At 60.6% G+C, this 57,671-nt stretch carries 46 protein-coding genes (2 of these 46 only partly in view); 38 read left to right on the top strand and 8 right to left on the bottom strand.

From position 1 onward, the window contains the following. From ACQZ60_RS18785 to ACQZ60_RS18765, 5 genes are all read left to right on the top strand, one after another. Positions 1-771, top strand: partial view of a FecR family protein gene (locus tag ACQZ60_RS18785; RefSeq protein WP_020813250.1) — the 3' portion only. Its footprint begins 225 nt before the window's first position; only the last 771 of its 996 coding nucleotides appear in the window; its start codon lies off the left edge, out of view; its stop codon occupies positions 769-771. Between the two features lie 149 nt (positions 772-920). Continuing rightward, positions 921-3,770: a TonB-dependent receptor gene (locus ACQZ60_RS18780; protein ID WP_020813251.1), complete on the top strand. Its 2,850-nt coding sequence runs from the start codon at positions 921-923 to the stop codon at positions 3,768-3,770. 104 nt (positions 3,771-3,874) lie between these two features. Next, positions 3,875-4,630 carry a hypothetical protein gene (locus tag ACQZ60_RS18775; RefSeq protein WP_448735865.1) on the top strand — a complete coding sequence of 252 codons (756 nt, stop codon included), beginning with the start codon at positions 3,875-3,877 and terminating at the stop codon, positions 4,628-4,630. Positions 4,631-4,644: 14 nt separating this feature from the next. Beyond that, positions 4,645-6,492 (top strand): type I secretion system permease/ATPase, encoded by a 1,848-nt coding sequence (locus tag ACQZ60_RS18770; protein ID WP_448735864.1) that lies wholly within the window; start codon positions 4,645-4,647, stop codon positions 6,490-6,492. Continuing rightward, entirely contained in the window at positions 6,479-7,792 is a 1,314-nt protein-coding gene (locus ACQZ60_RS18765) for an HlyD family type I secretion periplasmic adaptor subunit (protein ID WP_020813254.1), read from the top strand. The genes ACQZ60_RS18770 and ACQZ60_RS18765 overlap by 14 nt, the downstream gene beginning before the upstream one ends. Positions 7,793-7,816: 24 nt before the next feature. On the opposite strand, the gene ACQZ60_RS18760 is transcribed toward ACQZ60_RS18765, so the two are convergent. Both ACQZ60_RS18760 and ACQZ60_RS18755 read right to left on the bottom strand, forming a co-directional pair. Beyond that, on the bottom strand, positions 7,817-8,737 hold the full coding sequence (locus ACQZ60_RS18760) for an SMP-30/gluconolactonase/LRE family protein (protein ID WP_020813255.1): 921 nt from the start codon (positions 8,735-8,737) through the stop codon (positions 7,817-7,819). Between the two features lie 33 nt (positions 8,738-8,770). Then, positions 8,771-9,484: a GntR family transcriptional regulator gene (locus ACQZ60_RS18755; protein WP_020813256.1), complete on the bottom strand. Its 714-nt coding sequence runs from the start codon at positions 9,482-9,484 to the stop codon at positions 8,771-8,773. Positions 9,485-9,587: 103 nt separating this feature from the next. Between ACQZ60_RS18755 and ACQZ60_RS18750 the strand changes: the two genes are divergently transcribed. The 10 genes from ACQZ60_RS18750 to ACQZ60_RS18705 are packed head-to-tail and all read left to right on the top strand — an operon-like array spanning position 9,588 to position 20,492. Next, positions 9,588-10,640, top strand: coding sequence for a Gfo/Idh/MocA family protein (locus ACQZ60_RS18750; RefSeq protein ID WP_448735863.1), 1,053 nt, complete (start codon positions 9,588-9,590; stop codon positions 10,638-10,640). Beyond that, positions 10,633-11,649 (top strand): Gfo/Idh/MocA family protein, encoded by a 1,017-nt coding sequence (locus ACQZ60_RS18745; RefSeq protein ID WP_080854518.1) that lies wholly within the window; start codon positions 10,633-10,635, stop codon positions 11,647-11,649. Before ACQZ60_RS18750 ends, ACQZ60_RS18745 begins: the two co-directional genes overlap by 8 nt. Continuing rightward, entirely contained in the window at positions 11,646-12,719 is a 1,074-nt protein-coding gene (locus tag ACQZ60_RS18740; protein ID WP_448735862.1) for a Gfo/Idh/MocA family protein, read from the top strand. Before ACQZ60_RS18745 ends, ACQZ60_RS18740 begins: the two co-directional genes overlap by 4 nt. A gap of 21 nt (positions 12,720-12,740) precedes the next feature. Next, positions 12,741-14,012 carry an ABC transporter substrate-binding protein gene (locus tag ACQZ60_RS18735; RefSeq protein WP_137453897.1) on the top strand — a complete coding sequence of 424 codons (1,272 nt, stop codon included), beginning with the start codon at positions 12,741-12,743 and terminating at the stop codon, positions 14,010-14,012. A gap of 57 nt (positions 14,013-14,069) precedes the next feature. Next, the gene (locus ACQZ60_RS18730; RefSeq protein WP_003524617.1) at positions 14,070-15,038 is read left to right on the top strand and encodes a carbohydrate ABC transporter permease; all 969 of its coding nucleotides are present in this window, start codon (positions 14,070-14,072) and stop codon (positions 15,036-15,038) included. Then, the gene (locus ACQZ60_RS18725) at positions 15,031-16,074 is read left to right on the top strand and encodes a carbohydrate ABC transporter permease (protein ID WP_003524615.1); all 1,044 of its coding nucleotides are present in this window, start codon (positions 15,031-15,033) and stop codon (positions 16,072-16,074) included. Before ACQZ60_RS18730 ends, ACQZ60_RS18725 begins: the two co-directional genes overlap by 8 nt. Before the next feature lie 22 nt (positions 16,075-16,096). Beyond that, positions 16,097-17,176, top strand: coding sequence for an ABC transporter ATP-binding protein (locus ACQZ60_RS18720; RefSeq protein ID WP_448735861.1), 1,080 nt, complete (start codon positions 16,097-16,099; stop codon positions 17,174-17,176). Positions 17,177-17,213: 37 nt separating this feature from the next. Further along, positions 17,214-18,938, top strand: a complete 1,725-nt coding sequence (gene araD, locus ACQZ60_RS18715) for an L-arabinonate dehydratase (RefSeq protein WP_448735860.1) — start codon at positions 17,214-17,216, stop codon at positions 18,936-18,938. 11 nt (positions 18,939-18,949) lie between these two features. Continuing rightward, positions 18,950-19,747 carry an NAD-dependent epimerase/dehydratase family protein gene (locus tag ACQZ60_RS18710; RefSeq protein WP_448735859.1) on the top strand — a complete coding sequence of 266 codons (798 nt, stop codon included), beginning with the start codon at positions 18,950-18,952 and terminating at the stop codon, positions 19,745-19,747. Positions 19,748-19,781: 34 nt separating this feature from the next. Then, on the top strand, positions 19,782-20,492 hold the full coding sequence (locus tag ACQZ60_RS18705; protein WP_020813265.1) for a ribonuclease activity regulator RraA: 711 nt from the start codon (positions 19,782-19,784) through the stop codon (positions 20,490-20,492). 3 nt (positions 20,493-20,495) lie between these two features. Here the strand turns inward: ACQZ60_RS18705 and ACQZ60_RS18700 are convergent, their stop codons facing one another. Beyond that, positions 20,496-22,847 carry a response regulator transcription factor gene (locus ACQZ60_RS18700; RefSeq protein ID WP_448735858.1) on the bottom strand — a complete coding sequence of 784 codons (2,352 nt, stop codon included), beginning with the start codon at positions 22,845-22,847 and terminating at the stop codon, positions 20,496-20,498. A gap of 136 nt (positions 22,848-22,983) precedes the next feature. Here ACQZ60_RS18700 and ACQZ60_RS18695 point away from each other — a divergent pair, with 136 nt between their 5' ends. From ACQZ60_RS18695 to ACQZ60_RS18605, 19 genes are all read left to right on the top strand, one after another. Next, positions 22,984-24,012, top strand: a complete 1,029-nt coding sequence (locus ACQZ60_RS18695) for an ABC transporter permease (RefSeq protein WP_448735857.1) — start codon at positions 22,984-22,986, stop codon at positions 24,010-24,012. Continuing rightward, positions 24,012-24,893 carry an ABC transporter permease gene (locus ACQZ60_RS18690; RefSeq protein ID WP_059753285.1) on the top strand — a complete coding sequence of 294 codons (882 nt, stop codon included), beginning with the start codon at positions 24,012-24,014 and terminating at the stop codon, positions 24,891-24,893. The genes ACQZ60_RS18695 and ACQZ60_RS18690 overlap by 1 nt, the downstream gene beginning before the upstream one ends. Before the next feature lie 4 nt (positions 24,894-24,897). Next, positions 24,898-26,544: a nickel ABC transporter ATP-binding protein NikE gene (gene nikE / locus ACQZ60_RS18685; RefSeq protein ID WP_448735856.1), complete on the top strand. Its 1,647-nt coding sequence runs from the start codon at positions 24,898-24,900 to the stop codon at positions 26,542-26,544. A 17-nt stretch (positions 26,545-26,561) separates the two neighbouring features. Then, positions 26,562-28,118, top strand: coding sequence for a hydantoinase/oxoprolinase N-terminal domain-containing protein (locus tag ACQZ60_RS18680; RefSeq protein WP_448735855.1), 1,557 nt, complete (start codon positions 26,562-26,564; stop codon positions 28,116-28,118). Further along, on the top strand, positions 28,111-29,244 hold the full coding sequence (locus tag ACQZ60_RS18675) for a DUF917 domain-containing protein (RefSeq protein WP_448735854.1): 1,134 nt from the start codon (positions 28,111-28,113) through the stop codon (positions 29,242-29,244). Before ACQZ60_RS18680 ends, ACQZ60_RS18675 begins: the two co-directional genes overlap by 8 nt. A gap of 43 nt (positions 29,245-29,287) precedes the next feature. Then, on the top strand, positions 29,288-30,883 hold the full coding sequence (locus ACQZ60_RS18670) for an ABC transporter substrate-binding protein (protein ID WP_003524598.1): 1,596 nt from the start codon (positions 29,288-29,290) through the stop codon (positions 30,881-30,883). Between the two features lie 117 nt (positions 30,884-31,000). After that, positions 31,001-32,077 (top strand): DUF917 domain-containing protein, encoded by a 1,077-nt coding sequence (locus ACQZ60_RS18665; protein ID WP_448735853.1) that lies wholly within the window; start codon positions 31,001-31,003, stop codon positions 32,075-32,077. Then, positions 32,074-33,612, top strand: coding sequence for a hydantoinase/oxoprolinase N-terminal domain-containing protein (locus tag ACQZ60_RS18660; RefSeq protein WP_020813273.1), 1,539 nt, complete (start codon positions 32,074-32,076; stop codon positions 33,610-33,612). Before ACQZ60_RS18665 ends, ACQZ60_RS18660 begins: the two co-directional genes overlap by 4 nt. A gap of 44 nt (positions 33,613-33,656) precedes the next feature. Continuing rightward, entirely contained in the window at positions 33,657-34,601 is a 945-nt protein-coding gene (locus ACQZ60_RS18655; protein ID WP_448735852.1) for an isoaspartyl peptidase/L-asparaginase family protein, read from the top strand. Between the two features lie 115 nt (positions 34,602-34,716). Next, on the top strand, positions 34,717-35,622 hold the full coding sequence (locus ACQZ60_RS18650) for a LysR family transcriptional regulator (protein WP_448735851.1): 906 nt from the start codon (positions 34,717-34,719) through the stop codon (positions 35,620-35,622). 180 nt (positions 35,623-35,802) lie between these two features. After that, on the top strand, positions 35,803-36,747 hold the full coding sequence (locus ACQZ60_RS18645) for an ABC transporter permease (protein ID WP_142780479.1): 945 nt from the start codon (positions 35,803-35,805) through the stop codon (positions 36,745-36,747). Beyond that, positions 36,744-37,562, top strand: coding sequence for an ABC transporter permease (locus tag ACQZ60_RS18640; RefSeq protein WP_448735850.1), 819 nt, complete (start codon positions 36,744-36,746; stop codon positions 37,560-37,562). The genes ACQZ60_RS18645 and ACQZ60_RS18640 overlap by 4 nt, the downstream gene beginning before the upstream one ends. Next, the gene (locus ACQZ60_RS18635) at positions 37,559-39,193 is read left to right on the top strand and encodes an ABC transporter ATP-binding protein (protein ID WP_448735849.1); all 1,635 of its coding nucleotides are present in this window, start codon (positions 37,559-37,561) and stop codon (positions 39,191-39,193) included. Before ACQZ60_RS18640 ends, ACQZ60_RS18635 begins: the two co-directional genes overlap by 4 nt. A gap of 13 nt (positions 39,194-39,206) precedes the next feature. Continuing rightward, positions 39,207-40,049 (top strand): serine hydrolase, encoded by an 843-nt coding sequence (locus ACQZ60_RS18630; protein WP_448735848.1) that lies wholly within the window; start codon positions 39,207-39,209, stop codon positions 40,047-40,049. A 29-nt stretch (positions 40,050-40,078) separates the two neighbouring features. Then, entirely contained in the window at positions 40,079-41,623 is a 1,545-nt protein-coding gene (locus tag ACQZ60_RS18625) for an ABC transporter substrate-binding protein (protein WP_448735847.1), read from the top strand. A 126-nt stretch (positions 41,624-41,749) separates the two neighbouring features. Further along, entirely contained in the window at positions 41,750-43,192 is a 1,443-nt protein-coding gene (locus tag ACQZ60_RS18620) for a M20 family metallopeptidase (protein WP_448735846.1), read from the top strand. 517 nt (positions 43,193-43,709) lie between these two features. Continuing rightward, positions 43,710-44,639: a sugar ABC transporter substrate-binding protein gene (locus ACQZ60_RS18615; protein ID WP_020813281.1), complete on the top strand. Its 930-nt coding sequence runs from the start codon at positions 43,710-43,712 to the stop codon at positions 44,637-44,639. A 239-nt stretch (positions 44,640-44,878) separates the two neighbouring features. Then, positions 44,879-46,420: a sugar ABC transporter ATP-binding protein gene (locus ACQZ60_RS18610; RefSeq protein ID WP_020813282.1), complete on the top strand. Its 1,542-nt coding sequence runs from the start codon at positions 44,879-44,881 to the stop codon at positions 46,418-46,420. Positions 46,421-46,452: 32 nt separating this feature from the next. After that, positions 46,453-47,484, top strand: a complete 1,032-nt coding sequence (locus ACQZ60_RS18605; protein WP_003524582.1) for an ABC transporter permease — start codon at positions 46,453-46,455, stop codon at positions 47,482-47,484. An 81-nt stretch (positions 47,485-47,565) separates the two neighbouring features. On the opposite strand, the gene ACQZ60_RS18600 is transcribed toward ACQZ60_RS18605, so the two are convergent. Continuing rightward, complete coding sequence (locus ACQZ60_RS18600; RefSeq protein WP_020813283.1) at positions 47,566-48,321, bottom strand: gamma-glutamyl-gamma-aminobutyrate hydrolase family protein; 756 nt, start codon at positions 48,319-48,321, stop codon at positions 47,566-47,568. A gap of 304 nt (positions 48,322-48,625) precedes the next feature. On the opposite strand from ACQZ60_RS18600, the gene ACQZ60_RS18595 reads away from it, so the two are divergent. Continuing rightward, positions 48,626-49,723, top strand: coding sequence for a TRAP transporter substrate-binding protein (locus ACQZ60_RS18595; RefSeq protein ID WP_003524575.1), 1,098 nt, complete (start codon positions 48,626-48,628; stop codon positions 49,721-49,723). Between the two features lie 384 nt (positions 49,724-50,107). Here ACQZ60_RS18595 and ACQZ60_RS18590 read toward each other — a convergent pair whose 3' ends face one another. Both ACQZ60_RS18590 and ACQZ60_RS18585 read right to left on the bottom strand, forming a co-directional pair. Beyond that, on the bottom strand, positions 50,108-51,577 hold the full coding sequence (locus ACQZ60_RS18590) for a TRAP transporter large permease (RefSeq protein ID WP_020813284.1): 1,470 nt from the start codon (positions 51,575-51,577) through the stop codon (positions 50,108-50,110). Positions 51,578-51,609: 32 nt separating this feature from the next. Then, positions 51,610-52,149 (bottom strand): TRAP transporter small permease subunit, encoded by a 540-nt coding sequence (locus tag ACQZ60_RS18585; protein WP_020813285.1) that lies wholly within the window; start codon positions 52,147-52,149, stop codon positions 51,610-51,612. Positions 52,150-52,564: 415 nt separating this feature from the next. On the opposite strand from ACQZ60_RS18585, the gene ACQZ60_RS18580 reads away from it, so the two are divergent. Then, entirely contained in the window at positions 52,565-52,789 is a 225-nt protein-coding gene (locus ACQZ60_RS18580; protein WP_003524572.1) for an aa3-type cytochrome c oxidase subunit IV, read from the top strand. A gap of 69 nt (positions 52,790-52,858) precedes the next feature. Then, positions 52,859-53,392 (top strand): hypothetical protein, encoded by a 534-nt coding sequence (locus ACQZ60_RS18575; RefSeq protein ID WP_031234527.1) that lies wholly within the window; start codon positions 52,859-52,861, stop codon positions 53,390-53,392. 16 nt (positions 53,393-53,408) lie between these two features. Here ACQZ60_RS18575 and ACQZ60_RS18570 read toward each other — a convergent pair whose 3' ends face one another. Continuing rightward, positions 53,409-54,662, bottom strand: coding sequence for an NAD(P)/FAD-dependent oxidoreductase (locus tag ACQZ60_RS18570; protein ID WP_448735845.1), 1,254 nt, complete (start codon positions 54,660-54,662; stop codon positions 53,409-53,411). Between the two features lie 318 nt (positions 54,663-54,980). On the opposite strand from ACQZ60_RS18570, the gene ACQZ60_RS18565 reads away from it, so the two are divergent. After that, complete coding sequence (locus tag ACQZ60_RS18565) at positions 54,981-56,717, top strand: methyl-accepting chemotaxis protein (protein ID WP_448735844.1); 1,737 nt, start codon at positions 54,981-54,983, stop codon at positions 56,715-56,717. An 83-nt stretch (positions 56,718-56,800) separates the two neighbouring features. On the opposite strand, the gene ACQZ60_RS18560 is transcribed toward ACQZ60_RS18565, so the two are convergent. Then, positions 56,801-57,671, bottom strand: the 3' portion of a protein-coding gene (locus ACQZ60_RS18560; protein WP_020813290.1) for an LLM class flavin-dependent oxidoreductase. Its footprint extends 446 nt past the window's final position; the window shows 871 of its 1,317 coding nt (coding positions 447-1,317); the start codon falls outside the window, past its right edge; it ends in the stop codon at positions 56,801-56,803.

The raw sequence follows: 57,671 nt of genomic DNA, 5'->3' as shown, positions 1-57,671 counted from the left end.
GATGCACCCCACCTGCCGGCCAAGGCCGAAAAACAGCTGCCGCGGCGACGCTTTACCGTTCGTCACTATGCCGGCATGGCCATGGCTGCGGCGTCGCTCTGTCTTGCTGTGCTTTTCGTACCCGCTTTTTTTGTCCGCATCGAAGCGGATTATCAGACCAGTACGGCTGAAAGCCGCACGATAGTCCTTGAAGACGGTAGCAGGGTGCAACTTGCCGCTGCGAGTGCGCTTTCCACCGATTTTACCGATGGCCGCCGTAATGTGAAAGTGCTGAAGGGCGAAGCTTTTTTTGATGTCGTGCCAGATAGCGCGCGACCCTTCGTGGTGGAGACGAAGAACGTCACCGTTCAGGTGCTGGGCACGGCTTTCGATGTCGATCTCACGGATGGCATAACGCAGGTCGCGCTTGCGCATGGCTCGGTGGAAGCATCCTTCCGCAATGCGGCGCCTACACGGCTCATCCCCGGCGAGATGCTGATTGTCGACGCCTCCGGTGCAATCCGAAAGGAGAGCGTGTCCGTGGAGGATATAGGCGGCTGGCGCAACGGGGAGCTTTATGTGGTGGATGCGACGATCGGCTCGGTCGTGGAGCAGATACAGCGCTATCATCCGGCATGGCTGACGATGGCGGACAAAAGGCTGGCCGAGCAGCGGGTAACGGGTTTTTACGATCTTCGCGACCCGGACCGCGCGTTGGAAGCATTGGTGGAACCTTACCGGGGCAAGGTGCATGCGATTGGCGGCAGCGCCCGCATCATCACCCGCTTCTGAAACAGTTGAAAACAAAAAATCATATTTATTTTCAGTAATTTATAAAATTTCCTCAAAAAGCCTGAAAAAAATCGCCGAGGCAATCGTCTTTTTGTTGAGTAATCCGGTCAAGATATTTCCGGAACGAAAGACAGGAAGACTGAAGCAATATGCGCCTCCATATACGTGTAACCGGTTCGGGCAGAAAAGCGGGAAAGCATGCGCGCACAGCCATGCTGCTGGCGACGACGGCTGTCGTTGTTTCAATCTCGATGCCGGTTTTTGCGCAGACCGGACCTGATGCCGCCAATAGCCAGCGCCCGAATGGCGAGCAGGGCGCAACGCGGCCGTTCAACATTCCTGCCCAGTCGCTGTCATCCGTGGTAGGTGCCTTCGGGCGGCAATCCGGCCTTCAGGTCACGCTGGCCACGCCATCGGCCGGCAATGTGCGCACCAACGCCGTCACCGGCAGTTTCACGGTGCGGGAGGCGCTGTCGCGGTTGCTGGCGGGAACGGGCGTCAATTTCCGTATCGCCGGCAATGGCAGAACCGTCGTCATCGGCACGGGGCAATCGACCGTCGATCTTTCCGCGGCGGAGGGTACGACGGTTCTGGAAACCATTACCCTGACCGGCAAGACCGGGCGTAACTCCATTGCCGGTTCCGGTTATCAGGGGACGCCCGACTGGGTTTATGAAACGCCCGCCAGCGTCAGCGTGGTCGGCCGTGAGGCGATCCAGTCGGCCGGGGTGCGCAACACGCGCGATGTTTTCAACCGGGTTTCCGGTGTTTATGCCGGCGAGGGCAATGGCAGCTTCCCAACCGTTTCGCCCAATGTGCGCGGTTTGCAGGAAAGCGGCCGCGTGGTCGTCTCCATCGATGGCGCGCGGCAGAATGCGCAGCGTGGTGCGGCCTTCGGCGGCGCCACGAGCTACACCGCAAGCGCCGGGCAGGGTTATGTGGATGTCGCTTTCATCCGTGCCGTCGAGATCGAGAAAATAACCAATGCGCGCTCAGGCAATGCCGGCTCTCTGGGCGGCAAGGTCGAGTTCCGAACCGTCAGCGCCGACGATCTGATTACCGAGGGTGAAAACAAAGGCGGGGAAGCGAATGTTTCCCGCGGCACCAATGGCTATGATTTTCAGGGCTCGGTTCTCGGCGCCGTTCGCTCGCCGGATGGTCCTCTCTCCTTCGTCGCCGGCTACAGCCGCACGATCATGGATGAATACAAGGTCGGCACAAAAGGGGAGGCCCGCAGCACCGCGCTGACAATGAAGGATTTGCTCGGCCGCGACGGTTGGTCGACCTTTTTCAAGGGCGAAGGCGACTTCGGCGACGTCAAGGCTTCGCTGTCCTGGATGCATCAGGAGAATGACTTCGTTCAGGGCGCTTCCACGGTGATCGACCGGGAAAGCGTAAGAAACGACAGCGTTGTCGCGAAGCTGGATTGGGATCCGGAGAGCGAACTCATCGACTTTAAGTCGTCTCTGTGGCTGAACGATAATATGACGCATGAACTGCGTGCGGCGCGCACTGGAGCCGGGAGCGCAGGATATGCGGCTGAAACCAATCTTGACATGGGCCTACGGAGTTTCGGCGTTAGCGTTGAAAACACCAGTCGTGCCACTACACCGGCAGGCGAGCTTAGCCTTAACTACGGCGTCGAGGCTTTTCGAGATATTGCTTCTTCGGTTGCCACCAGTTCCACCATCGAAAATAACCCCTCTTATGCCAGTAGTTATACCGCTTTTAGCCCGGCAGGGCGACGTGATGTAGCGAGCCTATTTTTCAACGGTGAGCTGGAACCTGCAGACTGGATCACGTTAAGCGGTGGTGTTCGGTATGACTGGTCGCGACTGAAGGGGCGCACGACATATTACAATCAGGTTACAGTCGCTACAGGCTCAAACCGTATTGTTGGCTCGGCAGACAGTTATCTCACGTATGTTTCACAATACCTGCCGGCGACCTACAGCCGCGTCTACGCCATCTGCATGACTGGGGTGTTTGGTGGCCGTACTTTCACTGCGGCCCAGAGGGCAAGTTCCTGCAATACTTTGAACAACGTTTGGCCCGCCACCAGGGGCGAAATCATTGACGGCCGGTGGCGTGATGCCGGAACGACTTACTATGCTACCACTTACTCAACGGAATATCCCTCCTATGACGTGGAGATAGACCATACCTACAGCGCATGGCTACCTTCCGCGACGATCGAACTGAAACCCGTCGACTGGTTCCGCCCCTATGTGAGCTATTCCCAGAGCCTGCGTCCGCCGACAATTCTCGAGGCATTTTTCGCAGGAGCTCGCCCGGGCGACAGCCCCGGATACGAATACGCTCCGAACCAGGCCCTGCGTGCCGAAAAGGCGACGACCTACGAAGTCGGCGCGAATATGAGCTTCGACGGCGTGCTGCTGGACGACGATTCCATTCGCATCAAAATGGCCGCCTTTCGCCGCGAGGTGAAGGACTATATCGCGCTCGGTTATCTCGTTACGGATCAGGTTCTCGACCGCACCTATACCAGCTTCGTCAATCTGGACGGCACGACCTATATGCGCGGGCTGGAATTCGAGGGCAATTACGATGCCCGCAGTTTCTGGATCGGCGGCTCGGCAACATTTCTGAAAACAGAATGGCCTGAAAAGACACAGGTTTTTTCCAACGGCACGACCACCACAACCGGTGAAATCGTTGCCTGGCCGGGCGACGTCGCGCCCAAGGTGAAGCTGACGCTCGATGGCGGCATGCGTTTCTTCGATGAAAAATTCTCGCTGGGCGCAAGGCTCAACCACGTTACGCCGACGCAGTCGCGTACGCTGGATACGGAAGGCAATCTGCGTGAGGTGACCGATCCCTACACGACGGTGGATCTCTACGGTTCCTATGCCTTCAACGACAAGGCCACGCTTCGCTTCGCCGTCAATAACCTGACGGACCGCAAATACATTCCGGCAGCCAGCGCCTACACGGCGCCGGGCCGCACCTTTATCGCGACGATGAACGTGAAGTTCTGAACCGTGGAAGAAATTCTCCGGGCTGGGTTGCAGCCCGTCCCGGAGATGAAACGCCTTCGCCAAAGGACGAAGGTATCGATATTGGCCAGCAAAGGAGTACACCTATGGCTACCACAATTCAACTGACGCAGTCTTCCTCGGATCTGATCGGCTACCTCAACGGTTGGACGAGCGGTTTCGGTTCGACCTATGGTGCGTTCTACGACGCTCAGACCAGCTCTCTCGCCACCACCACCATCGATCCGAACACGACCTATGAGGCGTGGGGCGATGGCAGCTCCGGTGGCAAGGGCATCGTCATGAGCGGCGCTCTGCAGTACTCCCAGGGCAACCTGACGGGTTCGGTCGACAGCATCGTTCTGGGCACCGGCTACAGCCAGTCCACCAGCGGCATCGCCGTCAGCCAGCAGGAACTGCTGATCGATCCCGACAGCGCCTATTCGCTCGCCGGTGCTCGCGATCTTCTCGATCTCGCCGTCTACCAGCTTGCCCGCTTCGGTTCGCTGGCCGGCTTCTATGATTACTTTGCCGCCACCGGCACGGTGATCGAGGACACGGCTGCCTCCAACACCCTGACCGGCTTTGCCGGCGCAGACACCTTCGTATTCTCCGGCGGCAATGATGTGGTGCAGGCCGGTCCCACCGGGACCTACGGCTACCAGGACGGTACGGACAAACTGGACGTTTCCGCTTGGGGCTCCGGGAGCATTGACGATGTCTTCATCAGCAACAATGCAAACGGCGATGCTGTCATCGAAAACATTTTTGGTGGCGACACTATCACCCTCGTTGGTGTAGATTCCAGCGTACTCGACGCATCGGACTTCATTTTCGCCAGCGCATCGGCGCTTGCCGCGTAAAGGAAAATCAGGCTGTGGGCTTTCAAAACCACCAGCAGACGCCGCCGCAGTCCCTCACTGCGGCGGTTGTTTCGCCCCTTAAAAGCACATTTCTCGGCGTTGCGCTCGTCAGCGGCGTGGTCAATATACTCGCGCTCACGTCGCCGCTCTTCATGCTACAGGTTTATGACCGGGTTCTGGCAAGCGGCAGCCTGCCGACGCTGGTCGGGATCGCCATTCTCGCGCTTGGTCTTTACGGCTTCCAGTGCCTGCTCGATATCATCCGCGCCCGCGTTCTGATCCGCATCGGTGAAGATTTCGACATGCGTTATTCCGGCAGGGTGCATGATGCCGTGGTGCGCCTGCCGCTCGTCAACCGCATGCCGGGCGACGGTCTCCAGCCGCTGCGCGATCTCGACAATGTGCGCGGTTTTCTCTCCGGCACGGGGCCGACCGCCTTTTTCGATCTGCCGTGGATGCCGCTTTATCTTGGCATATGTTTTCTGTTTCACTTCTGGATCGGTGTGACGGCGCTCGCCGGCGCGATATTGCTTGTCTCCCTGACGATCCTCACCAATATCTTCTCGCAGAAGCCGATTCGCGACACCATGGTCGAGAACATGGCCCGCAACCGGCAACTGGAGGCCTCGCGCCGCAATGCCGAAGTCGTGGAGGCCATGGGGCTTGGCGGCCGGCTCGGAAAACGCTGGCAAAATTCCAACGAGGCCTATCTCGCCGCCAATCGCAAGGCGGGCGATGTGGCCGGGGGTCTCGGTAATATTGCGAAGTCTTTGCGGGTCGTGCTGCAATCGGCCATTCTGGCGGTCGGCGCTTGGCTCGTCATCAACCAGGAAGCTTCGGGCGGCGTGATGATCGCCAGTTCGATCATGATGGGCCGGGCGCTGGCGCCCGTCGATCTCGCCATTTCCAACTGGAAGTCCTTTGTGGCCGCCCGGCAAAGCTGGGCGCGGCTGAGGGAGCTTTTTGCACAGATGCCGGCCAATGCCGCCGCCATGGCCCTTCCGAAGCCTGAAAAGGAATTGAGGGTCGAAAACGTCACCATCGTTCCGCCGGGAGAAAGAAAACCGACCGTCACCGGGCTTGGCTTCATCGTGACCGCCGGAAACGCGCTCGGCGTCATCGGCCCCTCCGGTTCGGGTAAATCCACGCTCGCGCGCATTCTCACCGGCGCGTGGATGCCGGCGGCCGGCAAGGTGCGGCTGGACGGTGCAAGTTTCGAGCAGTGGGACCGTGAGGCGCTGGGCCGCCATATCGGCTATCTGCCGCAGGGCGTGGAGCTGTTCGACGGCACGATCGGTGAAAATATCTCCCGTTTCGAGGATAATCCCGATCCTGACGCCATCATCGCGGCGGCCAGGGCTGCGGGCGCGCATGAACTGATCCTGCGTTTCGAAAAAGGTTATGACAGCGATATCGGCGAGGCGGGTTCGGCGCTTTCCGCCGGGCAGCGCCAGCGCATCGGCCTTGCCCGCGCGCTATACCGCGATCCCTTCATCGTCGTGCTGGATGAACCCAACGCCAATCTCGATGCGGAAGGCGAAGCTGCCGTGGTCAAGGCGATTTCCTCGGTCAAGGCGCGGGGCGGTATTGCCGTCGTCGTTGCCCACCGGCCGAGCGCCATCGGTGCTGTCGATTTCATTCTGATGATGGAAGAGGGGAGGATGAAGGCCTTCGGCCCACGCGACGAGGTGCTTTCGAAGGTACTGCGCGTTCCGCAGGCGCAGGCGGCCAAGGGATTTACCGCATCCGCCCAGACGATCTCGCCGCTGCGCGTCGTCGCCAATACCCAGTCGCAGGCGCTGGTGCTGGAAGACGTCCGTGAAGAGAACAGCCAGGAAGGAGATGCGGATGTCAAACATTGACCAGCGCAGCCATGTGTCCCGCTCCATCCGAAAACATCTTGTTGCCGGCCTCGCTGCGGGTGTGGCGCTGCTGGCCGGCGTCGGCGGATGGGCTGCGACGACCAATCTTGCCGGCGCGGTTGTCGCCTCCGGCCATCTGGTGGTGGATTCCTACAGCAAGAAGGTGCAGCACCCGAGCGGCGGTGTGGTCGGCGAAATTCTGGTGAATGAGGGCGACAGGGTGAAGGCTGGCGATGTGGTCATGCGCCTCGACGCGACCCAGACCCGCGCCAATCTCGCCATCGTGACCAAGCGTCTGGATGAGCTGAATGCGCGCATGGCAAGGCTGGAGGCCGAGCGCGACGATCTGCCGGAACTCATTTTTCCGCAGGCGCTGATGGCGCGAAAAGACGATGCCGATGTCGCCTCCGCCATGCGCAGCGAGACCAAGCTGTTCGAATTCCGCAAATCCTATCGCGAAGGCCGCAAAGCACAGCTTTCCGAGCGCATCACCCAGTTCGAACATGAGATCGAAGGGCTGAAGGCGCAGGAAGTCGCCTATGATAACGGCCTTGCCGTGCTGGAGGCTGAAATCACCTCGCAGAAATCCCTGCGCGAACAGGGTATCGTTTCGGTGCAGAGGCTGAACAGCCTGCAGACGCAGGCTGCGACATTCGGCGGCGAGCGCGGCGAAAAAATCGCCTATCAGGCGCAGACGGCAGGGCGCATCACCGAGACCAGGCTGCAAATCCTGCAGATCGACCAGGAATTGCGCACCGAGGTCGGGCGGGAGCTGCGGGAGATACAGGCGCAGATGGGCGAATTCGTCGAGCGCAAGGTTGCCGCCGAAGACGAGCTTAAGCGCATCGATATCGTCGCGCCGCAATCCGGCATGGTGCATGAAATGGCCGTGCATACGGTGGGTGGCGTGGTGACGCCTGCAGATCCGATCATGCTCATCGTGCCTGACGGAGACGAGCTGGCGCTGGAGGTGCAGATCGTGCCGAAGGATATCGATCAGCTTCAGGTGGGGCAAAAGGCCATGCTGCGCATGACCGCTTTCAATCAGCGTGTCACGCCGGAACTGGAAGGCCATGTCAGCCGCATCGCGGCGGATATCACCACCGACCAGCGCAGCGGTCTTTCCTATTATCTGGCGCGGATTTCCGTGCCGGTCTCCGAGCGGCAGAAGCTGAACAATGCGCCGCTGGTGCCGGGCATGCCGGCCGAGGCGTTCATTCAGACCAGCGAAAGGACGGCGCTGTCCTATATCGCCAAGCCGCTGACCGACCAGATCAGCCGCGCCTTCCGTGAGGAGTAGGAATCTGGGTCCGGTTTCCGGGCTCTATCCACCTTCGCCAAAACGGAAGGCGGCAAAGCCTTTCGTCTGTGTCGGGATCGCCCAGACGCCGCCCGAAAACGGTGCTTTCGCCAGCCGGTCTTCGGACATGTTGTGTCGGTGTGACGTCAGGAAAAGGATGCTGAAATCAGGTCCTCCGAAGCACGGCATGGTGGGGTGCGGCACAGGAGTCGCAATCACATCCGCATGCTTGCCATCAGGTGTGAAAACGTTCAACAGGCCGGCGGAAACGCCAGCGCTGTAATAGGTGCCGCTGCTGTCGAGACAGCCGCCATCGGGTCTTCCCGTCTCTTCCGTCATCCGGGCCACCAGCACGCCCTCATCGAATGTGCCGGTCCTGCTGTCGAATTTTCGCCTGCGTATCCATTTCTGGACGGAATCGCTCTGCCACATGATGGAGCCGTCCGGGGAAAAGGCGAGGCCGTTCGGGCATGTGAGGCCAGTCTGCATGCGCTCGGCGCTTTTTTCGGTGATCCGCCAAAGTTCACCATGGGGCTCCATGTCCGTGAGTGGCACATTGTGCATGGTTCCCACCCAGAAGGCGCCGTCGGGGCCGACCCGTCCGTCGTTCAGCCGGCAAGGAATGCCGTCCGGTGACGGGAGGGAGTGGAGAAGGCGTGTTTCGCCGCTCTCCGGATCGAGGATGACGATATCCATGCCGCAGGCGACGATGAGGTCGCCGTTCCGACAGAGGCCGAGACTCGATACCGTATGGGGAAACGCCCATTCGCGATAGAAGCCGGGCTCGAGCGCTGCGGACCGCACCGTCCTGCCGAGTATATCGCACCAGAAAAGCACCTGTCGCCGCTCGTCCCAGACAGGGGATTCCGCAAGTGTGCTCATCGTGTCGCACAGAAGTTTCGCCTGAGACATGGCAAGCGCTTTTTCGGGAGTTGCCGTATTCATGATGCTCGAACCGTTGAAGATGATGGCGCGGAATTATTCGAAATAGTCCTGGTGGTTCTCGAAAACCTGCGAAAGAATGCCGAGAACGCGTCTCAAGTGCTTGCGCAAACTATCGGTCGCGCGGGCTTCGTCCCCGGCCTTGATCGCATCGTAAACCGCTTCATGTTCGGAGAGCAGCCGCGCCATATGCGCCTCGTCGGTGATGGCGAGGGCGCGCAGGCGGTCCAGTCCCGCCTTCTCGCGGATCAACAGCGTCTCCAGCCTCTCAAGCCCCGTCGCGGCGGCAAGCGCGCTGTGGAACTGGTCGTCATGCACACGGAAAGCCTTTCTGTCTCCGCGGTGCATGGCTGCGCGCTGGCCGGTGAGGGCGTGTTCGATCTCCTGCTCGGCCTCCGCCGTTATGCCGATCTGGCACAGCCTGCAAACCGCAGCGACCTCCAGCGCCTCGCGGATGAACTGCGCGCTACGAATGTGCTTTTCCGATAATCTGGAGACATAGGTGCCACGGCTTGGCAGGGTGACGATCAGGCCGTCATCCCGCAGGCGGCTCAGCGCTTCGCGCACCGGCGTTCGACTGGAATTGAACAACTGGCCGATTTCGTTTTCCGAAACCGCCTGGCCGGGAAAAAGCTCCCGGGAAAGGATCGCCGATTTCAGCGCGGAATAGATCTGGTCCACGACCGGACGATTAAGGTCCAGTCGCTCCATTGTCGGCACGGTGCCGCCTGTTACGGGAATTTTCGGCATATACCCTCCAGCGTTTTCATGACCGGTATACCGGAACACAAGTCTGTTGACAACCGGCATACCGGTATGCAAATGATCGCTTATTGGGAAGGAGGCTCCCGAAATGCAAAATATCAAGACCTGCGTCATCGTTGGCGCCGGAATGGTGGCGAAGACGCATGTGCTCGCCTGTGCGGCAAGTCCGGAAAAAATTCGCCTGAAGGGTTTGGTCGATGGCGGCTCCGGTCGCGCCAGGGCGCTGGCCGCCGAAGCGTCGAAACATACCGGATATGAGATCGTCGTTTATTCCTCGGTCGAGGAAGCTGCACGCGATGCGGATGTCGATTTCGCCATCGTCGCAACGCCGCCGAATGCCCGCATCGATATCGTCGGACAGCTCGCAAAGGCGGGCAAACACATTCTGATGGAAAAGCCCGTCGCCCGTAACACGCAGGAGGCCGGCGGCCTTGTCGCCCTCTGTCGTGACGCCGGCGTCACGCTCGGCATCATCTTCCAGCACCGCATGCGGGCTGCATCGCAAAAAGCCCGTGAACTGGTCGATGGCGGGACGCTCGGAGCGCTCGGTCTTTGCGAAATTTCCGTGCCGTGGTGGCGCGCGCAATCCTATTATGATGAACCCGGCCGCGGCACCCTGGCGCGCGACGGCGGCGGTGTTCTGATCTCCCAGGCAATCCACACCATCGATCTGGCGCTGAGCCTTGCCGGACCGGTCTCGCGCGTTCAGGCCATGGCGGCGACGACGCGTTTTCATCGCATGGAAACCGAGGATTATGTCGCGGCCGGCCTTCGTTTCAAGAATGGTGCCGTCGGTTCGCTGGTGGCAAGCACCGCAAGTTTTCCCGGCGCTCCGGAATCGATTGTCCTGCATTTCGACAATGCCAGCCTGCGGCTCGCCTCGGGCCTCCTGCATGTCGACTGGCGCGATGGCCGGCAGGAGACCTTCGGCGGCGCGGCATCCGGCACGGGTGGCGGCGCCGACCCCATGGCTTTCACGCATGAATGGCATCAGGGCGTCTTCGAAGATTTCGCAGACGCCATCTCCTCAGGGCGCGCCCCGGTCGTCACCGGTGAAGCGGCTCTTTTGTCTCACAGATTGATCGACGCGATCATCAACTCGGCCGACACCGGCAAGGAAGTGGAACTGCAGGATGACTAAAGCAATCAAGTTCGTCGCTCTCGGCATAGAGCACCGGCACATTTTCGGCATGGCCCAGAACATGCTGGATGCCGGCGCGGAATTCGCCGGCTGGTGGACCGAAGGCGAGCCAGACGTGGTGGAAGGCTTCGTCAAGCGCTTCCCGGATGTGCCGCGCGCGGCCTCCAAGGAAGCTCTGCTGGCCGATGGCAGCATCGATCTCGTGTTGATCGCCGACATTCCCTCCAAGCGCGCCGATCTTGCCATCGCCGCCATGGAAGCCGGCAAGGACGTCATGTCCGACAAGCCGGGCTGCACCACCTTCGAACAGCTCGATCGCCTTCGCCAGACGGTGGCGAAGACCAAGCGCATCTGGACTGTCGATTTCTCCGAGCGTTTTGAAGTTCCGAGCGTGACCAAGGCCGCTGAACTGGTCGCGCAGGGCGCCATCGGCCGCGTCATTCAGACCGTCGGCCTCGGCCCGCATCGCCTGAACCGCCAGATTCGCCCGAAGTGGTTCTTCGAGCGCGAGGCCTATGGTGGCATCATCACCGATATCGCCAGCCACCAGATCGACCAGTTCATGTTCTTCACCGGTTCGACCGAAGTGGAAATCGTGGCTGCCACCGTTGCCAACTATGCCAACCCGCGCGATCCGGGCCTGCAGGATTTCGGCGAAGTGGTGCTGCGCGGCGACAAGGGCCACGGCTATATCCGCGTTGACTGGTACACGCCGGATGCGCTGCCGACCTGGGGTGACGGCCGCCTCACCATCCTCGGCACCGAGGGTTACATCGAGCTGCGTAAATATGTCGATGTCGGCAACAAGGAAGGCACCGACCGTCTCATTCTCGTGAATGGCGACCGCTGCGAATATATCGATGCCTCCGGTGCTGGTCTGCCCTATTTCGGCCGCCTGTGCGACGACATCCGCAACCGCACCGAAACGGCGATGACGCAGGAACATGTGTTCAAGGTATGCGACCTGTCGCTGCAAGCGCAGGCCAAGGCCGAAGGAGCAAAGGCATGATTGGCGTTGCAATCGTTGGTGCCGGCATCGGCGCCCTGCATCTGAAGGGTTATCAGGCGTTGCCGGAGCGCTTCTCCGTCAAGGCTATCTGCGACCTCGATCTGGAGCGCGCCCGCTCCGTGGCGGGTGAGGATACGTCCATCCGCCTGACGACCGATCTCGATGAGGTTCTGGCCGATGAGAGCATCCAGCTCATCGACGTCTGCCTGCCGCCGCACCTGCATTTCCCCGTGACGCTGAAGGCGCATGCGGCGGGCAAGGATGTGGTCTGCGAAAAGCCGCTGGTCCGTTCGCTTGAAGAAGCAAATGCGCTGATCGACTCCGTCAAAAAGACCGGCCGTGGCGTGTTTCCCGTCTTCCAGTACCGTTTCGGACATGCGATGCGGCAGCTTCGTGCGCTCATCGATGCCGGCCTTGCGGGCAAGGCCTTTGTCGCGAGTTCGGAAGTTCACTGGAACCGTGGCGCCAGCTATTACGACATTCCCTGGCGCGGTACGTGGAAGGGCGAGTGCGGCGGCGCTATTCTCGGCCACGCCATCCACGCTCATGATCTTCTCTGCCACGTTCTCGGCCCGGTCGATGAAGTGTTCGCCATGGCCGATACGCGCGTCAACAAGATCGAAACCGAAGACTGCGCGGCGCTCAGCTTCCGCATGAAAAGCGGTGCGCTGGCGACCAGCTCGGTGACGCTCGGTGCCGCCGAAGATACGTCCCGCCTGCGTTTCTGCTTCGAAGGCTTCACCGCCGAGAGCGGCACGCTGCCCTATCGCCCGGCCGAAGACACATGGCGTTTCATCGCCCGTGCGCCGACCACGCAGGACCAGATCGACGCCGTTCTGGCGACGGTGGCCGATGGCGAAAACGGCTTTGCCGGTTTTGTCGAAGCCATTGCCGACGCGATGGAAGGACGCGGCGGCAAGGAAGTGACTGTGAACGATGGCTTGCAGTCCATCGAACTCGTCACGGCCATCTATCGCTCGGTGCGGGAAGGAAAGCCGGTCCGCCTGTCCGACGCCGCAGAAGGCGAATGGATCAAGGGCTGGGCTCCGCGCGCATCCGCCAACGCATAATCATCTAAGGGAGGAAAAGAGATGATCGGTAAATACAGCATGGCATTGGCGCTCGCCATCGGCGCGGCGTCCTTTGCAGGCGCCGCCCAGGCGGCTGAGGAAGTGCGCTTCACCTGCGCTTATGACGGCAACGGCTGCGAAATTCTGAAAGATATTCTCGCGCGTTACGAAAAGCAGCATCCGGACGTGAAGATCGTCACCGACGTCGTGCCCTATAAGGCGCTGCTGGAAGGCCTGCCCGTGCAGCTCGCCGGCGGCAGCGGTCCGGATTTCGCAACCGTGACCGACCTTGGCGGCCTCAACCGCTATTATCTCGATCTCACGCCCTATGTGGACGCGAAATATTGGGAAGACAATTTCTCCAACGTGCTGAAATGGTATCGCAGCGGCCCTGACGACAAGGGCATCTACGGCATGCATACCCAGCTCACCATCACCGGCGCCTTCATCAACCGCACTTTGTTCGATCAGGCCAATGTGGCCGTACCCGGCAAGGATGCAACGCTGGATGACTGGGCGAAGGCCGCAAATGCCGTCGCCAAGGCAACCGGCACGCCTTACCCGATGGCCATTGACCGTTCCGGCCACCGTATTGCCGGTCCGGCCATTTCCTACGGCGCAAAGATTTTCGATGCGGACGGCAAGCCCATTCTGGTCGATGAAGGCTTCACGACTTTCGTGAAGAAATTCGTGGAGTGGAACAAGGACGGCACCATGGCGCGTGACGTCTGGGCCGGGCAGGGCGGCAATACCTATCGCGATGCCGCGCAGGAATTCATCAACGGCCAGCTCGTCTATTACTACTCCGGCAGCTGGCAGACCGCGCGGTTCGACAGCCAGGTCGGCGATGCTTTCGACTGGGAAGTCGTGCCGCAGCCCTGCGGCGGCGCTGCCTGCACCGGCATGCCGGGCGGTACCGGTGTTGTCGGCTTCAAGCAGACCAAGAACCCGAAAATCGTTGCAGACATCCTGAATTTCCTCGCTCAGGACGAGAATTATCTCGACTTCACCGTGCGCACCCGCAACGTTCCGGCCCACAAGGCCGTGGCCGACAAGGGCGTGACCTATACGGGTGCGACGCCTGCGACGCAGAAGGCCATGAACGCCTGGCTGGACCAGATCCCCGGCCTCAGCCCGATTGCTTATACCTATCAGGGTTACAAGAACAATCGCGCCATGTTCAACATCTCCGTACAGCGCATCACGCAGGCCATCGTCGGTGAAAGCACCGTTGATGAAGCCATGGCCCGCGCGAAGACGGACCTCGAGGAAGCGTTGAAACAGGCGAAGTGATCCATCGCCTTCCGGCGCGGCGCATGCCGCGCCGCGCCGGATCGAAGGAGGACCCTCATGTATAAATTTCTTGCGCCCGTCATGGGCATCGTCGAACTGCCCTTCGCCTTCCTGCAGAAGGTTTTAGGCCACCGGCGGATCGCCTGGGTGTTTCTTACACCCAACCTGATCCTGTTTGCGGTCTTCGCCTTTCTGCCGATCGTGCTGAACATGGCCTATTCCGTGACCGGCAGCGAACACATATTGCTTTCCGAACGCCCTTCGGTGGGCGGCGAGAACTTTTCGGTCCTTCTTTCCTGTCAGAATTACCTCGACCCCAATTCCTGTCAGCGCGACCTGTTCTGGCGCTCGGTCTGGAACACGGTTTTCTTCGTGGTGCTGCAGGTCGGTTTTATGGTCGGTTTTTCGCTGATCACGGCCATCGTGCTCAACCGCGATATCCGGGCGCGCGGGTTCTTCCGTGCCGTCTTCTTCTTCCCCGTGCTGCTGTCGCCCGTGGTTGTGGCCTTGATCTGGAAGTGGATTCTCCAGCGTTTCGGCGTTCTCAACGCAGCGATGGAGGGTCTGGGCCTCGGTTCGGTCGACTGGTTGCTCGAAGCCAATCTTGCCTTCGGCTGGTCGGTCTTCCTGTCGGTCTGGGCGCATATGGGTTTTTACACGCTCATTCTTCTGGCCGGCCTGCAGGCGATCCCGCGTGATGTCTATGAGGCGGCGCAGCTCGACAAGGCGAGCCCTTGGCGCATCTTCCGGCGCATCACGCTGCCGCTGCTGGCACCCACCATGCTCGTCGTTCTCGTCCTGTCGCTCATCAAAGGCGTACAGACCTTCGATGAAGTCTTTGCCTTCACGGGTGGCGGCCCCGGTTCGGCGACCACCTTCATCATTCAGTTCATCTATCAGACCGGCTTTGCCGGGACGCCCCGCAATTTCGGCCTTGCGGCTGCCGCTTCGCTGCTGCTCGCCGTGGTGCTCGTGGTGCTGACCGCCCTGCAATTCCGGGCAAACAGGAGCAAGGTCGATGGCTAGGATTGGCGCATTTCTGACCCGTACGCGCGGCCGCAACGGCAAGCTGCACTGGACCGACTGGCTGTCCTACGCCTATCTCGGCGTGGCCGTGCTGATGATGTTCGGTCCCGTCGTCTGGCTCGTGCTCTCTTCGTTCAAGACGGAGGCCGATCTCCAGCGATTTCCGCCGCGTCTTCTGCCCTATACGCAGGAAACCGTGGTGGTGGATGGGCAGGCAGCGCCGCTGCCGGCCTATGTCGACAAGGATGGCCGCAAGTTCGGCATGGTCCGCCGCATCGGTCTCGTGGCCCAGGTGGTTGACCCTGCCAAGCCAACCGAAGTCCTGAAGATGCCGTTCAACGAGCTGAAACCGGCTGAAAAGGTGGCCCTGGCGACTGAAAACTACACAGAGCTTTTCCAGCGCTTCAATTTCCCGCTCTATTTCTGGAACTCGACCTTCATCACGGTGACGTCAACCATCATCATGCTGATCGTCAATTCCATGGCGGCATTCGCGCTCTCGAAATACCAGTTCAAGGGCAGGGGCGTGGTGCTGGCGCTGGTTGTCGGCACGCTGATGATTCCGCAGACCGTCGTGCTGGTGCCACTGTTTCTCATCACCAGCCAGCTCGGCATGATCAACAGTCTCTGGGGCGTCATCATTCCGGGAGCGGCCACGCCGACGGGCGTCTTCCTGCTGCGGCAATATATGCTGACGATCCCGGATGAAATCCTCGATGCCGCCCGCATGGACAAGGCCAGCGAGTGGAAAATCTACTGGCGCATTATCCTGCCGCTTTCGGCCCCGGCGCTCGCCGTTCTTGCGATCCTTGCGATCATGTGGCGCTGGAACGATTTCCTCTGGCCGCTGATCGTGCTGACGCGCAACGACAACTTCACCCTGCAACTGGCGCTCAACTCCTTCCAGGGAGAGATGACGACGGAATGGAGCAATCTTCTGGCCATGACGGTGCTGACACTCGCCCCGATCGCGCTGGTCTTCATGTTCCTGCAAAAATACATCGCCACCGGCATTGCATCCACGGGCGGCAAATAATCCTCAGGGAGGAAACACGACAATGGCAAGTATAGAGCTTCGTCAGGTCAAAAAGACATATGGTGCCCTCGATGTGATCAAGGGTGTCGATCTCGATATCAAACACGGCGAATTCTGCGTTTTCGTCGGCCCTTCCGGCTGCGGCAAGTCGACCCTGCTGCGCATGATCTCCGGTCTCGAAGAACTGAGCGGCGGCGATATCGTCATCGGCGGTGATGTGGTCAACACAGTGCCGGCCGCAGATCGCGGCCTTGCCATGGTGTTCCAGTCCTATGCCCTTTATCCGCATATGACGGTGCGCGAAAACCTGTCCTTCGGACTTGAGAACATCGGCACCTCCAAGAAGGATATCGCCGAAAAGATTTCCCAGGTTTCCAAGATGCTACAGATCGACCAGCTTCTGGAGCGTCGTCCCAAGGATCTCTCGGGCGGCCAGCGCCAGCGCGTCGCCATCGGCCGCGCCGTGGTGCGCGAACCGCGTGTGTTCCTCTTCGACGAGCCGCTTTCCAACCTCGATGCGGAACTGCGCGTCGACATGCGCGGCGAGATTTCCAGTCTTCATCGGCGTCTCGGCAATACCATGATCTATGTGACGCACGATCAGGTGGAAGCCATGACCATGGCCGACAAGATCGCCGTTCTGCGCGCCGGCAAGCTGGAGCAATTTGGTGTGCCGCTCGATCTTTATAACCGCCCGGCCAATCTCTTCGTGGCAGGCTTCATCGGCTCGCCGAAGATGAATTTCTTTGCCGGCGAAGTGACCTCGGATGCAACGCCGTTCCTGAAGATCGCCACCGGCGAATTGATCCCGCTACCGCAGACCGGCTTTTCCTATAAGCCCGGCCAGAAGGTGACGCTCGGCGTCCGCCCGAACCATGTGCAGGCGGGTGGCGAAGGCGCACTGACCATGTCGGTGCGCACCGCGGAACAGTTGGGCGGCGAGTCCTATCTCTATGGTAATCTCGGCGACGGCACTCCGGTGACGCTGCATCTTTCCGGCCAGACCTCGACATCGGCGGGCGAAGTCATCCGCCTGTCGGCGCCGCTGGAACATATCCATCTTTTCGATACGACGAGCGGGCTGACGCTCCGGCAGGACTGACAGCCTTTGGCGCAACCCGCAACGCAGGACCATTGACATGACCGATAAAAAACTCCGTTCCGACCGCTGGTTTGCTCCCGACGACCTGCGCAGCTTCGGCCACCGCTCACGCATGATGCAGCTCGGTTATGCGGAGGAGGATTTTGTCGGCAAACCCGTCATCGGTATCCTGAACACCTGGTCGGAGCTGAATACCTGTCACTCGCATTTCCCAGAGCGCGTGCAGGATGTGAAACGCGGTGTGCTGCAGGCAGGCGGCTTCCCCGTGGAGATGCCGTCGCTTTCGGTGGATGAGAGCTTCACCAAACCGACATCGATGCTTTACCGCAACATGCTGGCGATGGAGACGGAGGAAATGATCCGCTCGCATCCGCTCGACGGCGTGGTGCTGATGGGCGGTTGTGACAAGACGACACCCGGCCTCGTGATGGGCGCGATCTCGGCCGGCGTGCCGATGATCTATCTGCCGGCCGGGCCGATGCTGCGCGGCAACTATGCCGGCAAGGTGCTGGGTTCGGGTTCGGACGCCTGGAAATATTGGGACGAGCGCCGTGCCGGTAACGTCACCGACGAGGAATGGCGCGGCGTGCAGGGCGGCATCGCCCGCTCCGCCGGTGTGTGCATGACCATGGGCACCGCCTCGACCATGACCGCCATTACCGACGCCCTTGGCCTTACCCTGCCGGGAGCTTCCTCCATTCCGGCGGTGGATGCCGAACACCAGCGCATGTCGGCAGGTTGCGGTCGGCGTATCGTGGAAATGGTGGCCGAGGAGCTGACGCCGGACCGTATCCTGACCGCGACCGCGTTTCGCAATGCCGCCATCGTCGCCATGGCGACCGGTTGCTCCACCAATGCCGTCGTGCATCTGATCGCCATGGCCCGCCGCGCCGGCGTGCCGATGACGCTCGATGAGCTAGACGAGCTTGGCCGGGTCACGCCGCTCATCGCCAATGTCCGCCCCTCCGGCAAAGACTATCTGATGGAGGACTTTTATTACGCTGGCGGCCTGCGGGCGCTGATGAAGCAGCTGGAGAGCCGCCTCGACTGTTCGGCGCTCACCGTGACCGGCCGCAGCATGGGCGAAAATCTCGAGGGTGCGAAGGTCTATAATGACGACGTCATCCGCTCGCTCGATAATCCCGTCTATGCGGAAGGCTCGCTTGCGGTGCTGCGCGGCAATCTTTGCCCTGATGGCGCCGTCATCAAGCCCGCCGCCTGCGATCCAAAATACCATATCCATGAAGGCCCGGCGCTGGTCTTCGACAGCTATCCGGAGATGAAGAAGGCGATTGACGATGAGAATCTCGATGTCACGCCGGATCATGTGCTGGTGCTGCGCAATGCCGGTCCGCTCGGCGGTCCCGGTTTTCCGGAATGGGGCATGCTGCCCATCCCGAAGGCGCTGATCAAGAAGGGCCATCGCGATATGGTGCGCATTTCCGATGCCCGCATGTCCGGCACCTCCTATGGTGCCTGCGTGCTGCATGTCGCGCCGGAAAGCTTCGTCGGCGGCCCGCTGGCGCTCCTGAAAACCGGTGATATCGTGCGCCTCGATCTGCCGCAGCGTCGCCTCGACATGCTGGTCAGCGAAGAGGAAATCGCTCAGCGCCGGGCTGCCTGGCAGGCGCCGGCACCGCGTTATGAACGCGGCTATGGTTATCTCTTCTCCAAACACGTCACCCAGGCCGATCAAGGCTGCGATTTCGACTTCCTGCAGACGGATTTCGGCCGCACCGCCGGCGAGCCCGATATTTTCTAAGGGGCCCTATCATGTTGAAGCGATTGCTCATCACAGGCGCCGGCGGCAAGCTGGGCAGCATGCTGCGCGGACGGCTTGGCCATGTCGCCGAGACGATCCGTCTTTCCGACGTCGTCGATCTCGGGGAGACAGCCCCCCATGAGGAGCTTTTTCACTGCCGGCTCGAAGACGAGGCGGCGGTTCGTGAACTGGTGAAGGGCTGTGACGGCATCGTCCATCTCGGCGGTATTTCGGTGGAAAGGGCTTTTGATCCCATCGAGGCCGCCAATCTTCGCGGCGTCTACAATCTTTACGAGGCGGCGAGACAAAACGGCCTGCCGCGCATTCTCTTCGCCTCCAGCAACCACACGATCGGTTATTACCCACAGGGACAGCAGCTCGAGCCGGAAACGCCCTTTCTGCCGGACGGCCTTTACGGCGTCTCGAAGATTTTCGGTGAGGCCATGGCGAGCCTCTACCACTCCAAATTCGGCCAGGAGACGGCCATCGTCCGTATAGGGTCGTGCGAAGAAAAGCCCTCGAACTGGCGGATGTTGTCGACCTGGCTCAGCTACGGCGACTTCGTCTCGCTGATCGAGGCCACCTTCCGTGTGCCGAAACTCGGCTGCCCGGTCATCTGGGGCGTTTCGGCCAATGACGACAGCTGGTGGGACAATTCCCATGTCGATTTTCTCGGCTGGCAGCGGCGCGACAATGCTGCACATTACCGGGCGGAAATCGAACGCGACGTACCGCGCCCCGACCCGGAGGCCGCGATAGCGAAATATCAGGGCGGCATCTTCACAGACGAGCCCATTCACAGAACTTGAAACACATCCATCCGCCCATTGCGAGGAGACAGATATGAATAATGAAACGCGCGAAAAACTGCTGACGATTTCCGTCGCTACCCTGGCGACGGCGCTTTACAAGCGGGGTCTGCGCAACCAGGTCATTCAGGGCGTGCGCCCGCTGGGCTACAAGGGCAAGAATATGGTCGGCCCGGCCTTTACCCTGCGCTACATGCCGGCCCGTGAAGACCGCAACCAGCTTGTTGAATTCCGCAATCCCGCCCATCCGCAGCGCGTCGCCATCGAAACATGCCCGCCGGGCCATGTGCTTGTCATGGACAGCCGCAAGGATGCGACCGCCGCCTCGGCCGGCGATATTCTTGTGACCCGCCTGATGGTTCGCGGCGGTGCCGGCATCGTTTCCGATGGCGGTTTCCGTGATGCGGCCACTATCGCCGAGCTGGATATTCCGGCCTACCACACCCGCCCTTCCAGCCCCACCAACCTCACCAAACACGAGGCAATCGAAATCAACGGTCCGATTGGCTGCGGCGATGCGCCGGTGTTTCCGGGCGACATCATCGTCGGTGACGCCGATTGCGTCATCGTCATCCCTGCGGGCATTGCCGACGACGTGGCGACCGAGGCGGTGGAAATGACGGCTTACGAGGATTTCGTGGTGGAACAGGTCAAGGCAGGCCAGACGATCATCGGGCTTTACCCCTGCACGAAGGAAGAGCACCAGACGGCTTTTGCCGAATGGCGCAAGAAGAACAACCGCTGAACCTTACAGCCAGCCCAGTGCTTTCGCCGCGCGGATCGCCTCCGCGCGGCGTTTGCAATCCAGCTTGCGGAAAAGGTTGCCGAGGTGAAACTTCACCGTCACTTCCGAGATGTTGAGCGTCTGGGCGATCTTCTTGTTGGACATGCCGCTGGCGAGCAGTTGCAGCATCTGCGCCTCCCGCTGCGAAAGCCCGCCATGCAGGGCACGCGCCTGCGGTGAATTCACCGAAGCGGCGAAAATCGACAGCGCGGTGCGGACATCGGACGAGGTTTCGATGAAACTGCGGATGCGGCGATTGTTCAGGAGCGGTGAGAGGAAGACACGCTCCTCCGACAGGACGCCGCTGCAGCCAAGGCGGGTTGCCGATTCAAGGGCCGTGAGGATATGGGCGCGGGCGGCGGCGTTGTCGCGGCGCTGGTGCGCGGCGTAGCTCTGCCAGATTCGCAGCGCGACCTTTTCGCGGTTGGTGACCTTGGGATTGGCGATCATCGCGTCGATCTGGCGGGAGAGATAGGCGCGCGGTGTGAAAAGATGCACGGCATCGCGCAGCCAGGCCATGACATAGGCGATCTCATCGCGGCGCATCAGTCGGGAGAGATCCTCATGTGCGCTCTCCACCCAGTTGCGGCCCATGGGCATGCGGATCGCCGAAAGCGTCGCGGCCGCATCCGCCCAGCGGTTGGCGTTCTGATAGGCGATGGCCGTCCTGATCTCCATCATCGCATGGAATTGCAGCCCTTCCGAAAGATGGATCCACAGACCGTCTAGAAAACCGGGGCGCACGGTCATCGGAAAATGATCGATCAGCACCTGCGAAGCATAATGCAGAGCGAACTGCATCAGGCTCGGCCATATCTCGGCCGCAGCGAAATGATCGAATTCATGTTCCACGAAATGCAGGAGATCGCGCGGTTTTCCCGCCTCATAGGCAAGACAGGCTTCCGCCAGCCGCAGCATCCGGAACTCCTGCACGGCATCATGCTGCACCTGTTCCAGCCGCGCACGCGCCTCCTGCGCCGCGTGGCGCGCCAGAAGCGCATCGCCGCTCATCAGCCGCAGCACGATCTGGTGCAGATGGATGAAAAATTCCAGCAGGGGCTGCCCACCCATCTTGCGTAGATAGATCAGAGCGCGTGCGGCGGCGGCCTCCGCCTCGCGGAAATTGCGGCGGCGGATTTCGAATTCCAGCAGCGCATTGTAATAGGCCGCCCATTTGCCGTGGTCGTTCATGGGATAGTCGGCCATGAATTCCCCCAGACGCGTGATTACCGCGTCATTGGGCGTCAGGTCCTCGGCAATCATCAGGTTCAGTCGGAAGGTGCGTGCGGCGAAGGAAAAACGTGAGCCACGGGCAAGCACTTTCAGCGGATCGAGATAATCCGACCCGAGACTCTTGCCGAGCAGATGGCGCACGCGCTGCAATTCCCCCTGTTTCAGCAGGGCACGGGTAACGGCGAAGAGCACGGTTTCATTCGTTGCGATCATATCCTGCGAAAACCGCATGATGATCTCGCGAAACCTGTCGACGCTGCTCCTGTAGATGAGTTCACGGCCATGGGCGCGTTCCAGGATTTGCGCGGCATGGGTCTCATAACCACGGTCGAGCAGCATCGCCATGGCCGCAAGCGCCCGTCCTTCCTTTTCGAAAGCCGATGCGACCTCCACCACGGCGCTGCCTGCCTGCAGGGTGGCGAGACGTTCCCGAGCAGCCACGCTCAGAAGCCGTATCAGAGTGGGGTGGTTTTCGGGGTTTCCCGTCAGGAAAGGCGGCAGCAGTTCGGTCCAGTCCGCCTCTGGCTCCGCAGAGGGATTTTCCAGCCAGAACGAAAGTTCAACCGTCTGGGCGGGAGAAAGATGCGGCAGGTAGTTTTCCCGCAGATAGTCGGCACACAGCATTTCATTCGGAAAACGGGCCAGTGACAGAAAAGCCGGCCAACCGGCATAGTCGTGGAGGGCGAGACGCCTCTGCTCAGGTGGCAGGCCTCCCACCTCGTCCTCACCAAGAAGCAGTTCATTCGGCCCGATGGTAAGCGAGCCGCGATGCAGGATTTGCCGGGCCAGTCCGCTGATCCGCTGATCTGGCCGGCAGGCGATGACCACCAAGCGCACCGCCTCCAGAAGCGCGGCGGGCATGCGCGCCGCCCGCGCGAAAACCGGCACGTCCCAAAGGAGACAGCCGTTTTCGATCTCGTCGCTTCGCGGCTGGTGCGTGCGGCACACCTCGGTTCCGAGCTCTTTTGCGAGCATTTCCAGCAGCACGCTTTTTCCCGCACCCGCAGGCGCCCGCAGAAAGACAACGCCGGCGGTTTCGCTGGCGATGCGGCGGCAGAGGCGGGAGCGGGGCAGGAGCGTCATTCGCAAAGGCATAGGGGATTTAAGCCTAAAAACCTATACTCATCTTTCAAAGAACTATACCTTTTCCAGATTGTTCAAATGGACATGTGGTGAAAACTTGTGCTCACGCAACCGATGCACAAGGAACGTCCCACCGATGCAGCAACATCCGCTGGTCGCGATTTTGAACAGGCTCGGCACCTTCGTGCTGGTCATGATCGCCCTGTCCATCATGATTTTCGTGCTGGCCCGCGTGGTGCCGGGCGATCCCGCCCGCATGGCGCTCGGTCCTGCGGCAACGCAGGAGCAGGTGGATGCGCTGCGCGGCGAGATGGGCCTCGATAAGCCGCTCGCCGTCCAATATCTCGACTATATCGGCAATGCCCTGCATGGCGATCTTGGTTTCTCGCTGGTGTCGCAACGCCCGGTCACCACCGATCTGGCGCAGACCGTTCCGGCCACAGTCGAGCTGGTGCTGGTCTCGGTCATCTTCATGTTTGCCGTCGCCATCCCGCTCGGCGTCATCACGGCGCATTACCGCGACCGGCCGCTTGACCATATTGGCCGCATCCTGTCGCTCACCGGGGTCACGATCCCGAGCTTTCTTTTCGCCATCACGCTGCAATTGCTGGCCGCCCGCTTTCTCTCCGACTGGCCGATCATCGGCAGGCTCGACCACGGGCTTGGCTGGCAGGGCGGCCCGACGGGCTTCATCCTGATCGACGGCACGCTGGCCGGACGGTTCGATGTGGTGCTGGATGCGCTGAAACACCTTGCACTGCCGGCATTTGCGCTTTCCATGGCAGGCATCGGCCAGATCACCCGCATCACGCGTTCCTCGATGATCGAGAACCAGCGCAAGGACCATGTGCTCACCCTGCAAAGCTTCGGCGTGCCGGACCGGGTCATCATCTTCCGTTATCTGCTGAAGCTCTCTTCCATCGCGCCGCTGACGATCATGGGTCTCGAATTCGCGTCGCTGATCGGCAATGCCTTCGTCATCGAGATGGTCTTCGCCTGGGGCGGGTTCGCTTCCTACGGGCTGAACGCCATCCTGCAGAAAGACCTCAATGCCGTGACCGCCGTGGTGCTGGTGGCCGGCCTGTTCTTCATCGTTGCGAACCTGATTGTGGATGTCCTGATCTCGATCATCGACCCGCGCCTGCGCCGCAAGGAGGCTCGCTGATGGCCGATATGAAAATGCTTGAACCCACCGATCGCGGCCTAAGCGCCGGTTACATGATGTGGTATCGCTTCAGCCGCAATCCGGCAGCCGTCATCGGTTCGCTGATCCTGCTATCGGTGCTGGTGCTGGCGGTCTTCGCGCCATGGCTCACGCCCTATCCGAAACATATCGGCGCGGTCGTCGATTTCCGCGCCCGCCATATGCCGCCGGATCTGGAGCACTGGTTCGGCACCGACAAGGCCGGGCGCGATATCTTTTCCCGTACCATCTTCGGGCTGCGGGTCTCGCTGCTTCTCGTCATCGGCGTGCTCGGCATTTCGGTGCCTGTAGGCACGGTGCTTGGCCTCGTCGCCGGTTATTTCGGTGGCTGGACTGAAAAGCTCATCAGCGGCCTGACGAATGTGATGCTGGCCATGCCGCCACTCGTCATGGCGCTCGCGGTCTCCAACCTCCTGGAACCGACACTGATGAACGCCATGATCGCGATCACGCTGCTGTGGTGGACCTGGCATGCGCGGCTGATCTATTCCGTGTCGAAGTCCATCGCTTCGGAAGACTATATCGAGGCGGCGCGTCTTGCCGGTGCCGGCCCGCTGCACATCCTCTTCCGCGAAATCCTGCCCAATTGCGTCTCGGTCATATCGGTCAAGACCACGCTGGATGCCGCCTTCGTCATTCTGTTCGGCGCGACGCTGAGCTTCCTCGGTTTCGGCGTCAAACCGCCGACCCCTGACCTTGGTTCGATGGTTGCCGACGGGCGCCAGTTCATGCCGGATTTCTGGTGGGAAGTGCTCTGCCCCGGTGCGGCTGTGCTTTACGTGACGCTGGGCTTCAACCTGCTGGGCGACGGCCTGCGTGACATGTTCGACGTGGAAAGCTAAGGCCATGACTGAACCGCTTCTCAAGGTCGAAAACCTCAACGTCACCTTCACCAATTACGGCCGCACCCGGCAGGTGCTGCGCGACGTGGCCTTCACGGTCGCCGCCGGCGAGCGCGTGGCGCTGATCGGCGAAACCGGATCGGGCAAATCCGTCACCGCCAAGGCGATCATCGGCACTTTGCCGAAGAATGCCGCGATCACATCAGGTGCGATCGTCATCGATGGCCGGGATGTGCTTGCCCTGCCGCGCAGGGAGCGCGAGGCCCTGAAAGGAACGGCGTTTTCGCTGATCATGCAGGACCCGCTCTCTTCCTTCAATCCGGTCTTCAAGATCGGCACGCATCTCGATGATGTCATGCGTTTTGCCGACAAACGCGACGGCGTCAATTCGTCCAAGGCGGAGCGTCGCAACCGCATCGCAGCCGTTTTACGCCGCGTGCAGCTCGCCGATACTGAGCGGGTCATGAACGCCTATCCGTCCGAGCTTTCGGGCGGCATGCGTCAGCGTGTGCTGATCGGGCTTGCGCTGCTGCACCAGCCGAAGCTCCTGATCGCCGATGAGCCCGGCACGGCGCTCGACGTGACGACGCAGGATGAAATCCTCAACCTCATCAACCAGCTTGTTGCCGAAGAAAACATGGCGCTGCTGATGATCACCCACAATCTCGGCGTCGTGCGCAAGGTGGCGGACCGGGTCGTGGTCATGCATCACGGCGATATCGTCGAGACCGGTCCATGCACGCAAATCCTGCATAGCCCTGCCAAGGACTATACGCGTTCGCTGCTGGATGCGGTGCCGCCGCTCTATGGCCCACGCGTCACGGACCTCACGCAAAGCACGCGGCAGCCGATCATCACCATCGAAGGCCTGAACAAGATTTACGGCAGGCGCAATGGTTACCATGCCGTGCGCGACGTGAACCTGACGCTGAAGCAGGGCGAGGTTTTTGGCCTGGCGGGTGAGTCTGGCTCCGGCAAGACCTCGGTTGCGCGCATGATCATGGGCCTGTCGCGTCCCACCTCCGGCAATCTTGTCATTGACGCCCCGGCGCCTGAGCGCGGCAAGCGGCTGACGCAGATCGTCTATCAAAATCCGGGTACTTCGCTCAATCCGAAGCGTACCGTCAGGCAGACGCTTTCCCTGCCGCTGAAATCCATCGGCATGGACGCGTCCGCGCGTGAAAGCCGCATGCAGGAACTGATGGGGCTGGTGCGGCTGCCGCAATCCTATCTCGGTAAATATCCACATGAGCTTTCCGGCGGCCAGAAGCAGCGCGTGGCGATTGCCCGTGCGCTGGCGGCAGAACCGAAAATCCTCATCCTTGATGAGCCGACGGCAGCACTTGATGTCTCCGTGCAGAAGACGGTGATCGACCTTCTGCTGCAGCTGCGCGAGGAACTTGGCCTCACCTATCTGATGATCTCGCACGACCTGTCGCTGATGCGCAATTTCTGCTCGCGCATCGCCATCATGCTGCGCGGCGAGATCGTTGAGGAGGGCGTGACGTCGGCGGTCTTCGCTGCGCCGTCCCATCCCTATACCCGCGCCCTGATCGCGGCCATCCCCGTCGTCACCGACGAGGAAGAACGTCTCAAACCCACCGTGACCGAGGAAGAGCGCATGCGCTTCCTCGTAAAAACGACCGATTGATGAAAGAGGAGCCTGACGTGTATCGCGTTGGAATTGACGTCGGCGGCACGAATACCGATGCCGTTGTGTTGCAGGATAAAACCGTTCTGGCGGGGGTGAAGGCCTCCACGACAGAGGATGTGACGTCCGGTGTCATCGAAGCCCTTGAAAAGGTCATCGAGGCTTCGGGCATCGACAGGGCGCGCATCGGCGCCGTGATGATCGGCACCACGCATTTTACCAATGCGGTGATCGAGCGCCGGCATATGGACGAGGTGGCCGCCATCCGTCTCGGCCTGCCGTCTGGCGCCGGCCTGCCGCCCATGGTCGACTGGCCGGATGATCTCAGGGAAATCGTCGGTAACCACGGTTACCAGGTCCGCGGTGGATATGAATTCGACGGTCGCGAAATCTCAGCCCTCGATGAGGACGAAATCGTCCGCATCGCCACGGATATCCGCGCAAAGGGCCTGAAGGCCGCGGCCGTCACCTGCGTTTTCAGCGGCATCAATGATGCGATGGAAGTGCGGGCGAAGGATATCCTGCAGGAGCGCTGCCCCGGCCTGCCGGTGGTTATGTCCAAGGATATCGGACGGCATGGTCTGCTCGCCCGCGAAAGTGCTGCGATCATGAATGCCAGCCTTCTTTCGCTTGCGGACCGCACCGTTGCCGCTTTCGGCGAGGCGCTGAAGGCAGCGGGCATAACCTGCCCGTTCTACATCACCCAGAACGACGGCACGCTGATGGCGGCGGATGTGGTGCGCGGCTTCCCTGTGCTCACCTTCGCCTCCGGCCCGACGAATTCCATGCGCGGCGCTGCTTTCCTCACCGGCCTCAAGGATGCCGTGGTCGTGGATGTCGGCGGCACCACCTCCGATGTCGGCTCGCTGTCGCACGGCTTTCCGCGCCAGGCGTCCACGACGGTGGATATTGGTGGCGTGCGCACCAATTTCCGCATGCCGGATGTGTTCTCGATCGGTCTCGGTGGCGGCTCGCTGGTGGTCAATGGCGAACATGGCCTCACCGTTGGCCCGAAATCAGTCGGTTACCGCGTGCGCCGTGAGGCGCTCTGCTTCGGCGGCACGACCCTGACTGCAACCGATATCGCTGTCGCCTCCGGCAACGCGGACGTAGGCGAGAAGGCTCTGGTTTCCACTCTGGACAAGCGGCTGGTGGATGCCGCAGTCAAAAAGATCAACGACATGCTCGAGTCCTGTGTGGAGCGCAGCCGCATCTCGTCATCACCGGTGCCGGTGATCGCCGTTGGCGGCGGCTCCATTCTCATGCCTGACCGTATCGGTGATCTGGACGTCATCCGCCCCGAGAATTTCGCAGTGGCGAATGCCGTGGGTGCAGCGATCGCGCAGATCAGCGGCGAGACGGACCGCGTCTTCTTGCTGATCGAGGGGCGCACGCGTGAAAGCGCGCTTGCGGAGGCGGAGGCCGAGGCACGCGAAAAGGCGATTGCGGCTGGCGCAGTGGCCGAAACGCTGGAGGTCATCGAGCGCGAGGATATGCCGCTTGCCTATCTGCCCGGCAATGCCACCCGCATTCATGTGAAAGTCGTTGGAGAAATGGGAGCCAATCATGGCTGAGACGCGCAAGCTGAAATATGACGAAGCGGCATTGCGGACGCTGACCCGTGAAGATCTCGACGCGCTGGAAATCGGTGCCGGCATTCTCGGCACGGGCGGCGGCGGCAATCCTTATCTCGGCAAGCTTCTGGCGCTGGAGGCCATGAAGGCCGGTTACGAGATGAAGATCCTCGCAACCGAAGCCATCGAGCCGGACGCGCTCTGCATGTCCATCGGCGGCATCGGCGCGCCTGTCGTCGGCGTCGAGCGCATTCGCGAAGGCCGCGAAGGCCTGCGTTGCCTGCGGGCGATGGAAGAGCTGATCCGCACGCCGGTAGACGCCATTGTCTGCGAGGAAATCGGCGGTTCCAATTCCATGAACCCGCTGGTGACTGCGGCGCTGGGCGGTCTGCCGATCCTCGATTGCGACGGCATGGGCCGCGCTTTCCCGGAAATGCAGATGACCACCTTCTCCATCTATGGTCATAGTTCCACACCGTCGGTGATGTGCGATCTGCATGGCAATGCCGTCATTTTCAGCCATGCCGTTTCCGAAGTCTGGCACGAGCGTATGGCGCGCGCCTGCGTCGTTTCGCAGGGCGGTGGCGCGATGCTGGCGACCGCGCCGATGCAGGCACATTACGTGCACCAATACGGCATTCCGAAAACCTATACCAAGGCGATTGCCATCGGTGAGGCGGTGATCCGCGCCCGCAAGCAGCAGGAAGACCCGATTGCCGCGGTCTGCGCGCTGGAAGGCGGAAGGCGCATCTTCAACGGCAAGATCACCGATCTGAAGCGCCACCTGCGCGGCGGTTTCGCGGTCGGCGATCTCACGCTCTCTGGCTTCGACGATTGCGCCGGCCAGACGGCGGGCGTCGCCATCCAGAACGAATTCCTGCTGTTTTCCCGTGACGGCAAGGTGGAAGTGACGGTTCCTGACCTGATCGTCCTGCTCGATGTCGATACGGGTTATCCGATCACCACCGAAGTCCTGCGCTATGGCCAACGCGTGGCCGTCATCGCCATCCCCTGCCACGACCTGCTGCGTAGCGCCCGCGCGCTTGAGGTCGTCGGGCCGGTGGCATTCGGTTACCCGGACATTCCTTTCTCACCGCTGCCCGTTCCGGTCAGCAAGGCTGCCTAACCATAAGCGGGGCCAATGACCCGCAATAAAGAGGAGAACGATAATGAAAATGCCTGTACTTTCTTCCCGTCTCGCCGCGCTGGCGCTCGGCACGGCGCTTGCGTTGCCGCTTGTTTCTTCCGCAGCCCTTGCGGAAGACAAGGTATCGGTCGCGGTCAACACCATGCAGATATTCAGCTCGCTCGATCCGGCGAAGGTGACTGATTACACCGGCTACATGGCCATCGTGAACATGTATGACGGCCTGACCACGGTGAACGCCAAGGGCGAAATCGTGCCGCATCTGGCGAAATCCTGGGAGATTTCCGAGGACGGCCTGACCTATACCTTCCACCTGCGCAACGATGCGAAGTTCCAGGATGGCACGGCGGTAAAGGCTGCCGATCTTGCCTGGTCGATCCAGCGCCTGCTTGGCATCAACAAGGGGCCTTCGAACCTCATCGTCGGCGTTCTGAAGCCCGAAAACGTGACCGCGCCTGATGATGCCACGCTGGTCATGAAGATCGAACGCCAGTTCTCGCCTTTCATGGCGGCAACGCCGCTGATGATGGCGATGAACAAGACGCTGATCGAAGCCAATGCCAAGCCCGAAGACAAATGGGGCGAGGCCTATGTCGGCGAACATTCCGCCGGTTCCGGCCCCTACAAGCTGGTCAGCTACAACCGTTCCGCCGATATGGTCATCGCCCGCAATGCCGATTATTTCCTCGGCTGGACCAAGGGCAAGCCTATCGATGAAGTGCGCTTCGTGCAGACCAGCGACGACGCCACCGTCAAGGCGCTGGCGGAAAAGGGCGAACTCGGCCTTTCCTCGCATGGGCTTGGCAACGACACCTACGAATCCATCGGCCGGATGAAGGGTTACAAGCTGATCCAGACCCGCACCGCCGGCGGTTTCGTCATCAAGCTCAACACCAAGGTCTATCCGACCGACGACGTGCACGTTCGCCGCGCTATCGCCTATGCGACCGACTACAAGACGATCCAGGAAGTGATCTATCCCGGTTTCGACATGAAGGGACCGCTTTCTGACGCGTTCAAGGATGCGCATAACGGCGATATCCAGCCCGGCGTCTACGATCTGGAAAAGGCCAAGGAAGAGTTGGCGAAGTCGAAATATGCCGGCCAGAAGATCACGCTGGTCAACAGCTATGTCGCTTCGCTGGCCTTCGAGGCGGAAGTGGCGCTGCTTCTGCAATCCAGCCTCGAGCAGATCGGCATCACGCTCGATATCAAGCCCGAGCCGTGGAACCGTATCGTCGAGCTGTCCTCCAAGCCCGAAACCACGCCGGCATCGACGCAGGTGAACATCTCGCCGACCTATCCGTCGCCGGATTCAATGTTCTACAATCAGTATCATTCCAAGGCTTCCGGCACCTGGATGTCAATGGAATGGCTGCAGAATGCCGAAATCGACGGCCTGATCGACAAGGTTCGCGCCACCACCGATGTCAACGAACAGAACGCCACTTACAAGGAGCTGCAGACGAAGATCGCTGATCTTCAGCCTGACGTCTGGGCCGTTGCGCCGAACCGCCGTTATGCGGCGAACAAGTGCCTTCAGGGATACGAGTTCATTCCCATGCAGAGCTGGGACCTGAACTTCTCCAACTTCCATTGGGACTGCAAGGCGGAGTGATCTCCGCCTCATGAAAACCGGCCCCGCCACAAAGGCGGGGTTGGCCAGACTTGGAACTTCAAAGGGAAGGAGCATCGCCTGCGGCCGGAAAGGCCGCGGCATGCCCGAGGATGACGCATGATCCAGGAATTTTCCGAAGACGATATCGAACCTCTGGCCACCGGCGCCTGGATCCTTGGAACCGGCGGCGGTGGCAACCCCTATATCTCGACGCTCAACCTGCGCCGTCTTTATGCCGAGGGCAGGCGGGTAAAGGTCATGGACCCCATGGCGCTCGCCGATGACGACATGGTTGCCGTCGTCTCCAAGATGGGTGCACCGCTTGTCGGTCAGGAGCGGTTGGGGGATCCCGTGCATCTCGCCCGCGCCGTCGAGGTGATGGAGGATTATCTCGGCAAGCCGTTCCGGGCGATCATGAGCGTGGAAATCGGCGGTTCGAACGCGCTGTCATCCTTCCTCGCCGCCGCCGTACTCGACCGGCCGGTCGTGAATGCCGATGCCATGGGACGCGCCTATCCCGAAGCGCAGATGACATCCTTTGCCATCGGCAACCTGCCGATGTTTCCGCTGTCGCTGGTCGATGTGCGCGACAATGAGGTTATCGTGACGCGCGCTGCTTCGTGGAAATGGATGGAACGCATCTCGCGCAAGGTCTGCACCGAAGTCGGTTCCACTGCCGCCACCTGCAAGGCGCCGCGCACCGGCAAGGAAGTGAAGGAGTGGGGCATTCATTACACCGTCACCAAGGCGACCGAACTCGGGCGCGCAGTGATGGCAGCGCGTGCACGCCATGACGATCCGGTTCTGGCGGTTCTTGACCATGAGGGCGGCAAGCAGCTGTTCCGCGGCAAGGTGGTGGATGTTGCTCGTGAGACCACCGGCGGTTTCCTGCGCGGCAGCACGACGATTGAAGGCATCGATGCCGACCGCGGTTCGCGCATGGAACTCGCCTTCCAGAACGAATGGGCGGTCGCCTTCCGCGATGGCCAGCCGGTCGCCATGACGCCGGACCTGCTCTGCCTTCTCGATACTGTTTCCGGCGGCGCCATCGGTACGGAATCGGTGCGTTACGGCCAGCGCGTCACGGTTGTCGCCCTGCCGGCGCCGGAGCTTTTGACGACACCTGCCGGCATCGCCGCCGTCGGCCCGCGCGCCTTCGGTTATGACATTGATTTCAGATCGGTATTCCCATGAAACGCATCGGTATTGACGTTGGCGGCACCAATACGGATGCCGTTCTGATCGATGGAGACACCATCGTCGCTTCCATCAAGGTTCCGACCACGCAGGATGTCCTATCCGGCGTCAAGGCGGCGCTTGCCCATGTGGCAGGCCATGTCGGCGCGGCGGACCGGCCGATTGATGCGGTGATGATCGGCACCACGCACTTTACCAATGCTGTGGTGGAGCGCGCCCGGCTGGAGCGGGTTGCGGCCATCCGCATCGCGCTGCCAACAGGTTCTTCGCTGCCGCCCATGTGCGACTGGCCGAAAGATCTGCGCGATGCCGTCGATCCGCTGATCTTCATGGTCCATGGCGGCCATGAATATGACGGCAGCCCGCTGGTGCCGATGGTTCCCGATGAAATCCGCGAAGCGGCGATGAAAATCCGCGATGCGGGCATCACCTCCATTGCCATTTCTGCAACGTTCTCGCCGCTGACGACGGAGTGCGAGGTGCGGGCGGCGGAAATCGTCCGTTCGGTGATCCCTGATGCACGCATCACGCTTTCCCATACGCTCGGCCGCATTGGGCTGCTGGAGCGGGAAAATGTAGCTCTCCTGAACGCAGCGCTGCAAACGCTCGGCAAGACCACGGTTCAGGCATTTTCGGATGCGCTGCGCGAAGCGGGCGTGAAGGCGCCGTTTTATCTGACCCAGAATGACGGCACCGTGGCGCTTGCGGATGTGGCCGCCGCCAACCCCGTGCACAGCTTCGCTTCCGGCCCGACGAACTCGATGCGCGGTGCGGCCTTCCTCACCGGTCTTTCCGATGCCATGGTGGTGGATGTCGGCGGCACCACCTCCGATATCGGCTGCCTTGTCGGCGGTTTTCCGCGCGAGGCGAACAATATCGTTCATATTGGCGGGGTGCGCACGCTCTTCCGTATGCCCGACCTCCTGCCAATTGCACTCGGCGGCGGCACCATCGTCGACCCTGAGACGGGCAAGATCGGTCCGCGCTCGGTCGGTTATCGCATCCTGACGGAAGCCCGCGTTTTCGGCGGCGAGACGCTGACGACATCGGATATCGCCGTTGCCGCCGGCCTGATCGAGATGGGTGACCGCGACCGTGTGAAAGACCTTGATCCGTCTTTCGTGCAGGCCACGCTTCAACGCATCCGTGACATGGTGGCCGACAGTTTCGACCAGATGAAGACGTCGGCCGAAGACGTGCCGCTTGTTGCCGTCGGCGGCGGGGCGTTCCTGATTCCCGAGACGGTTCCGGGTGCGTCGGAAGTGTTGCGTGTTGAAAATGCCGGCGTTGCCAATGCGCTCGGCGCGGCAATGGCGCAGGTTTCCGGAGAGGTCGATCAGGTCTTTTCCGGCCTGAGCCGCGATGAAGCCCTTGCGAAAGCCGAGACTGAGGCGCAGAACGCCGCGGTCGCATGCGGCGCGGAGCGGGCGAGCCTCAAGACGCTTGAGGTGGAGGATATTCCGATCGCCTATCTGCCGGGCGGCGCGCGGCGGGTCCGGGTGCGGGTCATCGGCGATATCGCCTTTCATTGATGATAAGAGGCCCTGCCGCTGGCGGGGCGACGAGGGAGTGAGCAATGACGAAGATCGCACTGGCCATTCACGGTGGTTGCGGCGTGATGCCGGAAGACAGCATGACGGCCGGGGAGTGGGCTGCCGCGCGCGACGATCTGGCGGCGGCGCTGCGCGCCGGTTATGCCGTGCTGAAGGCTGGCGGAACCGCACTTGAAGCGGTTGAGGCGGCGGTCGTCGTCATGGAGGACAGCCCGCATTTTAATGCCGGGCATGGTGCCGCACTCAACGAAAACGGCATTCACGAACTCGATGCTTCGATCATGGATGGTGAAACGCTGGCGGCGGGTGCGATCAGCGCATCCCGCGCCATTCGCAACCCGGTAAAGGCGGCCCGCGCGCTGATGGCGGATGAACGTGCCGTCTATCTGACGGGGGAGGCGGCCGACCGCTTCGCGAAGGAAAAGGGACTCGCCACCGAGCCTCAATCCTATTTCACCACGCAAAAGCGCCTTGAGGCGCTGGCGGCAATGAAGCGTCATGCCGCCAGCGGCACGGAGGCGACGGAAAACGAAAAGCACGGAACTGTCGGCGCAGTGGCGCTTGACGCGGCGGGCCATCTCGCGGCGGCCACTTCGACCGGCGGCTACACCAACAAGCCGGATGGCCGGGTGGGCGACAGCCCGGTGATCGGGGCCGGCACCTATGCGCGTGATGGGGCCTGCGCCGTTTCCGGCACCGGCAAGGGCGAGTTTTTCATCCGTTATGTCGTCGGCCACGAGATCGCGTCCCGCGTCGCCTATCTCGGGCAGGATCTGGAGACCGCCGCCGGCGATCTCGTCCACAAGGATCTGGCGCCCTACGATATCGGCGCGGGTCTCGTCGCAATCGATGCCGAAGGCGGCATATCCGCACCATACAATACATCAGGCATGTTTCGCGGCTGGGTGACGCCATCGGGAGAGGCGCGTGTGGCCACCCATGACACGATCTATGAGGTGGAATTGTAACCGGCGACCGTGCCGGCCAAGTGGCGACGCAAAAAAACCGGTGACATCAAGGCTTATCGGCGGCAAAACGTTTGAACCGAAACCGGCTCGTCTCTTCACCCATGGTGCTGGCCTCATGAACATCAAGCAGCTCGAAGTTCTGCGCACGCTTCTTTCCACCGGCTCCACCATCGCCACGGCCAAGGCCATGGGGCTCAGCCAGTCGGGTATCAGCCGGCTTCTGGCGCAGCTCGAGGCGGATTTGTCGCTGACGCTGTTTGCCCGTGACAAGGGGCGACTGATCCCGACGCCGGAGGCGGTGGTGCTTGCGCGGGATGCGGAAAGCGTGTTGCTTGCGGTCGATCGCATGTCCGGCCACGCCGAGGATTTGCGCAATGGCGCAGCCGGTCCGGAAATCGTCCGCATCGGCCTGCCGAGCAGCATGTGGGAAAATTTCGCGCCCGCCATGCTGATCGACTATGTCAGGGATTTTCCCGGTGTTCGCATCGAGACTTTTTTCGAAACGACGACCGCAATCAACAAGCTCGTCGGCGAGCGGGTGATCGATCTCGGTTTCCTGCGGATGGAAGGCGAGATCGGACCAGGCATCGATGTCGAGCGCGTTGCGACCGGCAAGAGCGTCTGTGTGGTCCGGGAGGATCATCCCTTGGCCGCGCTTGATGAAATTACCGTCAAGGACCTGCGCAATGTTCCGCTCATCCTGATCGGCCGGCAGCGGCCGAACCGCATGGCGCTCGATCAGGTTTTCAAGAAGGCCGGCGTCAAGCCGATGGTGAAGATTGAGACCCACACCAACAGTTCTGCCTGCGCCTATGTCGCGCATGGGTTGGGAGTGACGATCATCAGCAGTTTTTATGCGAATCTTTACCGGCACCTTCCGGTCGTCGCCCGGCCATTCGTTCCGCAGGCGACGCAGGAATTCGGCCTAGCCCGTGCTTCCGGCGCACCGCTGTCCATCGCTGCGCAGGCGCTGAGCGATGCCTTGAAGCGGGAAATCCAGCTTTCGCAAAAAATCGACTGAAAACGGGATTTTGGGCTGAAAATCTCATTGTCCTCATCAGGATGAAACGCGCCGTCATTCTGCATAGATATATGACGTTTATGCATAATATTGCGCCTTATTTGTCAATCCGTCATAGTCACCAGCAACGAAACCGATAGAGGCGGGATACCATTCCCCGCCATCAATCGTGGGGAACCGATGATAAGATTCATACTGAGCCGTCTTTTGATGGCGCTGCCGACGATCGCATTCGTGTCGATCACGGTTTTCGCGCTCATCCGCTTCATTCCGGGCGATCCGGCTGCCCTGATGCTGGGCGATATGGCGCAACCGGAGCAGATCGAAGCCATGAGGACCGAACTCGGCCTCGACAAATCCATGCCGCAACAGTTCCTCATCTGGGCCGGCAACGTGGTGCAAGGCGATTTCGGCCGCTCCATCGTCAATGACGAGGCGGTGCTGCCGTTGGTCGTGTCGCGTTTTCTCGTCAGCGCCGAGATCGTCGTTGTCGCCGTGCTGCTCGCCAGCCTGATTGCGGTTCCGGCGGGTGTGATCGCCGCCTGGAAACAGAACAGCCTCACCGATCTGGCACTGGTGGGAACGGCGACCCTGCTTCTGTCCATTCCGACATTCTGGCTGGGTCTTCTGCTTCTTCTGTTGTTCGGCCTCAAGCTCGGCTGGCTGCCGGTGCTGGGATATGTGTCGATCAGCGACAATCTCGTCGGTGGCATGCTTTATCTCGTCCTGCCCGTCATGACGCTGGTGATCCATGAAATGGGCGTTCTGATCCGCATGGCGCGCGCCTCGACGCTGGAAGTGCTGCGGCTGGATTACATCACCCACGCCCGCGCCAAGGGCCTTTCGGAAAGCGCGGTTCTCTGGCGGCACGCCTTCAAGAACGCCTTCGGCCCGACATGGACGATGATCGGCCTCATCCTCGGCAATCTCCTCGGCGGCATCGCCGTCATCGAGACGGTGTTCACCATTCCCGGCCTCGGGCGGCTGATGGTCGACAGTATTTTCGCCCGCGACTACCCCGTCATTCAAGGCTGCCTGCTGTTCGTCTCGCTGTCCTATGTGCTGGTCAACCTGTTCGTCGACCTTCTTTATCCCCTCTTCGATCCGCGTGTGGTTGCCGAATGAAAAAGTTCACACTTAACGGGCTTATCGGCGGCTTTCTCATCGCCCTCCTGCTCATCACCGCCGTAACCGGCCTGTTCTGGACGCCCTATGATCCGATGAAGCTCGGCTTTGCCTCGCGTCTGGCCGGTCCAAGCGCCAGCCATCTTCTTGGCACCGACGAATTCGGACGCGATGTTTTGAGCCGCCTGATGGTTGGCGCACGGGCCAGCGTCTGGATCGGCTTCCTGACGGTCAGCTTCGCGACAATCTTCGGCACGCTGATCGGCCTTGTCAGCGGTTATGCGCGCGGCTGGGTGGATGGCGTCATCATGGCCATCAACAATGCGCTCTTGGCCTTTCCGGGCATTCTGCTGGCGCTCGGCCTGCTCGCAGTTTTCGGCGCAAACCAGTATGGCATCATCTTCGCGCTCGGCATCGCCTATACGCCATCCATGGCGCGTGTGGTGCGCGGTGCCGTGCTTTCTTTGCGTGAGCGGGAATTCATCGAGGCGTCGCTGGTGATGGGCAATGGTGAAATCTACACCATGTTCCGCCACATCCTGCCCAATTGCATCGCGCCGATCACGGTTCTTGCCACCTCCATGTTCGGCTGGGCCATCCTGTCGGAAAGCGCACTCTCTTTCCTCGGCCTCGGCGTGCCGCCGCCGGCGCCCACCTGGGGCAACATGCTGGCCGCCGGCCGTCCCTTCATCCAGCAGGCTGTCTGGCTCGGGCTTTTCCCCGGTCTCTGCATCGCGCTGACGCTGCTTGGCATCAATCTTCTGGGCGATGCCCTTCGCGACAGGCTTGACCCGCGCATGAGAGGTCTCAAATGACTGTTAATACACTTCTCACTGTTCGTGGCCTTTCGCTCGAAGTCGCCAGAACCGGCCACCGGGTGGTCAAGGATGTCTCCTTCGATATTGCCGCAGGCGAAATCTTCGGCATCGTCGGCGAAAGCGGCTCGGGAAAGACGCTCGCAACCCGCGCGCTCATCTCGCTTCTGCCGCCGGCCATCGCCGTCACCGGCGGGTCGATCATCTACAAGGGGCAGGATGTCATGTCCCTGCCAGTGAAGGAGCTTCGGCGTCTGCGCGGGGCGGAGATCGGCGTGGTGTTTCAGGAGCCGATGACCTCGCTCAACCCATCGATGACGATTGGCCGGCAGCTTGAGGAGGGGCTGATCCTTCACACGAAGTTGTCGCCGGAAGAGCGCAGCGAGAAAATTCTCGACATGCTGCGGCGGGTGGGAATCCGCGATCCCGAGGGCGCGTTGACGGCCTATCCGCACGAGTTTTCCGGCGGCATGCGCCAGCGCATCATGCTGGCCTCGGTCATGCTGTTGAAACCCGCTTTGCTGATTGCCGACGAGCCGACAACGGCGCTGGACGCGGTCATCCAGCGCGATGTCATGGAGCTGATGGTGGAGCTGACACGGGCGGAAGGCACTGCCGTTCTCCTCATCAGCCACGATCTGCCGATGGTGGCGCGTTATACCAGCCGTATCGTGGTGATGGAAAAAGGCGCGATTGTCGAACAGGGCCGCACCGAGGACCTGCTGGATGCGCCGCAGCACCCCTATACGAAGAAACTGCTTTCCTCCCTGCCATTCCGCGGCGAGCCGCGCAGTATCGACACCTCCAAGGCGCCAATGGTTTCGGCCCGCGATATCGTTGTGGATTATGCCGGCCGCAAATCGCTGCTGAAAAAAGTCAAACCGAAGCGGGCGCTGCATGGGGTCAGCATCGATATTCATGAGGGTGAGGTCGTGGCGCTCGTCGGCGGTTCCGGTTCCGGCAAGACGACGCTCGGCCGCACCATTGCCGGGCTTGTGCAGGAAAGCGAAGGACATATCCGCTTTCAGGGCCGGGAGCGCAACGAGGACTGGAAGGATTATCGCCTGAATTGCCAGATGGTGTTTCAGGATCCCTACTCCTCGCTCGATCCGCGCATGACCATCCAGGCGCTGGTGGAGGAGGCGCTGCGCCTCGTGCCGGGTCTCGACCAGGCCGCCAAGCGCAAGCGGGCGCTGGAAACGCTGGAGGAAGTGGGGCTCGGTGCCGATTTTGCCGCCCGCTATCCCCACGAGCTTTCCGGCGGCCAGCGCCAGCGCGTGGCGATTGCCCGCGCCATTGCCCGCCGTCCGCGGTTCCTGATCGCAGACGAACCGGTCTCGGCGCTCGACGTGACGGTGCGGGCGCAGGTGCTCGATCTCTTTTCCGATCTGCAGAAACGTTACGGTTTTTCCTGCCTGTTCATCAGCCACGATCTCGGTGTGGTGGAGCAGGTGGCGGACCGTGTCGTCGTCATGCAGGACGGCCGCATCATCGAAGAGGGTGATCGCGACACGATTTTCGACAGCCCGAGAGAGGCCTATACGCGCCGGCTGCTCTCGGCCATTCCCGCCCTCGATCAGAATGAAAAGGGCGGGGTGACACTCAAATGGCGTCTCGAAGATGAAGTTTAACAGGAAGATGACTATGACCGTGGCTGCCCAACTGAATGCGATCTGTGATGCACAGCCTTTCGTGACGCGCTTCATGGTGCGCAATCTCCTGACCGGTGAAGAGATCGGCCGGGGAGAAAACGAGGAGACGCCATCGGGCAGCACCCGCAAGACGTCGATCATGATGGCCGTGCTCAAGGCCGCCAGCGAAGGGCGGATCGATCTCGACCAGCCCGTCACCTATGAAAAGCGGCTGGCGGAAGAGGTTGCGAGCGGCATGTTCCGGTACATGACGCCGGGCATCGTCATTTCGCTGCGCGATGCCGTCGCCGGAATGATGGTGCTGAGCGACAATGTCTGCACCAAGATGGTGCTGGAGAGGCTGACGCTGGAAGAGGTGGACGGCTATTGCAAATCGCTCGGCATGGCCAATACCCACCACCGTTTCCTCATTCCGCCGCTGGCGCTGGCGGCCGACCATCCGCTGAAAACCGTCACCACCACCTCGGCGGCGGATCAGGTACTGCTGCTGCAGACCATTCTCGATGCCCAGTCCTCACCCGAGGCGCAGGCAAAGCTCGGCTGCAGCCCGCAATTGTGCGAATGGGCCATGCAGACGCTGAAGAACCAGATTTTGCGTTATGGAATCCGCTCCCGCCTGCCTTTCGAGGCTGTGGTGGCCAGCAAGAGTGGGCGCGGCAAGCGCGGGCGCATGGATGCCGGCATCGTCTACAGAAACGGCGCGCCGTCCTTCATCATCACCACCTATACCGATGAGGTGCCGCAAACCATGCCTGATGGTACGCCGGGCTATACCGTCGCGCTCGAAACGATCGGCCGGCTGGCACAGGCCTGCTGGGATGGCTTTCAACAATGACAATCAATGACAACAAAGAGGGTAGAACAGTGAAAAAACTTCTTCTCGCAGGCGTTGCCCTGCTGGTAACGGCCAATATCGCGGCGGCTCGTGATATCACCATCGCGCAGAGCTCGGATCTGCGCAGTAACAATCCCGGCGTGAACCGCGATGGCAATACGGACGGGGTTATCCTGCACATCGTGGAAGGCCTTGTCGGTTATAACAATGCCGGAGAGGTGAAGCCGCTTCTGGCCGAAAGCGTCGAGGTTGCGGCTGACGGCCTGACCTATACGTTCAAGCTGCGCAAGGACGTGAAATTCCACAATGGCAAGCCGCTCACCGCAGAGGATGTCGTCTGGAACTGGACGCGCTATCTGAAGCCGGAAACCAAATGGGCATGCCTCAACGATTTTGCTGAGGGCGGGGCAGCGCATGTCAACGGCGTCAAGGCCACGGATGCCTCCACGGTCGAGATCACCCTTGAAAAACCCTCTGCCGTTTTCCTCGGTCTCATGTCGCGGCCGGAATGCGGTTATACCGGCATGATCTCGCCGGAATCGGTTGCTGCCGACGGCAGTTTCGTCAAGCCCATTGGCACCGGACCGTTCCAGTGGGACGAGTGGAAGAAGGGCGAATATATCCGCCTCGCTAAATTTGCCGATTATGTTTCGCCGGCAAATGACGGCAAGCCGGACGGTATGGTCGGCTCCAAGCGGCCGCTGGCCGATGGCATCAAGTTCATGGTCATTCCCGATGCTTCGACGGTGAAGGCCGGGCTTGAATCGGGTGTGCTCGATACGGCCGAAATTTCGCCCGATCTCATTCCGGAGTTCAAGACCAACGAGAAGATGCAGCTGATCGTTGCCCGTAACAACGGCAAAAACCTGTTCTATATCCAGACCCGCGACAAGGTGCTGAGCAATCCCGGCGTGCGCCGCGCCATGGCGATGGCGCTCGATCTCGATGAGCTGGTCGCGGCCGCATCGAACGGTACTGGCGAAGCCAACGGCTCGATGGTCTCGCAGGACTCGGTTTATTATGACGAGGCCCAGAAAAAGCGCCCGGCCTATGATGTCGAGGCCGCGAAGAAGGAGCTGGAGGCCGCCGGTTACAAGGGAGAGCCGATCTCCATCATCGCCAACAAGCGCGGCAACGTGCCGAGCTTCCCGGCCGCCGTCATGGCGCAGGCCATGATGCAGCAGGCGGGTCTCAACGTGCAGATCGAGGTGCTGGACTATGCCACGCAGGTGGACCGTCGCCGTTCCGGCAATTATCAGGTGATCTCGCAGTCGGTCGCCCCGCGTCTCGACCCGGCGCTGATGTATGCCTTCTATGTCGGCAACAAGGACAAGAACGCCTCCCTGATGTGGGACGATCCGAAAGCGATCGAACTGATGAAGGCGGCCTATGTCGAAGCCGACCAGACGAAACGCCAGAAGATTTTCGACGAGTTCCACGAACTGATGCTGAAGGAAATGCCGGGCATCTTCCTTTACGACATGGTCGATGTCTGGGGCGCGACGAAGAAGTTGAAGGGCCAGCCGGTCTGGCAGTCGAACGCCCGCCTCTGGGAAGTCTCGGTCGACAACTGATCCACTATGCCCGCGCCGGAGGCGGACCCCGGCGCGGGCTTTCCAATATTAAGCGCAGGAATTTGGCGGTGCGCCCGCCGAAGCGCTTGCGCGTGCCCGCAAAGGGCGGAAATGCGAGGACAAGCCATGAACCGTGACGCCGTGATGTCGATTGCCGCCGAAGTCGAGACGATGAAGCCCGATTTCACCACCTTGAGCGACAGAATCTGGGATTTTGCCGAACTCAAATTCGAGGAACAGCAATCTGCCGGCGTTCTGGCGGGCGCGCTCGAGGAAAATGGCTTTGCGGTTCGCCGTGGCGTGGCAGGCATGGAGACGGCCTTCATCGGCGAATTCGGCAGCGGCAAGCCGGTCATTGCTTTTCTCGGTGAATTCGATGCGCTGGCCGGCATGAGCCAGGTGGCCGACGTGGCCGAGGTGCAGCCGCGCGAGGCGGGCGCCACCGGCCATGGCTGCGGCCACAACCTGCTTGGCGTCGGCTCATTGATGGCCGCTATTGCGCTCGCCCGGCATCTGAAAGCCAATAATCTGCCCGGCACCGTGCGTTATTACGGCTGCCCCGGCGAGGAGGGCGGTTCCGGCAAAACCTTCATGGTGCGTGCCGGGCTGTTCGACGATGTCGATGCGGCGCTGACGTGGCACCCCGCGCCCTTCAACGGCGTGCGCTCGACCAATAATCTGGCCGTGCTGGAATATTTTTACCGTTTCAAGGGTGTTGCGGCCCATGCCTCCAACGCTGCCCATCTAGGGCGTTCGGCGCTCGATGCCGTCGAATTGATGAATGTCGGCGTCAATTTCCTGCGCGAACACATGCCGCAGGATTGCCGGGTGCATTATGCAATCACCGATACCGGCGGCAAGGCGGCGAATGTGGTGCAGGCGAAGGCCGAAGCGCTCTACCTGATCCGCGCCCCGGAAATGCGTCAGGCGCTCGATCTTGCCGCGCGGGTGGATAAGGTCGCGCGCGGCGCGGCGATGATGACCGAAACAGAGGTGGAAATCGTCTTCGATACCGCCTCCACCAATCTCCTGCCCAACATCACGCTGGAAACGGCGATGCATGAAAACATGGTGGCGCTAGGCCCCATCGCCTTTGATGAGGCGGATATCGCTTTTGCCAAACGCATTCAGGACACTTTCACTGACGAGGCGATCAAAAGCAGCATCAGGCTCTACCAGATAAAGGGCGATGTCTTTTCCAACCGGAAGATCGACGGATCGACACCCCTGCATCTCGGCTTGCGCGATTTCGAGGGCCAGTCGCATTTCCGGGCGGGTTCCACCGATGTCGGTGATGTCAGCTGGGTGACGCCAACCGCACAGTGCTGGACGCCCGCCTGGGCGATCGGCACCAATCCGCATACCTGGCAGGTGGTGGCGCAGGGCAAAAGCCCCGCCGCTCACAAGGCCATGGCCCATGCCGCCAAAGCACTCGCGTCGACCGGCTTTGCGCTGATGACCTCGCCGGAACTGCTCGCCAGTGCCAAAAGGGAATGGCAGGAAAAGACCGAGGGCAGCAAATATGTCTGCCCGATTCCCGCCGATGTCATGCCCGGTTCCCATCGATAGAACGTGGTGCACCAACACGCCCATTCTGCTGAACCCGTTCCCTTATCGCGTATTTTCGCCGGTGGAATGGTGCCTCACATGGGCGCGGCAAGCGAAAAGATGTGATCTGCCGGTGGCCTTGCCAATGGCGGGGTCTGCGGGTCCGGCATTGAAAACGGACCCTTTGCCATATTCTTGGTGATCCTCGGTTTCGGCCCGAGGATCCATGATTTCAACAGCTTATCGATCCTCGCCTGACGGGCGGGGGCGACGTTGAAAAAGCATCAGTACGGTTCCCGGCAGTCCGCCCCGGAACTCCTTCCTCCTGAAATCCTCCTTAATCACCGCCTTGTGTGCCGCTTCGCCGCCCTGCCGTGAAGAAAGCATTGACGTTCGGACCAAAAATGGAATAAATATATCGAACAGACAGAAAATCGGTTTCATTATTCCGTTTTCTGGCTGTGAGGAGGTAGCGGCGGGCTCTCGGGTTCGCCTCCGGCTGGGAGAGGTGGCGCCGGACACCGAGGAGGAGAAAACAATGAAGAAATTTATCATCGGCGCAGCCATGTCTGTGCTTCTGGGCACGGCGGCGCATGCGGAGACCGTAGGCGTCTCGATGGCGCTGTTCGACGACAACTTCCTGACCGTGCTGCGCAACGGCATGCAGGATTATTCCAAGGAACTGAAGGGCGTGACCCTGCAGGTCGAGGACGCCCAGAACGACGTTGCCAAGCAGCAGAGCCAGATCCAGAATTTCATCGCGTCCAAGGTCGATGCGATAATCGTCAACCCGGTTGATACGGATGCGACGGCGGCCATGTCGAAGCTCGCCGCCGACGCCAAGATTCCGCTGGTTTACGTCAACCGCCAGCCGGTGAACGTCGATAGCCTGCCGGACGGCCAGGCATTCGTCGCCTCCGATGAGACGGTGGCCGGCACGCTTGAAGCGAAAGAAGTTTGCCGCCTTCTCGGTGGCAAGGGCAATGCGGTCATCATGATGGGTGAGCTTTCCAATCAGGCGGCGCGCATGCGCACGCAGTCTGCCAAGGACGTTCTGAAGACCGACGAATGCAAGGGCATTTCGGTTGTTGAAGAGCAGACCGCGAACTGGCAGCGCACGCAGGGTTCCGACCTTGTGACCAACTGGCTCTCCAGCGGCATCGAATTCAATGCCGTCATCGCCAACAACGATGAAATGGCGATTGGCGCGATCCAGGCCCTGAAGGCCGCAGGCAAGGACATGAAGAGCCATGTCGTCGCCGGCGTTGACGCCACGCAGGACGCCCTTGCCGCGATGCAGGCGGGCGATCTGGATGTGACGGTGTTCCAGGATGCGGCAGGGCAGGGCAAGGGCGCTCTCGATGCCGCGCTGAAGCTCGTCAAGGGCGACAAGGTGGAGAAGAAGGTCTACATTCCTTTCCAGCTCGTCACGCCTGAAAACGTCAAGGACTACGTGGCCAAGAACTAACGGCCGCCTTCCGGCATCTGCGCCCGTTCAGATCGATATTGGAGGCAGATGCCGGTTTCCGACGGCACCGAAGACAAGCTTCGGTGCGCAAGCGGATTACGATTGAATTTCAGTGAATTCAAAGTGTTGCAGCGCCTTTCGTGTCGTGATCGACATGGCGCTGCAAGCCTCCCCGGAGGCAAGGTGCGCCATCTGGCAAAGCCTGTTTCCGGTCATTTTTGTCTATTGTGGAGGATGAGATGGTCGTCAGTCCATCGACAATGGCCGCCGTGCGCGCCAGCGGAGCCGTGCCGAATGCGGAGTATCTTCTCGCTGCGGAAGGCATACGCAAGGAATTTCCCGGCGTCGTGGCGCTTGATGATGTGCAGTTCAAGCTGAAGCGCGGCACCGTGCATGCGCTGATGGGCGAGAATGGCGCCGGAAAATCGACGCTGATGAAGATCCTGGCCGGCATCTACCAGCCGGACAGTGGAGAAATTCGCCTGAAAGGCGCCGACATACGTCTCGATTCCCCGCTCGATGCGCTGGAAAACGGCATTGCCATGATCCATCAGGAACTGAACCTGATGGCCTATATGACGGTGGCGGAAAACATCTGGATACGACGCGAGCCGAAGAACCGGCTGGGCCTCATCGACCATGGCGAAATGTATCGCCGCACCGAAACGCTGCTGGAAAGACTCGGCATCGATCTCGACCCGGAAACCCGCGTCGGCGAGCTTTCGGTGGCAAGTCGCCAGATGGTCGAGATCGCCAAGGCGGTTTCCTATGATTCCGACGTTCTCATCATGGACGAGCCGACATCCGCGTTGACGGAGCGCGAGGTCGAGCATCTCTTCCGCATCATCCGCGATCTCCGGGAACGCGGTATCGGTATCGTCTACATCACCCACAAGATGAACGAGCTGTTCGAGATCGCCGATGAATTTTCGGTTTTCCGCGACGGCAAATATATCGGCACCCACGCCTCGACCGATGTAACGCGTGATGACATCATCCGCATGATGGTGGGCCGTGAAATCACCCAGATGTTCCCAAAGGAAGAGGTTCCGATCGGCGACGTGGTGTTTTCGGTCAAGAATCTCACGCTTGACGGCGTTTTCCACGACATTTCCTTCGAGGTGCGCGCCGGTGAAATTCTCGGCGTTGCCGGCCTTGTCGGATCGGGCCGCTCCAATGTGGCGGAAACGGTGTTCGGTGTAACGCCCGCATCCTCGGGCACGATTGCAATCGACGGCAAGCCGGTTTCGATCGACAGCCCGACGAAGGCCATCAGTCACCGCATGGCGTTTCTGACGGAGGATCGCAAGGACACGGGATGCCTGCTGATCCTGAATATTCTGGAGAACATGCAGATCGCCGTCCTGCAGGACAAATATGTCGCCAATGGCTTCGTGCAGGAAAATGCGCTGTCGGATGCCTGCGAGGAGATGTGCCGCAAGCTCCGGGTCAAGACGCCGCATCTTTACGAGCGCATCGAGAACCTGTCGGGCGGCAACCAGCAAAAGGTGCTGATCGGCCGCTGGATGCTGACCAAGCCGCGTATTCTCATTCTGGATGAGCCGACACGCGGCATCGATGTCGGGGCCAAGGCGGAAATTCACAAGCTGGTTTGCGAGATGGCGCGCCAGGGCGTCGCCGTCATCATGATTTCCTCCGAAATGCCGGAGGTTCTGGGTATGAGCGACCGTGTCATGGTCATGCATGAAGGTCGGGTGACGGGCTTCCTCGATAGAAGTGAAGCCACGCAGGTTAAAGTGATGGATCTCGCATCGCGGTGAGGCGCGTCGGGATTTCTCGAGGAGGAATGACTATGAATACGAACGCCGCCGCCAACACAGAGTTGGACGCAAAATCCGGACGCAAGCCGCACCGGCGCATCCCGCCGGAGGCCAATATCTTTTTCGTGCTGATCGGCATCGCGCTGGTTTACGAAATTCTCGGCTGGATTTTCATCGGCCAGAGCTTTCTAATGAACCAGCAGCGCCTGACGATCATGATCCTGCAGGTCTCGGTGATCGGCATCATCGCGGTTGGTGTCACGCAGGTCATCATCACCGGCGGTATTGATCTCTCTTCCGGCTCCGTCGTCGGCCTGACGGCGATGCTGTCCGCCAGCGTGGCGCAATCGTCCACATGGCCGCGGGCGCTTTATCCGGGGTTGACCGATCTGCCCTTCTTCATACCGCTCGCCGTCGGCATATTGGCTGGTGCCCTTGCGGGCTTCATCAACGGGCAACTCATCGCCCGCACCAAAATCCCGCCCTTCATCGCAACGCTTGGCATGATGGTGACGGCGCGTGGTCTTTCCAAGTGGTATACGAAGGGTCAGCCGATCTCCGGTCTGACGGACGGTTTCAACTTCATCGGCACGGGCATCTGGCCGGTTGTGGTGTTCCTCGTCGTCGCTGTCATCTTCCACGTGGCGTTGCGTTACACTCGCTACGGCAAGTTCACCTATGCCATCGGCGCCAACCAGCAGGCGGCACGCGTGTCCGGTATCAATATCGAGGCGCATCTGATCAAGGTCTATGCCATCGCTGGCCTGCTCGCCGGTCTCGCCGGTGTCGTCACCGCCGCCCGCGCACAGACGGCGCAGGCCGGCATGGGCGTGATGTATGAACTCGACGCCATCGCCGCAGCCGTCATCGGCGGCACATCGCTCGCCGGCGGTGCAGGCCGCATCACCGGAACGGTGATCGGCACCATCATCCTCGGTGTCATGACGTCTGGCTTCACCTTCCTCCGGGTGGATGCCTATTATCAGGAAATCGTCAAGGGCCTGATCATCGTGGCCGCGGTCGTTGCCGACGTCTACCGACAGAAGAAACGCGCAAAGCGCTAAATCCTCCTCCCAGACTTGGGGCAGGCCTTCAGGTTTGCCCCTTTTTTGTGTTCCTGTGAGCCGAGGGGGATCAGCTAAGGTTCATGCCTTGCTGTTCCGATAATCGTGGACGGCCTTGCCGAAGGCCTCGAACAAAGCGCGCGACGGGGCGTCGGTCTCAGCCCAATATTCCGGATGCCATTGCACGCCGACGGCAAATCCCTTGGCGTCGATGACTGAAACGGCCTCGATGGTGCCGTCCGCCGCTGTCGCCTCCACCTGCAGGCGTGGCGCGGTCTCGGCGATCGCCTGCCGATGCAGCGAATTGATCTGGATTTCACCCGACATGCCGAGATGCTGTGCAATGCAGGAGCCTTCGCGCACATGCACCGGCTGGCGGATGGCGAAGGCCACGTCGCGGTCGTCATGTTCCGGCTTGCGATGGTCCCATATGCCGGGCTGCTCCTGAATTTCGGACGCAAGCGTGCCGCCCAGCGCGACGTTCAGCTCCTGAATGCCGCGGCAGATGGCCAGCATCGGGATGCCGCGTTCGATGGCGCGGCGGATGAGCGGCAGGCTGGTGGCGTCGCGGGCCTGATCGAACGGGCCGTCGCTTTCCTGCGCCTCTTTTCCGTAAAGGGCAGGATGCACATTGGTGGCGGAGCCGGACACGAGCAGGCCGTCCACCCGGTCGAGAATGGCGTCGACCTCGTTCCCGTCTTCGAAGGCCGGGACGATGAAGGACATGACACCAGCCACCTTCAGCGCGGCGGAAACATACTGGTTCTGCGCGGCGTGCCAGTCGGCTCCGGTGAAATGCCGGATGTCGGCGGGAACGGCGATAATGGGTTTTGGCATGGTGGCTCCGGGACGAATCTTCGAAATTTGTGCGACTGCCGGCTGGCCAAGTCAAGCATGCGTTTTGCGTTATGACGATCCTTTATGCGCCTAAAGTATAAGGCGATGCCGGGATATTTCAGTTGAAAATAAAATACGAAGCAGAGTTTCCGAAAATTCCCGGAAAGGCCGGTTTTTCCGCGATTAATTCTTGGTGCGGGTGCTTGTCAGCCGGGCCTTAACCGTGCTTACTTTGCTGCGATGCCTGAACAGCAACGAGGGGAATTCAAAGCTGCGGGCAGCGTTCATATCTGGGAGGATATAGATGGATCGCCGTTCCTTTATGAAAAAAGGTGCGCTTGCGGGAGCTGCCACGGCAGCGCTGGCCGCGCCCGCTATTGCACAGCAGAATACCAAGATCAACTGGCGCCTGACGTCGTCGTTTCCGAAATCGCTCGACACGATCTATGGCGGCGCGGAAGATATTGCCAAGCATGTCGCCGCCGCAACCGACGGCAATTTCACCATCCAGCCCTTTGCCGCCGGCGAAATCGTGCCCGGCCTGCAGGCGGCCGATGCCGTATCATCCGGTACGGTGGAAATGTGCCACACCTGCTCCTATTATTACGTCGGCAAGGACCCGACCTTCGCCATCGGCACGGCCATACCTTTCGGCCTCAATGCCCGCCTGACCAATTCATGGTTCTATGAAGGCAACGGCAACAAGCTGCTCAACGAGTTTTACGCCAAGCACAATCTCTACGGCATGATTTCGGGCAATACCGGCGCGCAGATGGGCGGCTGGTTCCGCAAGGAAATCAACACCGTCGACGATTTCAAGGGCGTGAAGATGCGCATCGCCGGTCTGGCCGGTAAGGTGGTGGAAAAGCTCGGCGTGGTGCCGCAGCAGATCGCCGGCGGCGATATCTATCCGGCGCTGGAAAAAGGCACCATCGACGCGGCGGAATGGGTCGGTCCTTATGACGACCACAAGCTCGGCTTCCAGAAGGTGGCGAAATATTACTATTATCCCGCATTCTGGGAAGGTGGCCCGGTCATCCACTCCTTCGTCAATCTGGAGAAGTGGAACAGCCTGCCGAAAAACTACCAGACGGCACTGCAGGACGCCTGCGCCTTCGCCAACACCAGCATGATGGCGAAATACGACGCGAAAAACCCGATCGCCATCAAGCAGCTCGTCTCTGAAGGTGCGGTGCTGAGGCCGTTCAGCCAGGAAATCCTCGAGGCCTGCTACAAGGCCGCGCTGGAAGTCTATGCCAATATTTCGGCCTCCAATCCGGACTTCAAGAAGATCTACGAGGATCAGGTCGCCTTCAAGCGCGAAGGTTATCTGTGGATGCAGCTTGCGGAATACACGTTCGATACTTTCATGATGATCCAGCAGCGTAACGGCAAGCTCTGATTATTCGGTGACGGCGGACCGAGCAAAGGCCCTGGGGATTTCGGTCTCCGGGGTTTTTGTTGTGCGCGCATGCCTTCACGCATCCGACAACAAAGGATGATTTACGATCAATTCCGTTGTGGGCAAAAGCAGCAGGCTCCGCGACCAGCCGGAGTGTCGGCGGGGATTGGCCACGCCGACCTCGGCAAAGGCCTTGCTCTCAACTGTGGAGGTGATGCGATGTGGAAAACGCTGAGCATTGCATTCGTCATTAGGAAAAACCGGACAGGCTGGTCAGTGACTGTCCGGTTCCATTTCTAAAGAGAATAAACGGAAGGCAGGGGCGCAACCCTGTCTTCCACTCCGCAATCATAAGCGTTTCGCCCAGTCCTTACAAGACGCCGATCAGGGTCCGATCTTCGGGGGCTCGCCAAGATTCGGCATGCCCGGCAATCCACCCGGCTGGCCGAAATTGGGCATGGTGTTGCCATCCTGATTGCCGAAGGCGGGCACTTCGATCTTGATGGAATTCAGATCGACTTCGGGCGCCTTGTCCAGCCAGTAGGTGACGGATTCCGGCCAGAAGATCACAATGGCGACCAGGATGAGCTGCATGCCGAGCCAGGGAATCGCGCCCATGTAGATATCCGATGTCTTGACCGTGCGCGGCGCGATGGAGCGCAGGTAGAACAGCGCAAATCCGAAGGGCGGATGCATGAAGCTCGTCTGCATGTTGATGCAGATCAGAACGCCGAACCAGATGAGGTCGATGCCGAGCGACTGGGCGATCGGCGCCAGCATCGGAATGACGATGAAGGCGATTTCGAAGAAATCGAGGAAGAAGGCGAGAAAGAAGATGAAGATGTTGACGAAGATCAGGAAGCCGATGGGGCCGCCCGGAATGCCCGACAGCATATGCTCGATCCAGAGCGAACCGTCCATGCCCTGAAAGACGAGGGAGAAGCAGGTGGCGCCGACCAGAATGAACACCACCATGGAGGTGATATGCATGGTGGAATGCATGCCCTGCTTGATGAGGTCCCAGGTAAGGCGGCGGTGCGCGGCGGCCAGCGCCATGGCGCCCACGACCCCGAGCGCACCGGCTTCGGTGGGTGTTGCAAGGCCGAGGAAGATGGTGCCGAGCACGAGGAAGATCAGCACGATAGAGGGGATCATGCCCGCCAGCACGCGGAACACCAGCGCCCGGTTGAGTTCTCCCCGCGCTTCCGGCGGCAGCGCCGGCAGGTCCTTCGGCCGCACGACCGACATGAACAGGATGAAGAGCATGAAGATGGCGACCTGCAGGATCGAGGGGCCGATGGCGCCCAGATACATGTCGCCCACGGATTTGCCGAGCTGGTCGGCAAGCACGATCAGCACCAGCGAAGGCGGGATGACCTGCGTGATCGTTCCCGATGCGGCGATGACGCCGGTGGCAAGCCGAGGGTTGTAACCATATTTCAGCATGATCGGCAGCGAGATGACGCCCATGGTGATGACCGAAGCCGCAACCGTGCCGGTAATCGCACCGAGGATCGCACCGACGATGATGACGGCATAAGCGAGGCCGCCGGGAATGGCGCCGAACAGCTTGCCCGTCCCTTCAAGCAGATCCTCCGCAAGCCCGCATCGCTCGAGGATCGCGCCCATGAAGGTGAAGAAGGGGATGGCGAGCAGAAGGTCGTTCGAGACGATGCCGAAGATGCGCAGCGGCAGGGCCTGAAGAAAGGCCGGCGAAAAATGCTCCGTGAAGATGCCGATGACACCGAAAACGAGACCGACGGTAGCGAGCGAGAAAGCAACCGGAAATCCGTAAAGCATGAAGATGATCATGCCGAGGAACATCAGTGGCGGAAGAATACCATATTCGAACATGGGAAATATCCTGAAGGTTCAGATCGGTGCGATCATTGCAGGGGTTTTTCGTACTTCGTATCGAGCGCATAAAGCCCGTTGAGGGCGCCTATGCGCTTGATGAGTTCGGAAAAACCCTGAAGAACCAGAAGGGCAAAACCGGCGAAGATGATGAATTTCACCGGCCAGCGGATGAGGCCGCCGGCATTGGAGGACATTTCGCTCTGATGCCAGGATAGCGTGAACATGGGCCAGGAAAGCCAGGCGAGGTAAAAGCAGCCGGGAAGCAGGAACAGCACGATGCCGATAATGTCCACCCAGATGCGGCTGCGCGGTGAAATCGCGCCATAAATGATGTCCACTCGCACATGTTCATTCATGCGCAGCGTGTAGGATGCGCCGATCAGCACGATGAAAGCGAACATGTACCACTGGATTTCCAGCCAGCCGTTTGAACTGTAGTTCAGGGCGTAACGGACCATGGCATTGCCGGCGCTGACGAGGCAGCAGATGAGCACGAGATAACCGGCAACCTTGCCCAGAGCTTCGCTTGCAAGGTCTATCAGCGCACTTAGTTTTAAAAGCGATTTCATAACTTTCCCCTCTTCCCTTTTCGGGCCCTTTGCGGGTTTATGGCGGAGAGCAAAGCCGGGCGCCCCTGCTGCGGCCACGCCTCCACGTGCTTCCGCTGCCACAGGTTCCAGAGTTCCTCCCCACAGAATCCCGTGTATGGTCAGGCGGTTCGAAAAGCAACCAAAACCACCATGAAACGGCTTGGCGGACCGCCCTTTTCAACCGTTTGCGAAAGAATGTTGCCCTATGACATGTTTTGCCCGGTTGAGCGGCAACGATGCATGCCGTTGCCGCTCTTTCACTGAGAACGCATTGCGCTTTTCGGCGACTTCATGTTACCTCTGGCTACGGAGAATCCGGCATGGGCCCGTGATCGTTCGCGGGCAGATTTTCCCGCACAACGGGCATGACGGATGGAGCACAAGGGGAAGCGGAATGAGCGAACACCACACGGGTCCTGTCGAAGTCGGCGCCGAGATGAACTATGCCGAGCACGAAAAGACCTATAACGGTTTTCTGGCCTTGACGAAGTACGGCACCATGATGCTGTGCGTGCTGATGCTGGCCATGGTCGCGGGTTTCTTCACCACCGCCGGCTTCCTTGGTGGCCTGGTCGTCTTCGTCGTGCTGTCGGCTGCGGGTTTCTTCCTGCTGCGCTGAACGATCCCGTTCATGAGCGGTTCCCGTTGCGGGGACCGGGCGATGCCGGATAACCGGAAAGGCCAAGCCATGAAGCGTCTGCTATATTGTCTGTTTCTGCTGGTGGCGATTGCGCATCCCGCTTTGTCACGCGATCTCTCACCTGCCGAGCAGGACAGTCTTCGCACACAGATAGAGCGATTTCAGACGGCTTTGAGCGCACAGGATTTCGATGTCGTCGGCAAGACGGTGCCGCCGAAAATCTTTGAATTCATCGCAGGCGAAGCGGGTATTACCGTGGAGCAATTGCGCAGCGCCTTGACTGCGCAGATGCAGATGGCGCTCGCGGCGGTCAAGATAACCGAGTTCACCATGGATACGCAGGCGATCAGCCTTGCGCAAACGTCTGATGGAACGCCCTATGCGCTTGTTCCGACGAAAACGGTCATGGAAACCGGTGGCCAGACGATCGAGGCGAAATCCCATACGCTGGCGCTGATGGACGGTGCCGACTGGTATTTGCTGCGGGTAAGCGACCAGCAGCAGGTCACCATCCTGCGCAAGGTCTATCCGTCCTTCGCCGAGGTGGTGTTTCCCGACGATTCCATGCAGCCGGTGAAATAGCTCCGTCTTCCTGAACTCAGGAAAAACGTCCCGGCCGGAAAGGATCGACCGAGATTTCCGTCTCCTCGCCGCTGGCCAGTTGCATCACCAGACGGGCGGTTGCTGCCGATTGTGTCAGCCCCAGATGGCCATGGCCGAAGGCATAGATGACGGAGGGCGTGGCGCGTGCCGTGCCGATGACGGGAAGACAGTCCGGCATGGACGGGCGGAACCCCATCCATTGTTTCCCGCCTTCCAGTTTGAGGCCGGGCAGGAAACGTCCTGCTTTCTTCAGCATGGCTTCCGCACGGCGGAAATTCGGCTTCAGTTCCAGCCCGCCGAGTTCGACCGCGCCGCCAATGCGGATGCCCGTCGATAGCGGGGTGACGACGAAGCCATGGTCGTTGAAATAAAGCTGGCGTGTGAGGTTGAAAGCCTCAGGGGAAAGCGTGGTATTGTAACCACGTTCGGTTTCTAGCGGCACGATGTTGCCAAGCGTAGCGGCAAGTTTTCTCGACCAGGCGCCGCAGGCGATCACCACTTTGTCGGCATCGATCTTGTCGCCATTTTCCAGCGTCACGATCGTACTTTCGCCGACGGCGTCGATGCGTTCGGCCTCGCCTTTGCGCAGGCTGGCGCCGCGGGCGATTACCAGATCGAAAATGGCGCGGGTGAAATCGTAAGGGTCGGAGACCTGCAGGCCATCCGGTGAAAACATGGCATGGCGGAACTGCGGCGCGAGACCCGGCTGCAGTTCCTCGATTTCAGGGCGGCCGACGCGCTGAAAGGTGAAACCGGCGCTTTCCTTTTCGTCCCAGTCCCTGCGGGCGGCATTGAGGCTTGCCTCGCTGTCATAAAGATCGAGCGTGCCGGTTTTCGAAACGAGATGCGAAAGTTCCGGCATCGCCGCGACATGGGCCATTTCCACGGCAGCCAGCCGGTTGATGTCGGTGAGTGACTTCAGCCCATGGCGAAAGTTGCGCTCGGCGCTCGCGCGCCAGAAACGCCACAGCCAGGGTGCGATCTTTGCCGCATAGGCGGGCGGCACACTGAGCGGGCCGAGCGGATCGAACAGCCAGCGCGGCGCTTTTTTCATGATGCCGGGAGCCGGAATGGGGATGATTTCGGGGAAGGCCAGAATGCCGGCATTGCCGGAACTCGCGCCCCGGGCAACCTCGCCGCGCTCCAGCAGCACCACCTCGCGTCCGGCATTCTGCAGATAAAGCGCCGCCATGGAACCGATAATGCCGGTGCCGATCACCAGCACATCGCATTTCAGGGTTTTGGTCATCGGCGCTCCTGCAACACAAATCTTTCAACCCCGCATAACAATGAATGCCGCCCCGATGAAAGGCCGTATCGTATTGCCGGCGCAGAAATATCAGCACTGTGGCAAATAAGCGGTCCGAAATAGACAAGGCGAATATATTCGCGATGAAGCATATCGGCAGTCGATTGAGGCTCCGGATCAATAGTTATAGTTCATTATTAATCGCAATTTAACGGTGTCCGGCTAGTTTCGCGTGCAGGCGGGCCGACCGTTTTTCATCTCTATATTTCGAGGGTGAAGCAGGTCTGCATATGGATTACTGTTTGAGGGTTCAAAAAGATGTCTCACTTTTCCAAACTCGGTCTGGATGCTTCCGCGGTGCTTGATGCGCTGAGCCGCTCACAGGCCATCATCGAGTTCGATCTGACCGGCAAGATTTTGAAAGCGAACGATAATTTCTGCAAGGCCGTCGGCTATCAGCAGTCTGAAATCGTTGGGCGTACTCACAGCATGTTCCTGTCTCCCGAAGATGCGGCCTCGCCCGAATACAAGAGCTTCTGGGCGAAGCTGTCGCGTGGCGAATACGATCAGGGTCAGTATCGACGTCGGGCCAAGAATGGCGACGAAATCTGGATCGAAGCTTCCTACAATCCGGTGTTCCGTTTCGGTAAACCCTACAAGGTGGTCAAGATTGCAACCGACATCACCTCGATCAAGCGCAAGAGCGCCGAGGATGACGGGAAACTGGCGGCGCTCTCCCGCGCGCAGGCCATGATCGAATTTACGCCGGACGGAAAAATCCTCAGCGCCAACGAAAATTTCCTCTCGACGCTCGGTTACACGGCGGAAGACATCATCGGCAAACATCATTCGATGTTCTGCGAGCCGGCCTATGTCCAGTCCCAGGACTATCGGGATTTCTGGAAGGAACTCGGAAAGGGCCATTTCTCGACGGGGCAGTTCATGCGTCTTGGCAAGGATGGCAAACGCGTCTTCATTCAGGCCTCCTATAATCCGATCATCGATGATCGGGGCCGCGTCTTCAAGGTAGTGAAATTCGCTTTCGATGTGACGGACCGGATGCATGCGGTCGAGGAACTTGGTGCTGCGCTCGAGCGGCTTTCTCAATGCAACATCCGTATTACGCTGGACAAACCTTTCGTCGGCGAGTTCGAACGGCTGCGTTGCGATTTCAATAAATCCATCGCTGAATTCCAGAAGACGCTGGAAAACGTTCTCGGGCAGACCGGAGACCTGACCCGCAGCAGCCAGGAAGTCAGCGAAGCCTCCGTCAATCTCGCCGAACGTTCGCGTGAGCAGGCGGTGGCGCTCGAGGAGACTTCGGCAGCACTCGAAGAAATCACCGCGACGGTCCGTTCGTCGACAGAAAACATGAAAGAGACGCGCAAGCTCGTTCAGAGCGCGCGGACATCCACCGTGGCCTCCACCGAGGTCGTGGAGCGGACCGTCGATGCCATGCAGCGTATCGAGACGGCTTCGCGGGAAATCAGCCAGATCATCGGTGTGATCGACGAAATCGCCTTCCAGACGAACCTGCTGGCGCTGAATGCCGGCGTGGAAGCTGCACGTGCGGGCGAGGCGGGCAAGGGTTTTGCGGTGGTGGCACAGGAAGTGCGCGAGCTGGCGCAGCGTTCCGCCAATGCCGCGAAGGAAATCAAGGCGCTGATCAACAATTCCGGCACCGAGGTTCTGGAAGGCGTCAGGCTGGTGGGCGAAACCGGGGAAGCGCTGAAGCAGATCGACGCGCTGGTCAGGCACATTGACGGCAATGTCGACATGATCGCCAAAGCGGCGGACGAGCAGGCCGTCGGCATCAGCGAGATCAACAAGGCGGTCAACCGGCTCGACCGGATGACACAGGAAAACGCCGCGATGAGCGCCCGTACCACGGTGATCAGCACGACGCTGGCGCAGGGCGCGGATGCGCTGGCGCAGCTTGTCAGCCTGTTCAAGCTGAACCGCCGTACGGTGCAGCGGGAAGACGGATCGTCCACTCGCCCGGATACTTCGAATACCACCCGGCGCGACCAGACGTCGGCACGGGCGGCCGCGTAAAGGAGCGGGCTCAGGCCCGCTTCAGCTTGAAAATGAGGTTCAGTGGATGCGGATGCCTTTGAACGGGCATCCGCATGGCTTTGTCACCGCAGCGCCGGTCGTTCGATACCGAGATGGTCGCGCAGCGTCGAGCCTTCGTAGTCCTTGCGGAACAGGCCGCGCTCCTGCAGCAGCGGAACGACCTCGCGGTTGAATTCCTCCAGCCCACCGGGGAAGAAGGGCGGCATGACGTTGAAGCCGTCGGCTGCGCCGTTTTCGAACCATTCCTGCATCCGGTCGGCCACGTCTTTGGCCGTGCCCATGACGATATGGTGGCCGCGGCCGGCTGCGACACGCAGCGCAAGCTCCCGGATCGTCAGCTTTTCGCGGCGCGCCAGTTCGGTCAGAAGTTCGGCGCGGCTGCGCAGCTGGTCGGAAATCGGCAGGTCCGGCAGCGGACCGTCGAGATCGTAATCAGTGAGGCTGTGGCCGATGCGTTCTTCAAGCAGCGGCATGGCGCTCTTGATGTCCGTCCAGCGGTTCAGTTCCTTCAGCTTTTCGCCGGCCTCTTCGAAGCTCCTGCCGATGATCGGCATGAAGCCGGGCATCACGGCGACGCTGGCCGGATCGCGGCCGAACTTCTCCACGCGCGCCTTGAGGCTGGTATAGAAGGCCTGCGCTTCGGAAATCGCCTGCTGGGCGGTGAAGACGATATCGGCGGTGCGGGCGGCGAGATCCTGCCCCGGACCGGAAGATCCGGCCTGGATGAGAACCGGGTGGCCCTGCGGCGAACGCGGAATATTGAGCGGTCCCTTGACCGTGAAATATTTGCCTTCGTGGTTGAGGATATGGACCTTTTCCGGATCGACGTAGCGGCCCGCCTGCTTGTCCTTGACGAAGGCGTCGTCATCCCAGCTGTCCCACAGGCCGCGAACGACATTCACATATTCTTCCGCCACCGCATAACGTTCGTCA

This window comes from Agrobacterium sp. 22-223-1, assembly GCF_053522385.1.
Note: the sequence above shows the minus strand (reverse complement) of the source record. Positions and strands in the feature narration are given on the sequence as shown.

Bases quoted from the DNA above. Each gene is read 5' to 3' on its own strand.
- ACQZ60_RS18650 (WP_448735851.1), top strand. From the start codon at position 34,717: ATGAACATCAAGCAGCTCGAAGTTCTGCGCACGCTTCTTTCCACCGGC.
- ACQZ60_RS18670 (WP_003524598.1), top strand. From the start codon at position 29,288: ATGAAAATGCCTGTACTTTCTTCCCGTCTCGCCGCGCTGGCGCTCGGC.
- ACQZ60_RS18695 (WP_448735857.1), top strand. From the start codon at position 22,984: ATGCAGCAACATCCGCTGGTCGCGATTTTGAACAGGCTCGGCACCTTC.
- ACQZ60_RS18780 (WP_020813251.1), top strand. From the start codon at position 921: ATGCGCCTCCATATACGTGTAACCGGTTCGGGCAGAAAAGCGGGAAAG.
- ACQZ60_RS18630 (WP_448735848.1), top strand. From the start codon at position 39,207: ATGACCGTGGCTGCCCAACTGAATGCGATCTGTGATGCACAGCCTTTC.
- ACQZ60_RS18635 (WP_448735849.1), top strand. From the start codon at position 37,559: ATGACTGTTAATACACTTCTCACTGTTCGTGGCCTTTCGCTCGAAGTC.
- ACQZ60_RS18765 (WP_020813254.1), top strand. From the start codon at position 6,479: ATGTCAAACATTGACCAGCGCAGCCATGTGTCCCGCTCCATCCGAAAA.
- ACQZ60_RS18590 (WP_020813284.1), bottom strand. From the start codon at position 51,577: ATGTTCGAATATGGTATTCTTCCGCCACTGATGTTCCTCGGCATGATC.
- ACQZ60_RS18600 (WP_020813283.1), bottom strand. From the start codon at position 48,321: ATGCCAAAACCCATTATCGCCGTTCCCGCCGACATCCGGCATTTCACC.
- ACQZ60_RS18775 (WP_448735865.1), top strand. From the start codon at position 3,875: ATGGCTACCACAATTCAACTGACGCAGTCTTCCTCGGATCTGATCGGC.
- ACQZ60_RS18705 (WP_020813265.1), top strand. From the start codon at position 19,782: ATGAATAATGAAACGCGCGAAAAACTGCTGACGATTTCCGTCGCTACC.
- ACQZ60_RS18700 (WP_448735858.1), bottom strand. From the start codon at position 22,847: ATGACGCTCCTGCCCCGCTCCCGCCTCTGCCGCCGCATCGCCAGCGAA.
- ACQZ60_RS18740 (WP_448735862.1), top strand. From the start codon at position 11,646: ATGATTGGCGTTGCAATCGTTGGTGCCGGCATCGGCGCCCTGCATCTG.
- araD (WP_448735860.1), top strand. From the start codon at position 17,214: ATGACCGATAAAAAACTCCGTTCCGACCGCTGGTTTGCTCCCGACGAC.
- ACQZ60_RS18730 (WP_003524617.1), top strand. From the start codon at position 14,070: ATGTATAAATTTCTTGCGCCCGTCATGGGCATCGTCGAACTGCCCTTC.
- ACQZ60_RS18580 (WP_003524572.1), top strand. From the start codon at position 52,565: ATGAGCGAACACCACACGGGTCCTGTCGAAGTCGGCGCCGAGATGAAC.
- ACQZ60_RS18610 (WP_020813282.1), top strand. From the start codon at position 44,879: ATGGTCGTCAGTCCATCGACAATGGCCGCCGTGCGCGCCAGCGGAGCC.
- ACQZ60_RS18760 (WP_020813255.1), bottom strand. From the start codon at position 8,737: ATGAATACGGCAACTCCCGAAAAAGCGCTTGCCATGTCTCAGGCGAAA.
- ACQZ60_RS18755 (WP_020813256.1), bottom strand. From the start codon at position 9,484: ATGCCGAAAATTCCCGTAACAGGCGGCACCGTGCCGACAATGGAGCGA.
- ACQZ60_RS18735 (WP_137453897.1), top strand. From the start codon at position 12,741: ATGATCGGTAAATACAGCATGGCATTGGCGCTCGCCATCGGCGCGGCG.
- ACQZ60_RS18605 (WP_003524582.1), top strand. From the start codon at position 46,453: ATGAATACGAACGCCGCCGCCAACACAGAGTTGGACGCAAAATCCGGA.
- ACQZ60_RS18675 (WP_448735854.1), top strand. From the start codon at position 28,111: ATGGCTGAGACGCGCAAGCTGAAATATGACGAAGCGGCATTGCGGACG.
- ACQZ60_RS18660 (WP_020813273.1), top strand. From the start codon at position 32,074: ATGAAACGCATCGGTATTGACGTTGGCGGCACCAATACGGATGCCGTT.
- ACQZ60_RS18595 (WP_003524575.1), top strand. From the start codon at position 48,626: ATGGATCGCCGTTCCTTTATGAAAAAAGGTGCGCTTGCGGGAGCTGCC.
- ACQZ60_RS18585 (WP_020813285.1), bottom strand. From the start codon at position 52,149: ATGAAATCGCTTTTAAAACTAAGTGCGCTGATAGACCTTGCAAGCGAA.
- ACQZ60_RS18720 (WP_448735861.1), top strand. From the start codon at position 16,097: ATGGCAAGTATAGAGCTTCGTCAGGTCAAAAAGACATATGGTGCCCTC.
- ACQZ60_RS18665 (WP_448735853.1), top strand. From the start codon at position 31,001: ATGATCCAGGAATTTTCCGAAGACGATATCGAACCTCTGGCCACCGGC.
- ACQZ60_RS18710 (WP_448735859.1), top strand. From the start codon at position 18,950: ATGTTGAAGCGATTGCTCATCACAGGCGCCGGCGGCAAGCTGGGCAGC.
- ACQZ60_RS18655 (WP_448735852.1), top strand. From the start codon at position 33,657: ATGACGAAGATCGCACTGGCCATTCACGGTGGTTGCGGCGTGATGCCG.
- ACQZ60_RS18640 (WP_448735850.1), top strand. From the start codon at position 36,744: ATGAAAAAGTTCACACTTAACGGGCTTATCGGCGGCTTTCTCATCGCC.
- ACQZ60_RS18745 (WP_080854518.1), top strand. From the start codon at position 10,633: ATGACTAAAGCAATCAAGTTCGTCGCTCTCGGCATAGAGCACCGGCAC.
- ACQZ60_RS18690 (WP_059753285.1), top strand. From the start codon at position 24,012: ATGGCCGATATGAAAATGCTTGAACCCACCGATCGCGGCCTAAGCGCC.
- ACQZ60_RS18725 (WP_003524615.1), top strand. From the start codon at position 15,031: ATGGCTAGGATTGGCGCATTTCTGACCCGTACGCGCGGCCGCAACGGC.
- ACQZ60_RS18620 (WP_448735846.1), top strand. From the start codon at position 41,750: ATGAACCGTGACGCCGTGATGTCGATTGCCGCCGAAGTCGAGACGATG.
- ACQZ60_RS18565 (WP_448735844.1), top strand. From the start codon at position 54,981: ATGTCTCACTTTTCCAAACTCGGTCTGGATGCTTCCGCGGTGCTTGAT.
- ACQZ60_RS18575 (WP_031234527.1), top strand. From the start codon at position 52,859: ATGAAGCGTCTGCTATATTGTCTGTTTCTGCTGGTGGCGATTGCGCAT.
- nikE (WP_448735856.1), top strand. From the start codon at position 24,898: ATGACTGAACCGCTTCTCAAGGTCGAAAACCTCAACGTCACCTTCACC.
- ACQZ60_RS18615 (WP_020813281.1), top strand. From the start codon at position 43,710: ATGAAGAAATTTATCATCGGCGCAGCCATGTCTGTGCTTCTGGGCACG.
- ACQZ60_RS18570 (WP_448735845.1), bottom strand. From the start codon at position 54,662: ATGACCAAAACCCTGAAATGCGATGTGCTGGTGATCGGCACCGGCATT.
- ACQZ60_RS18750 (WP_448735863.1), top strand. From the start codon at position 9,588: ATGCAAAATATCAAGACCTGCGTCATCGTTGGCGCCGGAATGGTGGCG.
- ACQZ60_RS18645 (WP_142780479.1), top strand. From the start codon at position 35,803: ATGATAAGATTCATACTGAGCCGTCTTTTGATGGCGCTGCCGACGATC.